The 56,530-nt window shown below is 61.6% G+C and carries 52 protein-coding genes (1 of these 52 cut by a window edge); 27 read left to right on the top strand and 25 right to left on the bottom strand.

Translation table 11 applies throughout. The annotated features are described in order from the left end of the window. Together BEN47_RS00395 and BEN47_RS00390 are read right to left on the bottom strand one after the other, a co-directional pair. On the bottom strand, positions 1 to 95 hold the start of the coding sequence (locus tag BEN47_RS00395) for an amidohydrolase family protein (protein WP_070724233.1). The gene continues 940 nt to the left of window position 1, outside the view; only the first 95 of its 1,035 coding nucleotides appear in the window; its start codon is at positions 93 to 95; its stop codon lies off the left edge, out of view. An 82-nt stretch (positions 96 to 177) separates the two neighbouring features. Next, entirely contained in the window at positions 178 to 711 is a 534-nt protein-coding gene (locus BEN47_RS00390) for a 3-hydroxyanthranilate 3,4-dioxygenase (RefSeq protein WP_070724232.1), read from the bottom strand. Positions 712 to 936: 225 nt separating this feature from the next. On the opposite strand from BEN47_RS00390, the gene BEN47_RS00385 reads away from it, so the two are divergent. Both BEN47_RS00385 and BEN47_RS00380 read left to right on the top strand, forming a co-directional pair. Continuing rightward, positions 937 to 1,722, top strand: a complete 786-nt coding sequence (locus tag BEN47_RS00385) for an SDR family oxidoreductase (protein WP_070724231.1) — start codon at positions 937 to 939, stop codon at positions 1,720 to 1,722. Positions 1,723 to 1,861: 139 nt separating this feature from the next. Beyond that, positions 1,862 to 2,587 carry a glycosyltransferase family 2 protein gene (locus BEN47_RS00380; protein WP_070724230.1) on the top strand — a complete coding sequence of 242 codons (726 nt, stop codon included), beginning with the start codon at positions 1,862 to 1,864 and terminating at the stop codon, positions 2,585 to 2,587. Between the two features lie 161 nt (positions 2,588 to 2,748). On the opposite strand, the gene BEN47_RS00375 is transcribed toward BEN47_RS00380, so the two are convergent. The 4 genes from BEN47_RS00375 to BEN47_RS00360 form a co-directional block, all read right to left on the bottom strand. Continuing rightward, the gene (locus BEN47_RS00375) at positions 2,749 to 4,602 is read right to left on the bottom strand and encodes a hypothetical protein (RefSeq protein ID WP_070724229.1); all 1,854 of its coding nucleotides are present in this window, start codon (positions 4,600 to 4,602) and stop codon (positions 2,749 to 2,751) included. A 126-nt stretch (positions 4,603 to 4,728) separates the two neighbouring features. Beyond that, positions 4,729 to 6,099 carry a hypothetical protein gene (locus tag BEN47_RS00370; RefSeq protein WP_125921420.1) on the bottom strand — a complete coding sequence of 457 codons (1,371 nt, stop codon included), beginning with the start codon at positions 6,097 to 6,099 and terminating at the stop codon, positions 4,729 to 4,731. Between the two features lie 191 nt (positions 6,100 to 6,290). After that, positions 6,291 to 6,839, bottom strand: coding sequence for a carbohydrate binding domain-containing protein (locus tag BEN47_RS00365; protein WP_125921419.1), 549 nt, complete (start codon positions 6,837 to 6,839; stop codon positions 6,291 to 6,293). After that, complete coding sequence (locus tag BEN47_RS00360) at positions 6,826 to 7,377, bottom strand: carbohydrate binding domain-containing protein (protein ID WP_070724226.1); 552 nt, start codon at positions 7,375 to 7,377, stop codon at positions 6,826 to 6,828. The genes BEN47_RS00365 and BEN47_RS00360 overlap by 14 nt, the downstream gene beginning before the upstream one ends. A gap of 232 nt (positions 7,378 to 7,609) precedes the next feature. Between BEN47_RS00360 and BEN47_RS00355 the strand changes: the two genes are divergently transcribed. From BEN47_RS00355 to BEN47_RS00340, 4 genes are all read left to right on the top strand, one after another. Next, the gene (locus BEN47_RS00355; RefSeq protein ID WP_070724225.1) at positions 7,610 to 9,916 is read left to right on the top strand and encodes a DUF6311 domain-containing protein; all 2,307 of its coding nucleotides are present in this window, start codon (positions 7,610 to 7,612) and stop codon (positions 9,914 to 9,916) included. Positions 9,917 to 10,028: 112 nt separating this feature from the next. Beyond that, positions 10,029 to 10,787 carry a class I SAM-dependent methyltransferase gene (locus BEN47_RS00350; protein WP_070724224.1) on the top strand — a complete coding sequence of 253 codons (759 nt, stop codon included), beginning with the start codon at positions 10,029 to 10,031 and terminating at the stop codon, positions 10,785 to 10,787. 34 nt (positions 10,788 to 10,821) lie between these two features. After that, positions 10,822 to 11,772: a glycosyltransferase family 2 protein gene (locus BEN47_RS00345; protein ID WP_070724223.1), complete on the top strand. Its 951-nt coding sequence runs from the start codon at positions 10,822 to 10,824 to the stop codon at positions 11,770 to 11,772. A gap of 52 nt (positions 11,773 to 11,824) precedes the next feature. Further along, a complete protein-coding gene (locus tag BEN47_RS00340; protein WP_070724222.1) occupies positions 11,825 to 13,267 on the top strand; it encodes an aldehyde dehydrogenase in 1,443 nt (480 codons plus the stop codon). On the opposite strand, the gene BEN47_RS00335 is transcribed toward BEN47_RS00340, so the two are convergent. Continuing rightward, positions 13,268 to 13,855, bottom strand: coding sequence for a Uma2 family endonuclease (locus BEN47_RS00335; RefSeq protein WP_070724221.1), 588 nt, complete (start codon positions 13,853 to 13,855; stop codon positions 13,268 to 13,270). A gap of 92 nt (positions 13,856 to 13,947) precedes the next feature. Here BEN47_RS00335 and BEN47_RS00330 point away from each other — a divergent pair, with 92 nt between their 5' ends. The 9 genes from BEN47_RS00330 to BEN47_RS00290 all read left to right on the top strand — a co-directional run bounded on the left by BEN47_RS00330 (position 13,948) and on the right by BEN47_RS00290 (position 25,139). Next, positions 13,948 to 14,574: an acyltransferase gene (locus tag BEN47_RS00330; protein ID WP_070724220.1), complete on the top strand. Its 627-nt coding sequence runs from the start codon at positions 13,948 to 13,950 to the stop codon at positions 14,572 to 14,574. Positions 14,575 to 14,578: 4 nt separating this feature from the next. Then, positions 14,579 to 15,874, top strand: a complete 1,296-nt coding sequence (locus tag BEN47_RS00325; protein WP_070724219.1) for a nucleotide sugar dehydrogenase — start codon at positions 14,579 to 14,581, stop codon at positions 15,872 to 15,874. A 102-nt stretch (positions 15,875 to 15,976) separates the two neighbouring features. After that, positions 15,977 to 17,002, top strand: coding sequence for a UDP-glucose 4-epimerase GalE (galE, locus tag BEN47_RS00320; RefSeq protein ID WP_070724271.1), 1,026 nt, complete (start codon positions 15,977 to 15,979; stop codon positions 17,000 to 17,002). A 111-nt stretch (positions 17,003 to 17,113) separates the two neighbouring features. Then, positions 17,114 to 18,169, top strand: a complete 1,056-nt coding sequence (gene rfbB, locus BEN47_RS00315; RefSeq protein WP_070724218.1) for a dTDP-glucose 4,6-dehydratase — start codon at positions 17,114 to 17,116, stop codon at positions 18,167 to 18,169. 130 nt (positions 18,170 to 18,299) lie between these two features. Further along, positions 18,300 to 19,307: an SDR family oxidoreductase gene (locus BEN47_RS00310; RefSeq protein ID WP_070724217.1), complete on the top strand. Its 1,008-nt coding sequence runs from the start codon at positions 18,300 to 18,302 to the stop codon at positions 19,305 to 19,307. 101 nt (positions 19,308 to 19,408) lie between these two features. After that, complete coding sequence (rfbA, locus tag BEN47_RS00305) at positions 19,409 to 20,287, top strand: glucose-1-phosphate thymidylyltransferase RfbA (RefSeq protein WP_070724216.1); 879 nt, start codon at positions 19,409 to 19,411, stop codon at positions 20,285 to 20,287. Between the two features lie 236 nt (positions 20,288 to 20,523). Continuing rightward, entirely contained in the window at positions 20,524 to 21,921 is a 1,398-nt protein-coding gene (gene radA / locus BEN47_RS00300) for a DNA repair protein RadA (protein ID WP_070724215.1), read from the top strand. A gap of 242 nt (positions 21,922 to 22,163) precedes the next feature. Then, positions 22,164 to 23,966, top strand: a complete 1,803-nt coding sequence (locus BEN47_RS00295) for a TlpA family protein disulfide reductase (RefSeq protein WP_083321957.1) — start codon at positions 22,164 to 22,166, stop codon at positions 23,964 to 23,966. A gap of 153 nt (positions 23,967 to 24,119) precedes the next feature. After that, positions 24,120 to 25,139 (top strand): SPASM domain-containing protein, encoded by a 1,020-nt coding sequence (locus BEN47_RS00290; protein ID WP_070724213.1) that lies wholly within the window; start codon positions 24,120 to 24,122, stop codon positions 25,137 to 25,139. 109 nt (positions 25,140 to 25,248) lie between these two features. On the opposite strand, the gene BEN47_RS00285 is transcribed toward BEN47_RS00290, so the two are convergent. From BEN47_RS00285 to BEN47_RS00260, 6 genes are all read right to left on the bottom strand, one after another. Beyond that, on the bottom strand, positions 25,249 to 25,590 hold the full coding sequence (locus tag BEN47_RS00285) for a hypothetical protein (RefSeq protein ID WP_070724212.1): 342 nt from the start codon (positions 25,588 to 25,590) through the stop codon (positions 25,249 to 25,251). Positions 25,591 to 25,726: 136 nt separating this feature from the next. After that, complete coding sequence (locus tag BEN47_RS21675; protein ID WP_070724211.1) at positions 25,727 to 25,948, bottom strand: FeoB-associated Cys-rich membrane protein; 222 nt, start codon at positions 25,946 to 25,948, stop codon at positions 25,727 to 25,729. Positions 25,949 to 26,030: 82 nt separating this feature from the next. Further along, positions 26,031 to 26,834 (bottom strand): inositol monophosphatase family protein, encoded by an 804-nt coding sequence (locus tag BEN47_RS00275; protein ID WP_070724210.1) that lies wholly within the window; start codon positions 26,832 to 26,834, stop codon positions 26,031 to 26,033. A 203-nt stretch (positions 26,835 to 27,037) separates the two neighbouring features. Continuing rightward, positions 27,038 to 28,663, bottom strand: a complete 1,626-nt coding sequence (gene lnt / locus BEN47_RS00270; RefSeq protein WP_239691447.1) for an apolipoprotein N-acyltransferase — start codon at positions 28,661 to 28,663, stop codon at positions 27,038 to 27,040. A gap of 4 nt (positions 28,664 to 28,667) precedes the next feature. Beyond that, complete coding sequence (rsmI, locus tag BEN47_RS00265) at positions 28,668 to 29,438, bottom strand: 16S rRNA (cytidine(1402)-2'-O)-methyltransferase (RefSeq protein WP_070724208.1); 771 nt, start codon at positions 29,436 to 29,438, stop codon at positions 28,668 to 28,670. 84 nt (positions 29,439 to 29,522) lie between these two features. Next, on the bottom strand, positions 29,523 to 29,771 hold the full coding sequence (locus BEN47_RS00260; RefSeq protein WP_070724207.1) for a 4a-hydroxytetrahydrobiopterin dehydratase: 249 nt from the start codon (positions 29,769 to 29,771) through the stop codon (positions 29,523 to 29,525). A gap of 185 nt (positions 29,772 to 29,956) precedes the next feature. On the opposite strand from BEN47_RS00260, the gene BEN47_RS00255 reads away from it, so the two are divergent. The 3 genes from BEN47_RS00255 to BEN47_RS00245 all read left to right on the top strand — a co-directional run bounded on the left by BEN47_RS00255 (position 29,957) and on the right by BEN47_RS00245 (position 31,543). Continuing rightward, entirely contained in the window at positions 29,957 to 30,460 is a 504-nt protein-coding gene (locus BEN47_RS00255) for a hypothetical protein (RefSeq protein ID WP_070724206.1), read from the top strand. 79 nt (positions 30,461 to 30,539) lie between these two features. Continuing rightward, the gene (locus tag BEN47_RS00250; RefSeq protein ID WP_070724205.1) at positions 30,540 to 30,761 is read left to right on the top strand and encodes a hypothetical protein; all 222 of its coding nucleotides are present in this window, start codon (positions 30,540 to 30,542) and stop codon (positions 30,759 to 30,761) included. An 83-nt stretch (positions 30,762 to 30,844) separates the two neighbouring features. Next, entirely contained in the window at positions 30,845 to 31,543 is a 699-nt protein-coding gene (locus BEN47_RS00245; protein WP_070724204.1) for a metallophosphoesterase, read from the top strand. Positions 31,544 to 31,659: 116 nt separating this feature from the next. Here BEN47_RS00245 and BEN47_RS00240 read toward each other — a convergent pair whose 3' ends face one another. Beyond that, entirely contained in the window at positions 31,660 to 32,475 is an 816-nt protein-coding gene (locus BEN47_RS00240) for an anti-sigma factor (protein ID WP_070724203.1), read from the bottom strand. Then, complete coding sequence (locus BEN47_RS00235; protein ID WP_070724202.1) at positions 32,472 to 32,960, bottom strand: RNA polymerase sigma factor; 489 nt, start codon at positions 32,958 to 32,960, stop codon at positions 32,472 to 32,474. Before BEN47_RS00235 ends, BEN47_RS00240 begins: the two co-directional genes overlap by 4 nt. Before the next feature lie 171 nt (positions 32,961 to 33,131). On the opposite strand from BEN47_RS00235, the gene glyA reads away from it, so the two are divergent. The 4 genes from glyA (at position 33,132) to BEN47_RS00215 (ending at position 37,975) form a co-directional block, all read left to right on the top strand. Next, on the top strand, positions 33,132 to 34,424 hold the full coding sequence (gene glyA / locus BEN47_RS00230) for a serine hydroxymethyltransferase (RefSeq protein ID WP_070724201.1): 1,293 nt from the start codon (positions 33,132 to 33,134) through the stop codon (positions 34,422 to 34,424). 226 nt (positions 34,425 to 34,650) lie between these two features. Continuing rightward, positions 34,651 to 35,472, top strand: a complete 822-nt coding sequence (gene tatC / locus BEN47_RS00225; RefSeq protein ID WP_070724200.1) for a twin-arginine translocase subunit TatC — start codon at positions 34,651 to 34,653, stop codon at positions 35,470 to 35,472. A 10-nt stretch (positions 35,473 to 35,482) separates the two neighbouring features. Next, positions 35,483 to 35,911 (top strand): ribose 5-phosphate isomerase B, encoded by a 429-nt coding sequence (rpiB, locus tag BEN47_RS00220; RefSeq protein WP_070724199.1) that lies wholly within the window; start codon positions 35,483 to 35,485, stop codon positions 35,909 to 35,911. 96 nt (positions 35,912 to 36,007) lie between these two features. Continuing rightward, on the top strand, positions 36,008 to 37,975 hold the full coding sequence (locus BEN47_RS00215; RefSeq protein WP_158010765.1) for an ATP-binding protein: 1,968 nt from the start codon (positions 36,008 to 36,010) through the stop codon (positions 37,973 to 37,975). 38 nt (positions 37,976 to 38,013) lie between these two features. Here BEN47_RS00215 and BEN47_RS00210 read toward each other — a convergent pair whose 3' ends face one another. Beyond that, a complete protein-coding gene (locus BEN47_RS00210; protein ID WP_070724197.1) occupies positions 38,014 to 40,062 on the bottom strand; it encodes a M13 family metallopeptidase in 2,049 nt (682 codons plus the stop codon). Positions 40,063 to 40,366: 304 nt separating this feature from the next. Between BEN47_RS00210 and BEN47_RS00205 the strand changes: the two genes are divergently transcribed. From BEN47_RS00205 to BEN47_RS00195, 3 genes are all read left to right on the top strand, one after another. Then, positions 40,367 to 40,984, top strand: a complete 618-nt coding sequence (locus BEN47_RS00205; protein WP_139147328.1) for a hypothetical protein — start codon at positions 40,367 to 40,369, stop codon at positions 40,982 to 40,984. Between the two features lie 204 nt (positions 40,985 to 41,188). After that, positions 41,189 to 42,415, top strand: coding sequence for a tetratricopeptide repeat protein (locus BEN47_RS21850; protein ID WP_070724195.1), 1,227 nt, complete (start codon positions 41,189 to 41,191; stop codon positions 42,413 to 42,415). After that, positions 42,352 to 43,308 carry a sensor histidine kinase gene (locus BEN47_RS00195; protein ID WP_070724194.1) on the top strand — a complete coding sequence of 319 codons (957 nt, stop codon included), beginning with the start codon at positions 42,352 to 42,354 and terminating at the stop codon, positions 43,306 to 43,308. Before BEN47_RS21850 ends, BEN47_RS00195 begins: the two co-directional genes overlap by 64 nt. Before the next feature lie 170 nt (positions 43,309 to 43,478). Here the strand turns inward: BEN47_RS00195 and BEN47_RS00190 are convergent, their stop codons facing one another. Beyond that, entirely contained in the window at positions 43,479 to 45,113 is a 1,635-nt protein-coding gene (locus tag BEN47_RS00190; protein WP_070724193.1) for an NADP-dependent glyceraldehyde-3-phosphate dehydrogenase, read from the bottom strand. A gap of 158 nt (positions 45,114 to 45,271) precedes the next feature. On the opposite strand from BEN47_RS00190, the gene BEN47_RS00185 reads away from it, so the two are divergent. Next, positions 45,272 to 45,703 carry a hypothetical protein gene (locus tag BEN47_RS00185; protein WP_070724192.1) on the top strand — a complete coding sequence of 144 codons (432 nt, stop codon included), beginning with the start codon at positions 45,272 to 45,274 and terminating at the stop codon, positions 45,701 to 45,703. A gap of 165 nt (positions 45,704 to 45,868) precedes the next feature. Here the strand turns inward: BEN47_RS00185 and BEN47_RS00180 are convergent, their stop codons facing one another. The 6 genes from BEN47_RS00180 to BEN47_RS00155 form a co-directional block, all read right to left on the bottom strand. After that, positions 45,869 to 47,593, bottom strand: coding sequence for a M28 family metallopeptidase (locus BEN47_RS00180; RefSeq protein WP_083321953.1), 1,725 nt, complete (start codon positions 47,591 to 47,593; stop codon positions 45,869 to 45,871). 379 nt (positions 47,594 to 47,972) lie between these two features. Next, positions 47,973 to 48,575: a hypothetical protein gene (locus tag BEN47_RS00175; protein ID WP_125921417.1), complete on the bottom strand. Its 603-nt coding sequence runs from the start codon at positions 48,573 to 48,575 to the stop codon at positions 47,973 to 47,975. A gap of 93 nt (positions 48,576 to 48,668) precedes the next feature. Further along, positions 48,669 to 49,328: a carotenoid biosynthesis protein gene (locus tag BEN47_RS00170; RefSeq protein ID WP_070724190.1), complete on the bottom strand. Its 660-nt coding sequence runs from the start codon at positions 49,326 to 49,328 to the stop codon at positions 48,669 to 48,671. Positions 49,329 to 49,394: 66 nt separating this feature from the next. Beyond that, on the bottom strand, positions 49,395 to 50,897 hold the full coding sequence (crtD, locus tag BEN47_RS00165) for a 1-hydroxycarotenoid 3,4-desaturase CrtD (protein ID WP_239691446.1): 1,503 nt from the start codon (positions 50,895 to 50,897) through the stop codon (positions 49,395 to 49,397). 43 nt (positions 50,898 to 50,940) lie between these two features. Continuing rightward, positions 50,941 to 51,861, bottom strand: a complete 921-nt coding sequence (ctlX, locus tag BEN47_RS00160) for a citrulline utilization hydrolase CtlX (protein WP_070724189.1) — start codon at positions 51,859 to 51,861, stop codon at positions 50,941 to 50,943. Between the two features lie 174 nt (positions 51,862 to 52,035). Then, positions 52,036 to 53,232, bottom strand: a complete 1,197-nt coding sequence (locus tag BEN47_RS00155; RefSeq protein ID WP_094122984.1) for a class I SAM-dependent rRNA methyltransferase — start codon at positions 53,230 to 53,232, stop codon at positions 52,036 to 52,038. A 78-nt stretch (positions 53,233 to 53,310) separates the two neighbouring features. Between BEN47_RS00155 and BEN47_RS00150 the strand changes: the two genes are divergently transcribed. Further along, positions 53,311 to 53,775 carry a GNAT family N-acetyltransferase gene (locus BEN47_RS00150; protein ID WP_070724187.1) on the top strand — a complete coding sequence of 155 codons (465 nt, stop codon included), beginning with the start codon at positions 53,311 to 53,313 and terminating at the stop codon, positions 53,773 to 53,775. Here BEN47_RS00150 and BEN47_RS00145 read toward each other — a convergent pair whose 3' ends face one another. Together BEN47_RS00145 and BEN47_RS00140 are read right to left on the bottom strand one after the other, a co-directional pair. Then, the gene (locus BEN47_RS00145; protein ID WP_070724186.1) at positions 53,776 to 54,222 is read right to left on the bottom strand and encodes an SRPBCC family protein; all 447 of its coding nucleotides are present in this window, start codon (positions 54,220 to 54,222) and stop codon (positions 53,776 to 53,778) included. A gap of 59 nt (positions 54,223 to 54,281) precedes the next feature. Continuing rightward, entirely contained in the window at positions 54,282 to 56,264 is a 1,983-nt protein-coding gene (locus BEN47_RS00140; RefSeq protein WP_070724185.1) for an OmpA family protein, read from the bottom strand. Between the last annotated feature and the right edge of the window lie 266 nt (positions 56,265 to 56,530).

The raw sequence follows: 56,530 nt of genomic DNA, 5'->3' as shown, positions 1-56,530 counted from the left end.
TGGTCCAGCCGGATAAAGCCCCCATACCCATACCGCTCAGCTAAATCAGGCCAGCGCTCGGGCAGAATGTGGGTGTGAATGTCGATGGAAAGCACAAAGGGAGTGGTTAGCGGTTAGTGGTAAACGGTTAGGGGGCAGTGCCGGGGCGCGTTCCGGTCGTTAGGCACTAACCGCTAATCACTCACCGCTAACCACTGGCGCTGGCGGCGCCATCACGGTACCGCACTTTTTGCAGGTGCGGAGGTCTTCGGAGGCCCAGAACTTGTTCATGATGGGCGGCAGCTGGGCTACGATGTCGGTGATGGCGGCAAACTCCTCGTGCAGCTTGTGGCCGCAGTTTTCGCAGTACCACTGGAAGCCGTCCAGCTCGCCGGCCTCGCGGTAGCGCTCCAGCACCAGGCCCACGGTGCCGGCCGGCCGGCGCGGCGAGTGCGGCACGTGGGGCGGCAGCAGAAACATTTCGCCGGGCCCGATGGTGATGTCGACCGGTTGGCCGTCTTCGATGATTTTGACGGTCATCGTGCCTTCAATTTGCCAAAACAGCTCCTCGCCCGCGTCCACGTGGTAGTCTTTGCGGGCATTGGGGCCGCCCACCACCATCACGATGAAGTCCTTGTTGTCCTTGAACACCTGCTGGTTGCCCACCGGGGGCTTCAGCAAATGGCGGTGCTCGTCAATCCACTTCTGGAAATTAAAGGGGCGCGTTATCATGAGGAGGTGGGGTGTTGGGGTGGGAGGGTTGGATGAGGCCGACGGAAGCCGGCGCCCCAACGAAACGCCAATTTCGCATTTTTACGCGCAAGTTTGCTGCCCGCGCCTGCGCCGCTGCTTCCACGGCGGCCGGCCAGGCTCTCAAAATTAAAAGTGCAAGCCGCAAGCTTCCAGCCGCAAGCCCCCCGCTTGACTTATCAACCCTCAACCCTCAACCCTTCCCGCATGGACCTTCTCCCGTATCGCGCCCTGGTGGGCGGCTCCACGCAAGGCATTGGCCGGGCCGTGGCGCAGGCCCTGGCCGAGCGCGGCTGCGCCGTCACGCTGCTGGCCCGCAACGAAGAGCGGCTGCGCGAAACCGCCGCCGCCCTGCCCACGCCCGGCGAAGCACGCCACAACTACCTGGTGGCCGATTTTGATGACCCCAGCCACCTCGAAACCGTGGTGCAGGGCTATCTGGCCGAGCACCCCGAAGGCTTCCACATCTTAGTGAATAATACCGGCGGCCCTCCCGGCGGCCCCCTGCTGGCTGCGCCGGTCGAGGCCCTGCGCATTGCCTTCAATCAACACATTGTGTGCAACCACTTACTGGCGCAGGCCGTGGTGCCGGGCATGCAGGCGGCTGGCTACGGGCGCATCATCAACATTATCAGCACCTCGGTGAAAGTGCCGCTGCCGGGCCTGGGCGTGAGCAACACCATTCGCGGGGCCGTGGCCAGCTGGGCCAAAACCCTGGCCAATGAGCTGGGCCCGCACGGCATCACGGTAAACAACGTGCTGCCCGGTGCCACGCTCACCCAGCGCCACCACTCGCTGGTGGAGAAAAAAGCAGCCCAAACCGGCCAGTCGGCCGAAGCCATCGAAGCCGAGATGCTCAAGCTCATTCCCGCCCGCCGCTTTGGGCTGGCCGAGGAGGTGGCAGCCGCAGTGACCTTCCTGGCCTCGCCGGCGGCCGGCTACATCAACGGCACCAGCGTGCCCGTGGACGGCGGCCGCACCGGCAGCCTTTGACGCTGCGCGTTCCGCTGCGCTTAATGAAGAATGAGGAATAAAGAATGAGGAATTTCCAGGTTAAGTAACTCTTCATTCCTCATTCTTCATTCTTCATTAAGCGCAGCGTTATTTTTGCCCCACGCAAGCCCTCCCTGTTTTGGTAAAATTCAACACGCTTTCCATCGTCATTCCGGTCTATAACGAAGCCCGCACCATCCACCAGATTCTGGATTTGCTGCGCGAGCTGCGGCTGGTGAATGACATCGGCAAGGAAATAATTCTGGTCGACGACTGCTCGACCGACGCCTCGGCTGACACCATCCGGGCCTACGCCGCCCGCTACCCCGAGCTGGGCCTGCGTCTGCTGGCGCACGCCGTGAACCAGGGCAAGGGCGCGGCCCTGCACACGGGCATCCGCGAGGCCACCGGCGACTACGTCATCATCCAGGATGCCGACCTCGAGTACGACCCCGAAGAGTACAACCTGCTGATAAAGCCCGTGCTCAAGGGCTTCGCCGACGTCGTGTTCGGCTCGCGCTTCCTGGGCGGCAACCCGCACCGCATCCTGTTCTTCTGGCACAGCATCGGCAACCAGGTGCTCACGTTCCTCTCCAACATGTGCACCGACCTGAACCTGACCGACATGGAGACGTGCTACAAGCTCTTCCGGCGCGACATCATTCAGGGCCTGAAGCTGGAAGAAAACCGCTTCGGCTTCGAGCCCGAGGTGACAGCCAAGGTGGCGCGGGTGCCAAATGTGCGCATCTACGAGGTGGGCATCAGCTACTACGGCCGCACCTACGCCGAGGGCAAGAAAATCGGCTGGCGCGACGGGTTTCGCGCCATTTACTGCATCGTCAAATACGGTCTGCTGGGGCAGTAACGCCTGGGGGAGTTTTGAAAGGTCAATTTACAACGTCATGCTGAGCGCAGCCGAAGCATCTCGCGTGCAGTAGTAAATTCAATCGATTGGATTAGTTGCTGCACGCGAGATGCTTCGGCTGCGCTCAGCATGACGTTCCACTCTCTTCATCAATCGCCCCGCTACCAACTCGTGTTGGGCTTCATCCACTCGGCTTGCACGTCGTCGATGTAGCAGCCGGAGGCATTTTCGCTCAGCACGTAAATTTTGAGGACGTCGGTGGGGCGGGCTTCGGCGGGAATGGGGGCGTCGAAATGCACCAGGTTCCAGGAGCGGTTCAGGCTGAGGTTGTTTTGCAGGCGGATGGCATTCCAGACCACATTTTTACCGTCGCGCTCCACGCTCATCACCAGCTTGTTGCCCCAGGCGCCGTAGTCCGAATACACCCGGCAGGAGGCCCGTACGTACTGGCCGGGCGTGAGGCCGGCATCGGCCAGCTTGAGGGTCAGGGCGGGGCCGTAGGCGTGCTCGGCATCGGCCCGGAACGACTGGCGGCTGTAGTAGCCCATGTCGGCCGAAAGGCCGGTGGCCGCGTCCGTGGGCTGGTTCTCAAAATCCAGCTTGCCGATGAGCTGCGGGCGGTAGAAACGCTCGGCTTTGGGCAGGCGGGTTTTCACGTCGAGCAGGGCAAAATCGGCCTGCGTGGGCATGGTTTTGTTGAACACAGCAAAGTAGTAGCGGTTGTTCATCTCCTCGGGGTGGATGATGGAGCGCATGTACTGCCAGTGCTGAAACAGGTTTAAGTCGACCAGCAGCACCACCGCCACCACGGCGCCCGCCTTCAGCGCCGGCCGGCGCTCGGGCGCCAGCAGCCACGCCACCGCGGCGCCCCAGGGCAGGGCCAGCACGGCGTAGCTCTGCACCAGCGCCCGCTGCCCGATGCTGCCGCCGTACCACCAGATGTCCCAGGCCGACACCACCCACAGGTTGAGCACCACAAAAGCCAGCACCGGCACGGCTACCGCCCGGTGGGTGCGCCACAGCACCGCCAGGCCCGCCAGCGGCAGCAGCAGCAGCGGCGAATACAGCAGCCAGCCCTTCTTGAAGCTGAACAGCACCTGCCAGATGTGCGGCTTCAGGAAGCTGAAGTGCTGGTCGCCGTAGCTGTAGAAAATGAAGTGGCCCGTGGCCCAGTGCCAGTACAGCACTTGCGGCAGCACGCCCAGCACGCCGCCCAGCCCCAGCAGCAGCACGTCCATCCAGCGGGCGCGCAGCAGCGCCAGCTTCTCCCGCGCCGCCGCCCCCGAGCCCAAGCCCCATAGCAACGGAATGACCGCCGCCACGGCCTCGGAAGGCCGAATGAGCACCAGCAGGCCCAGCGTGAGGCCGATGGCAAAAGCCCCGCCCCGCGTGGGCCGCTCGTGCCAGCGGATGGTGAGCCAGAGCAGCAGCGCGTAGCCCGTAAACAGGTAGTTGTGGGCCATGGCCGCATCAAACACCGCGTACTGGAAGTAGTTGGAGCCCAGCACCAGCAGCACCAGCACCATCGTGGTCACCACATCGGAAAAGTAGCGCAGCAGCACCCGGCGCAGCAGCCCCAGGCCCAGCAGCGCAAACAGCAGCCCGCCGAAGGCAATGGCAATCTGGTAAGGCGGTGAAAACCCGTCCTGCGGGTAGTCGAGCCACGCGGCGGCCCAGTGGCCCAGAAAGAAAAAGGGCGTCCAGAGCAGCGCCAGCCCGCAGGTGTACTTGGTCACGAGCTGGCCCTCGGGCCCGCCAGGTACTTGAAACGCCTGGTAAAACGAGCTGCTGGGGTTGTACTCGCGCATGATGTCCTGCGCGAAGCCCATGTGGCCCAGGTCGTGATAAATGAACTGCGCCGGCAGGTAGATGTAGTACCCCATGGCGTCCCAGGTGAGAATGGCCTGCACGTTGTGCGTGTCCCAGTACGGCGCCCACAGCCGCGCCTGCACCATCAGCAGAAACAGGATGAGGATGCCCAGTAGCGAGTAGGGATGGGGAAAACGAGGCTTCATGGGGAGTTGTGAATGAGCATTCCTGCCAAAAAGAACGTCAAGCTAATGGAACGGTCATGCTATAAGACCGTCATGCTGAGCGCAGCCGAAGTATCTCGCGTGCCACCACTAAATTCTGCGATTGGATTACTGCTGCGGTAGAGATGCTTCGGCAAGCTCAGCATGACGGTCTTTTTTGGCCGATGGCTCAACTGTTTTCTGCTGCCCTGCCCCCGTCATCATCACCAAAAATACCGAGATGAACAGGCCCAATGACGTAAGGTAGGGGTAGGGAATCTGGATGAAGGCGTAGAACGTGGCCAGGTAAAACTTAAGGGCGATGAGCGCGAATAGGCGGTAGTCGAAGCGCAGGCGCAGGCGGTGGTAGAGGCCCGCGGCCAGCAGCACGGCCCCCACCGAGAGCAGCACGTGCGCCTTCTGGAGCAGGCCAATGCGGGCGGCGATGTCGGCGGGGCCGTAGGTGTAGAACCAGGAGGCCAGCCCCACGCCCGCAAAAAGTTGGGGCGGGTAGCCGTCGAGGCCGTCGGTGCGGCTCCACTCGCCCAGCGTGGCAATGCGGTACTCGCTCAGGGCGTGGGTGAAAATCGTACAGTCCTTGCTCAGGAACGGCACCACGTAGATGCCCACCACGCCCGCCAGCACCAGCGCCGCCACCGTGATGGCGTGGCGCCGGCCGGCCTCGCGCCACAACACCCACAGGTAAAACGGCACCCAAAACACCACCGAGTAGCGCGACAGCAGGCACAGCACCAGCGCAACTGCCTGTAGCAGCGCCGAGCGGCTCAACACGCTGGCGGCCAGCACGCAGTAGTAGGCAATGATGGTGGGCTCCACGGGGTGGGCGTACAGCTCGCCGTCGTACGTGATGAGGCGATAGAGCACGTAAGAAGGCAGGGCCACCTTCAGCAGGAAGCCCAGCCACGACAGCGGCTGCCGGGCCAGCGTGAACTGATACGCCCCAAACCCCAGCAGCAGCAGAATGCCCATGGCCCACCACCGGTAGTCAATGCCCAGCTCATCGGCAGGTACGTAGGGCAGCCATTGCATGGGCAAGTGGTTGGGAAACAACGGGTAGGGCAGGGTGGTAAGGTAGCGGTACACCACCTCGCCGCTGCGAAACCGCGCCACGTAGGCCTGCAGAATCGGAATAATGTCCGACGAGCGCACGTCGATGGCGTGGCCGGCAATCACCGGCGCCTGCGCATACAGCACCTGCACGGCACCCAGCACCAGCCCTATCCACACCAGCGGGAAGCGTCGGTTGGCTTGCAGCGGGGCGGCCGGGGCCACGAGCCGGTCGAGCCAGTACAGCCCGGCAAACACGCACAGCAGCAGCGACGAGGCATAAAACAGCACCGGGTTCCACAGCGGGCCGTAGTGCAGCCGCAGGTCCGTGAACAGCCGCAGCTCCACCCAAAAGCTCAGGTAGATGCCCGCCTGCCACAGCCAGGCACGCTGGAACCAGCCGGTCGGAGCCAAAGTCGGAAGGAAGCGCATTGCGGGGGAAGTTGGAAGGGGAGTAAGAAGTCGAACGGCATGAATCAAATCGAACGTCATGCTGAGCGCAGCCGAAGCATCTCTACCGCGTAACTAATCAATTTTACTACTGCGGTAGAGATGCTTCGGCGAGCTCAGCATGACGTTCGTGTGTGTTCGATTTCAAGTTCCAGCGGCTTCTGCGCAGCCATTTATTCCAGGGCTTTCACCTTCAAATCGTCGAGGTACACGGGCTGGCTGCTGGCGTTGCGCCACAGAAAAATGCGCAGGTGCGCTTCGCCGGGCAGGCCGGCCGGGAAGGCAAACTCCTGCCGCACGCGGGTCCACTTCGCGCCTTCTTTCACTTGGTTGGCCAGCTTGATGCTGCCGGCAAAGGCCTGGCGGTTTTCGGTGCCGGGCAGCTGCACCTGCACCTCCAGCGAGGCGGCGGCCTGCGGAGTGGGCAGGTACACCCAGGCCTCCACGGCCACACCCTTGAGGGGGTGCACGCTGGCCTGGTTCAGGGGCAGGTCGAAGGTGAGGCCGTACTCGCGCTCGGCGTTCACGAAGGTGGCGTATTGCCCGGAGTGCGCATGGTCGCGGGTGAGCGAATTGACATCGACGCCCCAGCCGCGCAGGGCTTCGAAGTCGTTCGCGGTCACATAGTCACCCACCCAGCGGCCGGCCTCGCCCGAGGAGCAGGCGGCCAGCAGCGCGGTCCCGGCCACCACCGCCAGCCGCCGGACCCTAATCGTTGACACTGATGGTAATGTCGTCGGCATACACGTTTTCGTTGGTCGCCGTGCGCCACAGGTAGCACTTCAGCTGGTTCGTGGACTGCACCGAATCGGGCATGGTAAACGTCTGCGATACTTTCTGCCAGGTGTTGTACTTGGTCACGGCCTTGTTCAGGTCGATGCCCCCATAAAACAGGGAGGCGCCCTGCTCCGGCGAGCGGGTCACGGACAGCGCCAGGGTGGCAGCCTGTTGGTTGTTGGGCATCCACACCCACGCCGAAAGGGTGATGGCTTTGGTTTTGGCCGTGCTCATATTGCCCAGCGTGTTCACGTACGTGTAGCCGTACTCGTTCTGGGGGCCCACCTTCACCGAGTACTTGCCGGAGTGCGCCTTCTCGCTGGTCACGCTCACGTCGGCATTGCCGCCCCAGCCCAGCACGGCCTCAAAGTCGTTGCGGGTCACCAGGTTGCCTTTCACGTTGTCGTCGTTGCCGGCGCAGGAGGCCAGAAGCAGGCAGGTTCCGGCCAGCAGGCCACAGGAGCTGAGAAGATGTTTCCCCATTAGGTAAGTAGGTGAGAATCGCGAATAGATAAGGACAAAACTAGTTGATTCGTCGGGTTGATGAACAGGCACCACGCCGGGCAGTACACCGAATGGAGCACCGCCCGGCGTGGCGACGCGCACTCCTGAATTGAGCCGTAGTTTTGAAAGCTGTAAAAACAGACGCTGAGCTGCGGTGCGTGTTTATGACCAATTTGATTTTCCCCGGGTGGTTCACCCGTTGCCTGCCTGCATGAATTCGACTTCCCGCAACGCCCACTGGTGGGGCATGGGCGGCGTGGCCCTGGCTGCGGCCATCCTGCTCGTCGTGCTGTTCGGCCCCGTGCTGGCCAACCCCAACGACTATTTCTTTAAGGCGGGCGGCGATGCGCTGCAGAGCTACTACGCCACGGCGTTTTACACCCTGCACGACTCCGGCAACCGCTTTACGGGCATGAACTACCCGTTTGGGGAGCATTTCAACTACCCCAACATGCAGCCGCTCATCGCCGCGGTCATGGCGTTTCTGGAGCGGTTGGGGCTGCCCGTGGGGCGCTACACCGTGGGCATTACCAATGTGCTGGCCCTGTCCTCGCTGGTGGTCACGCCGGTGGTGATGTACGCCATTCTGCGCCGCACCCGGCTGCCGGTGCTCTACGCCGGGGTGCTGGCCCTGCTCATCGGGTTCATGGCCCCGCAGGTGCTCCGGCTCGACGGCCACGTGTCGCTGAGCTACGCCTGCTTCGTGCCGCTGCTCTGGTACTGCATCATCCGCATGCAGGAGGCGCCGCGCGCGTGGCGCTGGTACGTGCTGTTTGGCCTGTGCAGCATCCTGACGGGCGCCGTGATGCTCTATTTTCTGGCCTGCGGCTGCTTTTTTCTGCTTGGGCACGTGCTGGTGCTGGCTTGGCAGCAACCGCGGATGCGGCCTTGGTTGGGGCGCATGCTGCTGGCAGCGCTGCTGCCGCTGCTGCTGTTCCGGGGCTACATCTGGGCCACCGACCACGTCACCGACCGGCCCCCGAACCCCTACGGCCTCACCGTGTACCTGTCCACGCTGCGCACCGTGTTTACGCCCGTGCTGGGGCCGCTGCACGACTGGTGGCGCGCCACCTGGCCCAGTGACGACTACAACGACGAAGGCTTTTCCTACATCGGGCTCGTGGCCACGGCCACGCTGCTGGTGTCGGTGGTGCTGGGCGTGGTGGCGGTGGTGCGGCGGCGCCAGTGGCAGCGGCTGTGGCGGCCGGCCCTGCCGCTGCACTTGCGCACCGGGCTGTGGGCGGCCACGCTCCTGCTGGTGCTGGCTTTCGGCATTCCCTTCAAGTGGGATTGGTTTTCGTGGGTCACGGACCACTCCGGGCCGGTGAAGCAGTTCCGCTCGCTGGGGCGCTTTGCCTGGCCTTTTTATTACGTAGCCACCACCTACGCGGCCTATGCCCTGTACCGGATGTGGCGCTACCTGCGCCGCCGCCGCCGGCCCCAGCTGGCCTGGCTGGGCGTGCCCTTGCTGCTGCTTTGGGCCACTGAAGCCTGGCTGCAGGTCTCCACCAAAGCCGACCAGGTGATGGTGGGCACCGGTGCCCACGACTTTCTCGACCCCAGCACCAGCGTGCTGGCCCGGCTCACGTGGGCCAACCGCAGCGTGTCCGAATTTCAGGCCATTATGCCGCTGCCGTACTACAACATGGGCACCGACAAATTCGACCTCAGCGGCAGCAGCAACTCCATTTATCAGGCCGATAAGGCGTCGGCTGTCAGCGGCTTGCCGCTGCTGGCTACCTACGTGTCGCGCGCCTCGGTGGGCCAGGCCATGCAGCACATTCAGCTGCTGAGCAGCGCCATGGTATCCAAGGAACTGCTGCCTCATTTCCCCAACAACAAGCCCCTGCTGCTGCTCGTCACGCCCGACTACCTCACTGAGGCCGAGCAGCGCCTCGTGGGCCTGGCCAGGCTAATCGTGCAGGCCCCCGAAGCCGCGCTCTACGAGCTGCCCATCGCCGCCCTGGCCGCCACGGCCCTGCCGCAGGAGCGGGCCAAAGCGGAAGCGCTACTGCCCACGTTGCCAGTGCGCGCGGGTGGGCTCCGGGCCACCACTCCCGCCGGCGTGCTGGTCGAGTCCTTCGATAAAGCAGCCGACCGCCGCGGGCGCCTGGGGGCCGGCGCCTGGTATCAGGCCAAAGACGGTTTCTCCACGCTCTACGACGGCCCCGTGCCCGCGCCGGCCGATACCGGCCGCTACGAAGCCTCGGTCTGGATAAATGGCAGGTCTGACTACGGCTACGGCAACATGCGCGTCAAGCTCTACGACGCCAACGGCCCGGTGGGCGAGTCGGTGGTGGATGGTCGCAAAACCACTGAGGTAATGGGCACCTGGGTGCGCGTGGTGGTGCCCTTCCGGCTGCTGCCCGGCGTGACGCGCCTCGAAGTGCTCTATGAAAACCGCGACCTGCTGGCCGACGACCTGCTGATTCGCCCCATCAACACCGACGTGTATTACTACGTGGGAGAAGGCCAGCAGCGCCGGCTTATCAAGAACACCTATCCCTTGGCTCCCTGACAGTCAGCGTTTCTAAAGAATACATTGCCGGGCTGAAGTTGTTGGTTTCTTCGCACTTACACGTAGGATTGAGAAAGCAGGTGGTAATCCAAATTGTGTACTTTTGTTCGGCATGGATTTAACTTATGAAGCTAAATACCACCAGCTGGAAGAGCAGCACTGGTGGTTTGCCAGCCGCCGCGACGCAGTGTACGACCTAGTCAAAAGCCTGAACCTGTCCGCTTCCGCCGCTATTCTGGAAATTGGCTGTTCCGGCGGCCCCCTGATGCAGCGCTTACGGACCGCGGGCTACACCGATATCACGGGCATCGACGTGAGCGAGCCTGCCATTGAGCTGGCTCAGGCCCGCGGCGTGCCCCATGTTTCGGTGATGGACGGCGCCGCTCTAGAGTTTGCCGATGCCCGGTTCGACCTGGTTATTGCCTCCGACGTGCTCGAGCATATTGGCGACGAAGGCAAGGCCTTGCGCGAGTGGGCGAGGGTGCTTAAGCCGGGTGGCCAGTTACTGGTTTTTGTGCCCGCCCACGCCTATCTCTGGAGCGAACACGACGTGGTGAACCACCATTTCCGCCGCTATTCCCGCCACGGACTGGTTGCGGCCCTCACCCGGGCCGGCTTGCGCGCCCAGCGCAGCTCGTTCTGGAATGCGGCCATGTATTTCCCCACCGCCGCCTTGCGGCTGGGGCGTCGGCTCCTGACCGGGCCGGCTTCACCCGAGCCCAAGGCCGGTGCTACCGGCGACCTGCATCATTTTGCCGGGCCCGCCAACAGCCTGCTGTTGCTGTGGGTGAAAGCCGAAAACCGCTTGTTGCGTTACTTCAACCTGCCTTTGGGAGTAAGTGTATTCGCGTTGGCTCAGAAGCCCGCCTGATGCCCTGCCCACAGGCTCGACCCTACTAGTTCGCGTGGAGTTATCCGTTATTATCCCCATTTACAACGAGGAGTCCAACATCGGCGAGCTCTACCAGCGCCTGCTGGCCGTGCTGGAGCCCATGGCCCTGCCCGGTGGCTTCGAGTTAGTTTTCGTTAACGACGGCTCGCGCGACCAGTCGCTGCCCTTGCTACTGACCCTGGCTGCCCGCGACGAGCGAGTGCGCTACATTGACTTCAGCCGGAACTTCGGCCACCAAATTGCCGTGACGGCGGGTCTGGACCGGGCTGCGGGTGAGGCCGTCGTTATCATTGACGCCGACCTGCAGGACCCGCCCGAACTCATCCCGCAGCTATACCTGAAAATGCGCGAAGGATACGAAGTGGTGTACGCCAAACGGCGCTCCCGCAAAGGCGACAGCGTGGCTAAAAAAATTACTGCCCGCCTGTTTTACCGCGTGCTGGCCAGCATCACCCACATCTCCATTCCCGTGGACACCGGCGATTTTCGCATTATTTCGCGCAAAGTAGTCGAAGGGCTGCGGCTTATGCCCGAGCAGAACAAGTTCATCAGGGGCCAGATTTCGTGGATTGGCTACCGCCAAACGTTCATCGAGTACGACCGGGCGGAACGGGCCGGCGGCGAAACCGGCTACACCTACCGCAAAATGATACGCCTAGCGCTGGACGGTATCACGGCTTTTTCAGATGTGCCGCTCAAAGCCGCTACCATCGGCGGCTTCGTGGTGTCAGGCGTTGCTTTTTTGGTGGGCATCTACACGCTGTATTCGCGCTTTGTGACCCACGACTACCAGCCCGGTTGGCCGTCGCTGATGGTAAGCATATTGTTTTTGGGCGGGGTGCAGCTTATTTCGGTGGGCATCATCGGCGAGTACATGGCCCGGCTATCGGCGAATGTGCGCCAACGGCCACTTTATCTGATTTCAGATACCAATATTCCCGCTATCCCCGTGCCGGGCCGGTAAGGGAGTAGCCGCGGCAACGGGAGTAGTAGTTTTGTCATTACCCCCGCCCGCCATGCTTCAGCTCCAGAACTACATCAACGGCCAGCTCGTGGCGCCTTTGTCGGGCCGCTACCTCGACAACATCGAGCCCGCCACCGGCCAGGTCTACGGCCAGCTGCCCGACTCCGGCCCCGCTGATGTGGCCGCCGCTGTGCGCGCCGCCGAAGCCGCCCTGCCCGCTTGGCGCGCCCGCTCGGCCGAGGAGCGGGGCCGCATCCTGGTCAAAATAGCTGCCCTCATCGACGCCAATCTGGAGCGCTTAGCCCAGGCCGAGAGCCGCGACAACGGCAAGCCCCTGAGCCTGGCGCGCGTGATGGACATCCCGCGCGCCGCTTCCAATTTTCACTTCTTCGGCACGGCCGCCGAGCATTTTGCCACCGAAGCGCACGTGCAGGAAGGCGTAGCCCTGAACTACACCGTTCGCCACCCCATCGGCGTAGTGGGCTGCATTTCGCCCTGGAACCTGCCGCTCTACCTCTTCACCTGGAAAATTGCGCCGGCCCTGGCCGTGGGTTGCTGCGTAGTGGCCAAACCGTCGGAAATCACGCCCGCCACTGCGTTTCTGCTGAGCGAGCTGTGCCAGGAAGCCGGGCTGCCTGCGGGCGTGCTCAACATTGTGCACGGCACCGGGCCGGGCTGCGGGCAGGCCATTGTGGAACACCCCGGCATCAAGGCCATCAGCTTCACGGGCGGCACGGCCACCGGCCGGCAGCTGGCCCGCACCGCCGCACCCCTGTTCAAAAAGCTCAGCCTGGAACTGGGCGGCAAAAACCCCAACCTTGTCTTTGCCGACTGCGACCTGGCCGCCGCCGCCGCCACTAGCATCCGCAGCAGCTTCGCCAACCAAGGCCAGATTTGCCTGTGCGGTTCGCGCATCTTCATCGAGCGACCAGTGTACGAGGAGTTTAAAGCCGAATTCCTGCGGCAGCTAAAAGCCCAAAAAGTAGGCGACCCGCTCGAAGCCGACACCAAGCAAGGCGCTTTGGTGAGCGAGGCACATCTGAATAAGGTGCTGGACTACATCAAACTGGCGCACGAAGAAGGCGGCACGCTGCTGGCCGGCGGCCACCGCGTCACGCTGCCCGGCCGGTGCGCCGAAGGCTATTTCCTGGAACCCACCGTGTTTGAGAACTTGCCCCATGACTGCCGCACCAACCAAGAAGAAATATTCGGCCCGGTAGTCACCCTCACGCCTTTCGACACCGAGGACGAAGCCATAACCTGGGCCAACAGCACCGACTACGGCCTGTCAGCCACCATCTGGACCACCAACCTCACCCGGGCGCACCGCGTGGCGCAGGCTCTGCACAGCGGCATCGTGTGGGTCAATACCTGGCTACACCGCGACCTGCGCACGCCCTTCGGCGGCATGAAAAACTCCGGCATGGGCCGCGAGGGCGGCCTGGAGGCACTGCGGTTTTTCACCGAGGCGCAGAACGTGTGCGTGAAACTTTGACTATGAATTTACTCCCTCATACACGTCCACCAGTGGCACCTGGCAGCCTACGCTGCTCAAGTCGAGCACGGCAGCGGGGTCGCGGGTTTCCATAAACAGCCAGTAGCCGTTGGGTTGCCGCGTGTATAGTTCTGCCAGCTGGGTTTGCGAATCCAGCATCAGGTATTGCTGCAGGCTGGGAATCTGACGGTAAAGCATGAATTTCTCGCCACGGTCCTTGTCGGCCGTCGATTCGGATAGCACTTCTACCAAAAGCGTGGGATTGAGCAGCGTTTCAGGCTTGCGGGTTTCATTGAAACTGGGCGGGCCGCAGACCACGGTCACGTCGGGGTACACGTAAGCGTTGCCGTTGAGAATCTGTAGTCGCTGGTCGCTGCCCACCACGGCGCAGCTTCTACCGCGCAGCTGGCTTCCAAGTTCTACGGTCAGATTGGCGCAAATGCGGTTGTGAGCATAGCTAGCCCCGGCCATAGCCCGGACTTCGCCATAGTAGTACTCATGTTTCTCTACCGCTTCGCATTCTAGGCGCAGGTAGTCATCGGGCGAAACGAGGATGCGGGCTTCGGTTTGGCTTGCTGACTGGCTCATAATACGGCGGAACTAAGCGGTTTACCCAAAAGTACGACCCCAACCCCGCTCGTTGCCTTACCTTTGCGGGCCAAACCACCCGCTTGCCCCGAATGCCCCATTCCGCCGCTGATTACTACGCCCATCCCACCGCCATCCTCGACGAGGGCTGTCAGATAGGCCAGGGCAGCCGCATTTGGCACTTCAGCCACGTCTGCGCCGGCGCCGATTTGGGCGAGCAGTGCAACCTGGGCCAGAACGTGTTTGTTGCCGACGGCGTGACCCTGGGCCGCAACGTGAAGGTGCAAAACAACGTGAGCCTCTACGGCGGCGTAATCTGCGAAGACGACGTTTTTCTGGGCCCTTCGGTGGTGTTTACCAACATTAAAAACCCGCGCAGCGCCGTGCCGCGCAAGGGCGCCGGGCAGTACCAGACCACCTACCTGGAGCAAGGCGTGACGGTGGGCGCCAACGCCACCATCGTGTGCGGCGTACGGTTGGGGCGCTACGCCTTCGTGGGGGCGGGCAGCGTAGTCACGCACGACGTTCCCGCGTATGCCCTCGTATACGGCACGCCTGCCCGGCCGCAAGGCTGGATGAGTGCCTACGGCCACCGCCTCGCCTTCGATGCCACTCGCCGGGCTACCTGCCCCGAGAGTGGCGAACATTACGAGCTGAGCGCCACCGGGGAATCGGTGCGCTCACTCGCCAAAAACGAAAAACGAACCTCGAAAAATTAAGTACGTGTACGACCAACTATTGCGCAAAGAGGCCACCCTGGCCGTCATCGGCCTCGGCTACGTGGGCTTGCCCATCGCCCTCGAATTCGCGAAGCAATTAAAAGTTATTGGCTTCGATATCAATGCTGGTCGCGTGGCCCAGATGAAGCAGGGCATCGACCCCAGCGGCGAGCTCGAAAAGAAGGATTTCGACGGCTGCGACATCACCTTCACCGATTCGTTGGAGGTGCTGCGCCAGGCCCAGTTCTACATCGTGGCCGTGCCCACGCCCATCGATGAGCACGCCCAGCCCGACCTCAAGCCCCTGCTCGGAGCTTCCGGCTCGGTGGGCAAGGTGCTGAAAAAAGGCGACTACGTGGTGTTTGAAAGCACCGTGTACCCCGGCTGCACCGAGGAAGACTGCATCCCGGTGATGGAGCGCCTCTCGGGCCTGAAATTCCCCACTGATTTTAAGGTGGGCTACTCGCCCGAGCGCATCAACCCCGGCGACAAGGAGCACACCCTGCGCCGCATCGTGAAAGTGGTGTCCGGCAACGACGAAGAGGCCCTTGATACCGTGGCCAAAGTGTACGAACTGGTGGTGGACGCCGGCGTGCACCGCGCCAGCAGCATCCGCGTGGCCGAGGCCGCCAAAATCATCGAAAACACCCAGCGCGACGTCAACATCGCGCTGATGAACGAGCTGTCGATGATTTTCGACCGCATGAACATCAACACCTACGAGGTGCTGGAAGCCGCCGGAACCAAGTGGAACTTCCTGAAATTCTCGCCCGGTTTGGTGGGCGGGCACTGCATCGGCGTGGACCCTTACTACCTGACCTACAAGGCCAAGGAGCTGGGCTACGATGCCAAAGTCATTCTTTCGGGCCGCACCACCAACGACAACATGGGCGCCTACATCGCCCGCAAAACGGTGCAGATGATGATTAAGAAGGGCAAGGACGTGGCCAAAAGCCGCGTATTGGTGATGGGCGCCACCTTCAAGGAAAATGTGGAAGACATCCGCAATTCCAAAGTGGCCGACGTCATCCAGGAGTTGAAGAACTTCTCCGTTAACGTTGACATCGTGGACCCCCACGCCAGCTCCGACGAGCTGCACCACGAATACGGCTTCCGCCTGACCCACAACGACGACGTGCGCACCGACTACGATGCCGTGATTGTGGCCGTGAGCCACGCCCCGTATGCCGCCAAAGACGAGGCCTACTTCCAGTCCATTACCGCCGACAACGCTGTACTCGTAGACATCAAAGGCCTGTACCGCGGCAAAATGAAGGACCTGCAATACTGGAGCCTGTAATTATTTGGCTGTTAGCTGCAAGCTTTTAGCTGTTAGCTCCATCTGGGAGCGGCAGTTGATAAAAAGCTGACAGCTAATGGCTTTCAGCTAATGGCTAACAATATGAAAATTCTCGTGACAGGTGGCGCGGGCTACATTGGCTCGCATGCGGTGGTTGAGCTGGCGCAGGCTGGCTACGAGCCGGTGCTCATCGACAACTACAGCAACTCGCAGGAGTCGGTGCTGGAAGGGCTGCGGGCCATTCTGGGCTACGAGGTACGGTGCTACGACATCAACTGCGCCAATGCCGACGCGCTGCGCTGGGTGCTGAAGCAGGAAAGCGACATCGCCGGCGTCATTCATTTCGCCGCCTTCAAGGCTGTGGGCGAGTCGGTGCAAAAGCCGCTGGCTTACTTCCAGAACAACGTGGGCTCGCTGCTGACTTTGTTGAAGGTAATGCCCGAGTTTGGCGTTGAAAACCTGGTGTTTTCCTCGTCCTGCACCGTGTATGGCGTTCCCGATGCCTTGCCCGTGACGGAAGCAACGCCCACCAAGCCGGCCTCCTCGCCCTACGGCCGCACCAAGCAGATGTGCGAGGAAATCGTGCACGATGTGTCGGCGGCGCCGGACAACAAGCTCCGCACCATTTTGCTGCGCTACTTCAACCCCATCGGGGCGCACGAATCGGCCCGGATTGGCGAGCTGCCCTTGGGCGTGCCCAACAACCTCGTGCCGTTCATCACCCAAACCGCGGCCGGCATTCGCGAGAAACTGACCATCAATGGCAGCGACTACGACACGTCGGACGGCACCAACGTGCGCGACTACATTCACGTAGTGGACCTGGCCAAAGCCCACGTGGTGGCCGTGCAGCGCCTGCTAGACCGCAAGGCCACCGACACCGTCGAAACCTTCAACGTGGGCACGGGTCATGGCAATTCGGTGCTGGAAGTGGTGCAGGCTTTCGAGCAGGCCAGCGGCCAGAAACTGAACTACAGCATTGGTCCACGCCGGCCCGGCGACGTGCCCGCCATCTACGCCGACGCCACCAAGGCCGCGGAAGTTCTGGGTTTTAAAACCGAAACGTCGTTGCTCGATTCGCTGGCCAGTTCCTGGAAGTGGCAGCAAACACTGGCCGATAAGAAGTAATCAAAACGTCATGCTGAGCTTGCCGAAGCATCTCTACCGCACAAGCAATCAATTTTAGTATTGCGGTAGAGATGCTTCGGCTCTGCTCAGCATGACAAACCATTAAATCCTATGAAAATTCTCATCACCGGCGGCGCCGGCTTCATCGGCTCCCACGTAGTTCGGTTGTTCGTAACTAAGTACCCGAACTACCAGATTCTCAACCTCGACGCGTTGACGTACGCCGGCAACCTGGAGAACCTGCGCGACATTGAAAACGCAGACAATTACTGCTTCATCAAGGGCGATATTTCGGATCAGTCGTTTGTCGACCAGCTGTTTGCCAACGAGGAGCCCGACGCCGTGATTCACCTCGCGGCCGAGTCGCACGTAGACCGCAGCATCACCGACCCCATGGCCTTCGTGAAAACGAATGTCATCGGCACCGTGAATCTGCTGCACGCGGCCCGCAACCTGTGGCAGCCCGGTGGCTACGACGGCCACGTGTTCTACCACGTGAGCACCGACGAGGTGTACGGCTCGCTGGACTTCGGCCCCGAGATGTTCACGGAGGAGACTTCTTACGACCCCCGCTCGCCATATTCGGCTTCCAAAGCCAGTTCCGACCACTTTGTGCGTGCCTGGCACCACACGTATGGCCTGCCCATCAAGCTGAGCAACTGCTCGAACAATTACGGCCCCAACCACTTCCCCGAGAAGCTGATTCCGCTGGCCATCCACCGCCTGCGCACCGGTCAGCCGGTGCCTGTGTACGGCAAAGGCGAAAACGTGCGCGACTGGCTGTTTGTGAAAGACCACGCCACAGCTATTGACGCGGTGTTCCACAACGGCAAAGCCGGCGAAACCTACAACATCGGCGGCGTGAACGAGTGGCAGAACCTCAAGCTTATTGAGTTGCTCTGCGACGTAGTGGACGAGAAAACCGGCCAGTCACCCGGCACCTCGCGCAAGCTCATCAAGTTCGTGACGGACCGCGCCGGCCACGACATGCGATACGCCATCGACAGCAGCAAAATCATGAACGAACTGGGCTGGAAACCCAGCGTGACCTTCGAGCAAGGCCTGGCCCAAACCGTGGATTGGTACCTCGAAAACGAGGAGTGGCTGAACCACGTAACCAGCGGCTCTTACCAGGATTATAACAAGCAGCAATACGCTGGGCGGTAGAGGAATAAAAAAACCGTCATGCTGAGCGCAGTCGAAGCATCTTTATCGCTTTATTGGGCCGATTGAAATACTATCGAGGTAGAGATGCTTCGACTACGCTCAGCATGACGTGCTGATTAATAGTAATAAAATGTACGAAAATCCTTTCCACGAGCAGCCGCTCGACAACTTAACGTTTCTCGTCACGGGCGGCGCGGGCTTCATTGGCTCCAACCTATTGGAGTACCTGCTGAAATACGGCGTGAAAAAGGTGCGCACGCTGGATGACTATTCCAACGGCTTCCGCAAAAACCTGGCGCTCTTCGCCGATAATCCGGCCCTGGAAATCATGGACGGGGACATCCGCGACGCGCCCGTTTGTGCCGCCGCCTGTGCTGGGGTGGATGTGGTGCTGCACGAGGCGGCGCTGGGCTCCGTGCCGCGCTCCATCAACGACCCGGTGCTGAGCAACGACGTGAACGTGGGCGGCTTCGTGCAGATGCTCACGGCCGCCAAAAACGCGGGCGTGAAACGCTTCGTGTACGCGGCCTCGTCCTCGACCTACGGCGACCACCCCGGCCTGCCCAAGGTGGAAGACCGGATTGGCAAGCCGCTGTCGCCCTACGCCGTCACGAAGTATGCCAACGAGCTGTATGCCGACGTATTCGCCCGCACCTACGGCATGGAAATCATCGGCCTGCGCTACTTCAATATCTTTGGTCCGCGCCAGGACCCGGGCGGAGCTTACGCGGCAGTGATTCCGCTGTTCATCGACGCCATTTTGCAGAACCAGGCGCCCACGCTCAACGGCGACGGCGGCCAGACCCGCGACTTCACCTTCGTGGAAAACTGCGTGGAAGCCAATATCCGCGCCGCACTCGTGACGAACCCGGAGGCGCTGGGCCAGGTCTACAACATCGCCGTGGGCGACCGCACCTCGCTGGTGCAGATGTATGACATCCTGCGCGAGGAAGCCGGCTCGGACCTGGCGCCCAAGTTCGGCCCCGACCGGCCCGGCGACATTCGGGACTCATTGGCCGATATCTCGAAGGCCAACCGGCTGCTGGGCTACCAGCCGCAAATCCGTATTCGCGAAGGCCTGAAGCAGACGCTGGCGTGGTTTAAGGCCAACCAGACATTTATCCAGGAACGTAATTAGCGCGCAAGGTTTCGCGAAGTTGAAAAACAAGTTTCGCGAAATCGGCAGTGTTCAAAAACGCAGCGAAACTTAACTTTTAAACTTAGCGAAACCTTGCGCTCATGAAAGGAATTATTCTCGCCGGCGGCTCCGGCACCCGCCTGCATCCGCTCACGCTGGCCGTGAGCAAGCAGCTCATGCCCGTATACGACAAGCCGATGATTTACTATCCGCTCAGCATTTTGCTGTCGGCTGGTATTCGGGAAGTGCTGATTATCACCACGCCCCACGACCAGGAGCAGTTCAAGAAACTGCTGGGCGACGGCAAGAACCTGGGCTGCGATTTCCAGTACGTGGTGCAGGAAGTACCCAATGGACTGGCGCAAGCCTTCGTGCTCGGCGCTGACTTCATCGGTCAGGACAAGGTGGCGCTGGTGCTCGGCGATAACATTTTCTACGGCGCAGGCCTGGAGGAATTGCTGAAATCGAACAACAACCCCCAGGGCGGCGTGGTGTTCGCCTACCACGTGCACGACCCCGAACGCTACGGCGTGGTGGAGTTCGACGGCAACAACAAAGCCCTGAGCATTGAGGAAAAGCCGGCCAAGCCCAAGAGCAACTACGCCGTGCCTGGCTTGTATTTCTACGACAACGACGTGGTGGAAATAGCTAAGAACCTCGAAATGAGCCCCCGCGGCGAGTACGAAATCACGGACGTGAACCGCGAGTACCTCAAGCGCGGCACCCTGAAAGTGGGCATTCTGGGCCGGGGCACCGCCTGGCTCGATACCGGCACTTTTGAGAGCCTGATGCAGGCCGGCGAGTTTGTGAAAGTAATTGAGCAGCGCCAGGGCCTGAAGGTGGGCTCCATTGAAGAAGCGGCGTACCGCCAGGGTTTCATCGACGCCGACCAGCTCCGCGCCATTGCCGCGCCGCTGCGCAAAAGCGGCTACGGCGACTACCTGATGCACCTGCCCGAGCAGCTGGTAATGGCCGAGTAGCAGCGGCATTTAACGACGAATGAGGAATGCAAAATCCGGGCCTACTGGTCGGTTTTGCATTCCTCATTCTTCGTTAGGCGCCCTGCGTTGGGTGCGCTGCGGCTTTGGGTGATTGTGGGTGAGCCGCTGAAGACAATAAGTAGCTTTGCAGGCGCCAAATGACCTTTTTGCTGGCACTTTTTCGGTTTTAAAACCCTTATCTAAAGCCGGCTGACTAGCAGCTGGCTCCTCTGTATATGGCCAAAGCGAGAACTGTTTTTTTCTGTCAATCCTGCGGTGCGCAATCGTCGAAATGGATAGGCCGCTGCCCGTCCTGTGGCGAGTGGAACACTTACGTCGAAGAAGTTATTCAAAAGGAAACCGTGGCCACCACCACCGGCCAGTGGAAGCCCGCCAGCACCGTGCCCGGCGGCAACCTCAAGAAGGCCGCCAAGTCGGTGCCGTTGGGTGATATTCTGGCCGAGGACGAGCCCCGCATCATCACCCCCGACGGCGAGCTGAACCGCGTGCTTGGCGGCGGCCTCGTGCCCGGTTCCATCGTGCTGATTGGCGGTGAGCCCGGCATTGGCAAAAGCACGCTCATGCTGCAAATTGCCCTGAGTCTGCGCCAAATGAAGGTGCTCTACGTGAGCGGCGAGGAAAGCGAAGCACAGATAAAAATGCGGGCCGAGCGCATGGCCGACGGCCAGCATTCCGGCTGCTACATCCTCACCGAAACCAACACCCAAAACATCTTCCGGCAGATTGACCAGGTGCAGCCCAACATCCTCGTCATTGACTCCATCCAGACCATGCACTCCACGCTGGTGGAAAGCGGGGCGGGCAGCGTGAGCCAGGTGCGCGAGTGCACGGCCGAGTTCCTGAAGTTTGCCAAAGAAACCAGCACGCCGGTGCTGCTCATCGGCCATATTACCAAAGACGGCAGCATTGCCGGCCCCAAAATCCTGGAGCACATGGTGGATACTGTGCTGCAGTTTGAGGGCGACCGGCACATGAGCTACCGCATCCTGCGCACCACCAAAAACCGCTTCGGCAGCACCTCGGAGCTGGGCATTTATGAAATGCAGGGCGATGGCCTGCGCCAGGTGAGCAACCCCTCCGAAATCCTGCTCTCGCAGCGGGGCGAGAGCCTGAGCGGCATGGCCATTGGGGCCACGCTGGAGGGCAACCGGCCGCTGCTGGTGGAGGTGCAGGCCCTGGTAACGCCCGCCACCTACGGTACCCCGCAGCGCAGCAGCACCGGCTTCGACGCCAAGCGCCTGCAAATGCTGCTGGCCGTGCTGGAGAAGCGCGCCGGCCTGCGCCTGGGCCAGCACGACGTGTTCCTGAACATTGCCGGCGGCCTGCGCCTCGACGACCCCGCCCTGGACATGGCCGTGTGCGCGGCCGTGGTTTCTTCCCTCAACGACGTGCCCATTCCCGGCAATGTGTGCCTGGCCGCGGAGGTGGGCCTGAGCGGCGAAATCCGTGCCGTGTCGCGCCTCGACCAGCGCCTGGCTGAGGCCGAAAAACTGGGCTTTCGGGAGATGTACGTGTCGCAGTTTAATGGCAAAGGACTGGACCTCGCCCGTTTCGGTTTGAAAGTTCACGCCGTGAGCCGGCTCGACGAAGTGCTCGACGGTTTATTCGGCTAATCGAATAGCAGACGGATTATCAGTTGCTGAGTGCAAGCCCAAACCGGAGATGCCAGAGCAACAAGCACAACTGCTTGAAAAATGATATTCAGCTGATTTGGATTTTATAAACTAAAATGCCTTATCTTCGGACAGCTGATAGTCTTTTACCGCGAATTCCATACAAAATCAGCAGTCAGTAGCATTTTTCAGGTCGCAGGTCAACAGTCGGTGGCCCCACCGATTTCTAGTTTTTTGTGAGTATGATGTCATCCTTCATCACCTACGCGCGCTATCTGCTGGGCACGGCTCTGCTAGCGGCACCGCTGTTGGGGCAGGCGCAAAGCAAGGCAACGTCGCCGGCCGTGGTTCAGAAGAAAACCGCGGCCCCGAAAAGTGCAGCCAAGCGCAGCACTGCCCCCGGCGCAGTCAAAAAAACCGCGACTGCGACAAAGGCGACGCCCGCCGCAAAACCGCAGCCGCAATCGGTGCCAGCATCGGCTCAGCAAATGCCCGCTGCTGCGCCCGCCGCTACGGCTCCTGCTGCGCCCGCAGTGGTCCGCCCCGCCGCCCGCCCCAGCGCCCCCGTGCCCATGGGAACGGCCGTTCTCACCGGCCGCATCAGCGGCCCCACCACCGATTCGGTATCCGTTGCACTCCGCGAAAACCCGCTTGACCCCCGCGAAAGAATCGTTCGGGCGCTAATTGGCGAGAAAGGCGACTTTAAGCTGGTGATACCTGTGAGCGGCTCGACCAAGGCCGACTTCGTGTATGGCGACGACGTGGCCCCATTATATCTGGATAATGGCACCGACATCGACGTGCGATTTAAGGGCGCTGACATGTCAGGTACGTTGAAATTCAAGCCCAACGATGTGCCTACGGGCTTTGCCACCAAGCTGCGTAATCGCGGCAACCTCACCGATGAGCAGCGCCACCGGCAGCAGGCTGCCAACGCCAACAACTACCTAGTAGAGGCCGATGCGCAATTTGTGGAAAACGACGGTTTTCAGGTTCTGCCCGACAACATTCAACTCTATGAAGCGCCTTTCCTTTCCTTTCTGGAGTACCGCCGCAAGCACGAATTGGAGTTTCTGGAAGACCACTCAGCTAAGCAGTCGTTTACCCAGGACTTCTACAACTACGCGCACGCCGAAGTTGTCTACTCCTACGCCAACGACCGGCTGACTTACCAGGACTTGCGCGAGCAGGTGGTAAACACCGAGGGCCGCCTGAAAATAGAGCCTACCTACTACAACTTCCTGCGTGAGCCGGGCTTGCTCAACGAACCCAATGCGTTGCAGAGCGAGCTGTACCATGAGTTCCTGCTGAACTACGTGCATTTTTCGGTGGCCCAGGAGAAGCGCCAGCGTTCCGACCCGGATTTCTACCCGGCTTCTTACGCGTTGGCCAGCCGAAAGCTCACTGGCCCCACCCGCGCCATTATTCTGGGGCGCATCCTGCAGGAGTCGTTCCGGTTTGGGCACGTGAAGCAGTCGGCGGCAATGCTGGATGATTTCCGCAATTACGACCCTAAGAACCAGTATTATGCCATCCTGCAAGCCGATTTCAACCGGCTCAAGGACTTTGCCATCGGTGCCCCGGCCCCCGATTTCAAACTGCCCACCGCGAATGGCGACACGGTGCATCTGCACGACTACGTGGGCAAACTGGTGTATCTGAACTTCTGGAAGACCACCAACGGCCTTTGTCTGCGGGACCTGGCCTACGCGCAGGAGCTGATTCGCAAGTTTGAAGGCAAGAACATCACCTTTATCAATATTGCGCTCGACGAAAACGAACAGGCCTGGCGCCAGCTCGTGAACGTGAAAAAACTGCCCGGTGTGCAGGTGCGGGTGCCCAGCGGCGGGCTGAGCTCGACCTTGGCCCAGGACTACGCCTTGCAGGATGTGCCCACCTATATGCTGGTAGGCGAGGACGGTACCTTCCTCAACACCAAGCCGAAACGACTGAGCAGCCGCGCAGCCATTGACGAGATAAACCAGTCGTTTGGCAAGGCCAGTACCTACACCAGCGCCATCGAATTTCCGACCACGAAGAAATAGCGCGTTAATAAAATAAGTCATCCTGAGTGGTGCGAAGGACCTTATCACGCAAGAAAAGCCGTTAGAATATTTCTAGCGCCACTTGTTCTGACGCGATAAGGTCCTTTGCTCCGCTCAGGATGACTTATTTTTAGGGCTTTCTACCCCGTTTCTATGTCCCTGCTCGCCGACGGCCTGAATGTTTTATCCAAAGCCACGCCGCTTCGCGTCTGGAATACCGCCCAAGTTGTAGGTTCTTACATTCTAAGTAAAATGACCGGCAAGGCCCGGATGCGCGGCCTGCCCATGGCCCTGAGCTTCGAGCCCACCACCAGCTGCAACCTGCGCTGCCCGGAGTGCCCCAGCGGGTTGCGCTCCTTCACGCGGCCCACGGGCATGCTGCCGGAAGAGTTGTTTAAGCGCACCATCGACGAAGTAGCCAGCCGGCTGTGGTACCTGATTTTTTATTTTCAGGGCGAGCCGTATCTGCATCCGCAGTTTCTGGAATTGGTGAAGTACGCGGCGGGCAAAGGCATCTACACGGCCACCAGCACCAACGCCCATTACCTTAACGACGAAAATGCGCGGCGCACCGTGGAAAGCGGGCTCGACCGTCTCATTATCTCGCTCGACGGTACCACCCAGGAGGTATACCAGCAGTACCGCGTGGGCGGCAAGCTGGAGAAGGTGCTGGAAGGCACGCGCAACGTGGTGAAGTGGCGTAAGGAGCTTAAATTGAGCACGCCGCGCATCATCTTTCAGTTTCTGGTGGTGCGGCCGAACGAGCACCAGATTGAAGATGCCAAGCAGCTGGCCGAAGCCTTGGGCGTGGACGACGTGTGGTTCAAGACCGCGCAGATTTACGACCACCAGCACGGCTCGCCGCTTATTCCGACCATCGACTATTACTCGCGGTACCAGAACAACGCCAACGGTACCTGGAGTCTGAAGAACAAACTCGTAGACCACTGCTGGAAAATGTGGCACTCGTGCGTCATCACCTGGGACGGCCTGGTGGTGCCCTGCTGCTTCGACAAAGACGCCGAATACCGCCAAGGCGACCTGAAAACCGAAACCTTCCGGCAGCTCTGGCGCGGCCCCAAGTACCAGCAGTTTCGCGGCAGCCTGCTCAAGGGCCGTGACCAGATTGACATGTGTCGCAATTGCTCGGAAGGCACCAAAGTGTGGGGCTAACCCAGGGTAATCTGGCTTGGCCTGCCCGCTACGCAAACGGAGGACTGCCGGCCTCGAACATCGCATGTCCGCCACCAACAATCCCCCGCTTCGAATAGCCTGAGTAAGGCTATTTGTGATTCTTCGTTAGGTTTTTGCCCAAGTCCTCTACTTGCTTGAGGAACTCGAAGGCATCGGTGTCGCCGTAAGTGCCGTAGGCCGAGGAGATGGTGCCGCGCACGCCGTCGGCCATTTCCAGAGCGTAGAGAATGGACATGTCATCGGGGTTGCTTTCGCCCTCGAAGCGGTAAAAATCAACGATGGTTACTTCATCGGGCGCGTAGCTCTTGCTCGAGTCGTCGCCAATGGTTTGCATGCGGCCGTCGCGCACGGTAAAATCCTGAGTGAAGCCATCCTTATTCAGCTTGTTTTCAACGTTCACGAGTGAGCGTTCTTCTTCTTTGTCCTGCATGGCGGTGGTGTGTTGGAAAGTGAAAGGCGGAACGGAACGGCGCAAACGCCGCCCGCCCCCGCTCCGGCTATACGGAGCCGGGGCGGGGGCGGGTTATACAAAGCTGAATAAAATGCGTGGGAAGGCGCGAGCGCCGCTAGCGGCCGGTTCGCGTAGTGCTTCGCGCCTCAATGGTGCGCTGCAATTGGTTCACATCCAGGCTGCCGCAGGCGCCGCCACAGCCCTTGGCGCAGCCAGCCGCCGTCTTGCTAAAAAACGCCCGCCAGAAAATGCGGCCCACATAGAACGCAGCGGCTACAAAGAGGGCACCAATTAGGAAATATTGAATTTCGACGGCGGTAAGGGCGAGCAGCATCATACCAGGGTAACTGCAGTGGAAAAAGAATGGTTTACAAAATTACTAAACCCGAGTGGTGTGCCCAGCGCTTTGGGCCGCGTGCCTAGGCCCAGAACTCGCCAATGGTTTGCTGCATCTCGCGGTGCACGTGGGCGTTGCTGGCCACCACTTCGCGGCCAAACACGGGGTCGCCATCTGCCAGAAACTGGGTGACGTGCCCGCCCGCCTCGCGCACCAGCAAGATGCCGGCGGCCACGTCGTACGAATTGAGGTTGAACTCGAAGAAACCCTCGCAGCGCCCGGCCGCTACATACGCTAGGTCCACAGCGGCGGAGCCCAGCCGGCGCACGCCGTGGCTGCGGCTCATGAACGCGCCCAGCACCTGCAGGTAGGTATTCATCTGGCCAAAGTCCTTGTAGGGAAAGCCCGTGGCAATGAGGGATTCGTTGAGGAGCGAAATGTCGGTTACGCGGATGGGCAGGTCGTTGCAAAAGGCGCCGCCGCCGCGCACGGCCCGGAAGCTCTCGTCGCGGTTTACTTCGTGCACTACGCCCACCACCAGCTCTTTGCGGTGCAGCAGGGCCACGCTGATGGAGTACACGGGCAGGCCGTGCACGAAGTTGGTGGTGCCATCCAGCGGGTCAATTATCCAGATGAATTCTTCGGTGTGCGAATCGGGGCCGGCGGTGCCTTCTTCGGTAATAAAGCCGGCTTCGGGCAGCAGCTCACGCAGGCCCGCTACCAGCCGGCGCTCAGTTTCCTGGTCCACGTAGCTCACCAGGTCGTGCACGCCCTTGTGCTCAATTCGGCCCCGGTCGAAGGTGGCCGCCTCCTGGCGGATGAACTGGGCCGTGGTGCGGCAAAGCGCCGCGAGACGCAGGGAAAGTTGGGGAAAATCAGGAGTCATGGGAAGGAGGCAGAAAGAAAAAACTCCCCTCCTTTTTTAAGGAGGGGATGTTCGAGCCAACGGCTCGGACGGGGGTGGTGAAGTCGTTGAACGATGGGCGAACAACTCCATCGCCAGTTGTTCGGGTGTCGTGCAACGAGGGTAACCACCCCAGCTTACGCTTCGCGTGAGTGTCCCCTCCTTAAAAAAGGAGGGGAGTTTGCCTAACGAGCCAACTGTTTTTGGCGCTGGCCCTGCACAATGGCAACCATCAAAAGCAGCACCGCCAGAATTTGCGCGCCGCGCCCAATGAGCTCGCCGAAGCGCACGTAGAACGTCAACTCGTCATTCAGGTGCACGGTGGCCCGGCTGGCGGTGGGAATCCAGGCTTGCTCGCGCTGAATCACCTCGCCTTTTTGGTTGATGAAGCCGGTGAAGCCCGTGTTGGCCGAGCGGGCCAGGTCGCGGCGGGTTTCGATGCAGCGCAGAACCCCGTAGCTGAAGAGTTGGCGGTAGCCCGGCGAATCGTGCCACCACGCGTCGTTGGTAATCACGCTGAGCAGCGTGGCGCCGTTGCGCGCGTACTCGCTCACGAAGTCGCCGTAAATGGACTCATAGCAAATAATGGGAGCTACGCGCAGAGCCGGGGCACCCGGAGGGGCCGGGTAGACGGTGCGGTCGGGCTGGCTGCCCACGCTGCCCACCGTGCCCCCCAAATCGATGTGGGAAATGACCGACGCCAGCAGGGGCGGAATCTTCTCGACCCCCGGCACCAGCCGCGACTTGTGGTAGAAGGCAATGGGCGCGGCGGCCGTGGCGAAATAGGCGCCGGTGTTGAAAATGTCGTAGTAGCCCAGGTCGTCGCGGTAGCGGGCGGTCTCGCTGGCTCCCTCCTTATTAGGGTAAGAATCGATGGTCGTGATGCCCGTGAGCACGGACACGCCGGGGTGCCGCCGCAGCCACTCGCGAATACGCAGAATCTTGTAGTTGCTGTCTATCGTGTTTTGCCAGTAAGACTCTTCCAGCGCGGTTTCGGGCCAGAGCACGAGGCGCGTTTGCGGCGTGAGCTTCTGCTCGGTCAGGCTCAGCAGCCGGGTCAGTTGCTCGTCGTAAGGCACGAATTTGGCGCCGCCCTCAAACTTCTCCACGTACGGGTCGAGGTTGGGCTGCACCACCACTACTTCAGCCGTAGGCCCTTTTTCCTGGTAGTTACGGCCGATAACGGTTGAAATGGTGAAGGGTATCCACATCGTCAGAATGGGCATGGCCCAGCGCCACCGGCGCGGTCCCGCAATGTTCCAGAACGGCACGCCTCCGCGGCCCCACCACGCCCAGAATATCAACAGGTTCACGGCCCACACCCACACCGAGCCGCCCAGGAAACCGGTGTACTCGTACCACTGCACCCACTGCGGCGCGGCGGCAAAGCCATTGCCCAGCGTGAGCCACGGCCAGGTGAGGTCCCAGTGCAGGTGCAGCTGCTCGAAAGCAATCCAGAAAATGGGCAGCGAGGCGTAGCCTACGCGGCTGCCCAGCCGCTTCTTGGTTTGGCGGAATGCCATGAGCGGCAGGCACATGAGCAGGGCGTTGAGCACCACGGCGGCAATGCCGGCCGTGAGCTCGGCGTAGCTCACCCACCACGTGGTGAGGGCGTTCCAGAGCACCAGAAACAGGTAGGTGTAGCCGAACACCGTGCGCTTGCTGGCGCCCTGCAGCGTGAGCTGCCGCTCCAGGAGCAGGTAGGGCACCCAGCCGATGAACAACAACGGGACCAGCCAGGCCGTGGGCCACGGGGCCCAGCCGCCCCACAGGAGCAGGGCGCCCAGCACGGCCAGCACCGCCGGACGCATGCGGCTAGTCCTCGGCGGCAACGTCATCGGCATCGTCTTCATCGGTACGGCGGTATCGGTCTTCGCGGCCGGGGCGGGGCTCACGGACGGGCGGGGCAAGATTTCCTTCGACGACAACGACAATTTCTCCTTTGATAGTGGGACGGGCGGCGAAATCAGCCTCCAGGCTGGCCAGCGTCCCGGTTACGGTTTCTTCAAATAATTTGGTGAGCTCGCGGCTCACCGAGGCGGGCCGCTCCGGGCCCAGCACCTCGGCCAGATGGCCCAGCGTTTTCACAATGCGGTGCGGCGACTCGTAAAAAATCATGGTCCGGGTCTCTGAAGCCAGCTCCCGCAGCCGGGTCTGCCGGCCTTTCTTCACCGGCAAAAACCCTTCAAACGTGAACCGTTCGGCCCCAAAGCCCGACTTGAGCAGGGCTGGCACAAACGCCGTAGCGCCGGGTAGGCACTCCACGCCCAAGCCCTGCGCCAAGCACTCGCGCACCAACAGAAACCCCGGGTCCGAAATTCCGGGCGTGCCGGCGTCCGATATCAGCGCCATGGTTTCGCCCTTGGCCAAGCGGTCAAGCAGGCGCGGCACCTGCTGGTGCTCGTTGTGCAGATGGTAGGAGAGCAGCGGCTTTTTGATGCCCAGATGCTGCATTAGTCGGCCGCTGGTGCGGGTGTCTTCGCACAGCACCGTGCCCACTTCGCCCAGAATGCGGATGGCCCGCAGCGTAATGTCTTCCAGATTGCCAATGGGCGTGGGCACGAGGTAAAGGACCGTGTTGGGCATGGGGCAAAGGTAGGCCGGTTCCGGGCGCGGTTATCGGCGGGCGGGCAGCAGGGAGCGATGAGCTGGGAATGTTATTTCCGGAACTTACTGGCCCGCGTGCCGGGCGGCGGCCGCGTCAATCGCCGCCGCTAGGCGGCGGTCGCGCTGGGTTATGGTGTTGCCGGCATCGTGGGAGCGCAGGCGGAATTCAACGGTGTTGTACTCGTTGCTGAACCAGGGGTGGTGGTCGAGGCGCTCGGCCTCGGCCGCTACTTCCGTGAGGAAAGCAAAAGCGGTTTTGAAATCAGCAAACGTGAAGCTGCGGCGCAGGCTGTTGTCGGTTTCGGTCCACATAGGGCGGGGAATACTAGTTGAGATAAAAAAGCGGAGCGGGCCTGAAGCGTGGCCCGGCCCGCCAAAAGCAGCGGGCCCGAAAGATTGTGGCTTTCGGGGGAAGTACGGCCGGGTACGTAAACCCAAACGGCCAAACTAAAGTACACCAATGTCTAGTTGCTTCATCACCCTTTTCACGCTTCCCCATGGCCATCGACCCTAACAATCGCCCCATTCGCGTCATCAACGACGACACGACCAACGAAGAAATGGAGGCCGGTCACCACATCCCCAACGCCGACCCTCCCAAAAACGAAGCGGCCCGCGGCGGCTTTGGCAACCGCGACGGCAAAGAAGGATTTGGCACCGACAGCGCCGGCGGCGAAACCGCACTGAGCGTGAACGAAGCCGCCGACGACATGAGCCCGCCCCGCGACAACATGCGCTCCAGCGACGAAGGTCGCCCCGACCGCCCCAACCAGGACATGCCCGCCGAGGATGAATACTCCGGAACCATCATTCCCTCGGGCCACCCCGTAGACGAACTGGACGCCCACGACCGCCGCCCCGGCCTCGACGAAATGCGCAACCCCAATTCCCGCGTGGGTATGGGCCAGATGGAGCCCCGCCCCATCACGCCCATCACCGGCACCGATACCAACGCCGAGCTAAACGACCCCAACGCCAGCGACACGGCCATCGACCAGTAGGCAGCGCGCCTGCTTATCGGGAGGGTAAGGTCAGAAGCCGTATCCCCTTTCACATTTTCTTCCACTAACTCTTTTTATCATGTCGAATAGTAGCAATGATTCTAATCAGCAGTCGGGTGAGAACAAAGACAATTCGGCGGGCGAAGGCCTGCCCAAAGGCACTGGCGACTTGCCCGTGTTGACGCGGGACGAAGCCACCCAGGACCGGCTTGAGCAAGAGGCCCTGGATGCTGGCCTGCTTCACCCCAACCGCAACCTGGACAAGCCCGAGCTGGACAGTCCTACCTACGGCAGCCACTAAGCTTCCCGCAACTTTCAAATAAAAGCGTCATGCTGCCCGGTGCAGCATGACGCTTTTTTTCCGCTTCGCATTTCTGTTTTGCCGTGCGCCGCTTTGCCACCACCGACCTGCACGGATGCCTGCACACCTTCCGCTATCTGGTGGAAGAGGAGCTGCGCCTGACTCTTCAGGACGAGCTCTACCTGCTGGGCGATTACGTGAACAAAGGCCCCGACAGCCGCGGCGTGCTCGACTACCTCATGCACCTGCAGGCCAGCGGCTACCACGTGCACTGCCTGCGCGGCAACCACGACCAGGCCCTGCTTGATGCTGCCCGCCAGCGCTGGCGCTGGGACTGGCTGGGCCCCCGGGGCCGGCTGCCCACGCTACGCAGCTTCGGCGTGCGGCGCATGGCTGATATTCCGCCGCACTACCTGGCGTGGCTAAACGCGCTGCCCTACGAAATAGAGCTGCCCGATTTTCTGCTGGTGCACGCGGGCTACAACTTCGCGCTGCCCCCCGCCGAGATGCGCTGCGACCATTCGGCCATGCTCAACATCAAGAAATTTGTCTTCGATGCCTCCCGTGTACAGGGCAAGCGCCTGCTACACGGCCACGTGCCCGCGCCCACCGCGCAGGTGCGCGCCAAGGCCGCAACCAAGCCAGCCGTACTGGGCCTGGATACTGGTTGCGTGTACCGCCATAACCCCGAACTGGCCCACCTGGTCGCCCTCAACCTGGACACCTGGAAACTCCACCTAGTAGCCAATCGGGAGCCTCCCTACGCCATTGGCAAGCGCTAGCCGGGATGCGGTGTTGCTCGTTGATAGTTGCTTGTTGTTAGTTATTGGTAGGTAGGTAACTCCTTGTCTAATAACTAATAATCCAAAACTGACAACCAGCAACCCATGTCAGGGTGCTAGTCTTTGGGCACCAATACGCCGGCGGCCACTGCTTTGCGGGCTGAGGCCTGATAGGGGTTCTGCGCATCGGCGGCCACGGCGCGCAGCTCGGCTAGTGCTTCGATTGGCTCCTTGGCCTGCCAGTGGGCCATGCCGAGGTGGTAGCGGGCCCGGCGGGCCAGCTCGCTGGTGCTGTCTTCGTCGCCCACCCGGCGCAGGTAGAGCTGCGCCGCATCGCCCTGGCCTTGCCGCAGCAAAATTAGGCCGCGCAGGTACAGCAAGGTATCGGCCCCCACGCTGGCCGCCGACACGCGCCCGAGCGAGTGCAGCGCCGCCGGGTAGTGGCCGGCCTGGTACTGGTCCAGGGCTTCGCCGAGCAGCGGGCGGCTGTGCAGCAAGCCGGTGGTCACGGCGGGGCCGGGGTCGGGCTGGTAGTAGGCCTCCCAGTTGCGGGCGGGGCGGGCGCGGCCGGGGCGCACCAGGTAAAAGGCCACAGCAGTGGCCAGCACCAGCAGCAAGCCGCCCACAGTGCCCCACGTAGCCCAGCGGCGGCGGCGCTTCACCAGCTGTTCGGTGCGGGCCAGGGCGTCGCCGCGCTGGTTCATGCGTTCGTCCAGGGCTTGCAGGCGCAGGCGCAGGGTGTTGTGGCCCGCTGCCCAGCGCAGGTCGGCAGTAAGCTGCTCGTAGGCCGCGTAGCCATCGGCCATGGCTTCGTCCTGCTCCAGCCGCAGCTCAAATGCTTCCTGTTCGGCCGGGGCCATCTGGCCATCCGCGAAGCGTTCCAGGTCGTCGAAATAGGGGCGCAGGTCGGGGGAGGGAGTCGACGAACTCATTTCAGCAGCTCGTAAAGTTTGCGCAGGCAGGTGCTTTTCTGCAGGCGGGCCACGGTGGCGTTTGGGAAGCCCATTTTGCCACCCATCTTCTCGAAGTGGTAGCCCCGGAAGTAAAAGTACGTCAGTACCTGCTGGCAGTCAGCGCCCAGCTGGTTGAACTGGGTGAGCAGGCGCTGGCGGCGGCTGGCCTCGGCAGCGGGCAGGGGCACATTGGCGGGCACTTGCGCGTCGAGCCGTTGCTGGGCCATGCCGTACACGTGGGCCCGCAGGTCGGCGGGCAGGAGGGTGAGGCGGCCGTCGGCTACCTGGTCGTAGAAATCGAGCAGGGTATCCTGCAGCAGCGCGTGGGCCTGCGGTGCCTCCAGCTTGAACTGGCGCTGCGCCCAACGGGCAAACAAGTGCCGGCTGCGCTGGTAAAAGTCAACCAGGAATTTCTGATTGCCGACGCGCAGCTGGGTAAGGGTTTCGGCGAGGGGCGCGGACATGGCGGTGGGGCAAAGGCACTGGCAAGTAACAACGGAAATAGCAGACGAGGTTGCGCAAAGGGCTGCCGCCGCGCACATTTTGAACAAGCAGGCGCGCCATTCGTTCTTCACTTCCCCAAAAGCTGCCCGCTGCTGCCTTGGCAACTCCCCTCACCTGTTACCTTTACGCTTATGCAAACAGTCGCCCCCGCCAGCCTTCTCGACACCGCCGTTTTCGACCTCATTGCTCAGGAGAAAACCCGTCAAACCCACGGATTGGAGCTTATTGCCTCCGAAAACTATGTTTCGGAACAGGTAATGGCCGCCCAGGGCTCCGTGCTTACCAACAAGTATGCCGAGGGTCTGCCCGGCAAGCGCTACTACGGTGGCTGCGAAATTGTGGACCAGGTAGAGCAGCTGGCCATCGACCGGGTGAAGGAATTATTTGGCGTGGCCTGGGCCAACGTGCAGCCCCACTCCGGCGCGCAGGCCAACGCCGCCGTGTTCCTGGCGTGCCTCAAGCCCGGCGACAAAATCCTGGGCTTCGACCTGAGCCACGGCGGCCACCTCACCCACGGCTCGCCGGTCAACTTCTCAGGCAAGTACTTTGTGCCCAGCTTTTATGGCGTGGAGCGCGAAACCGGCCTCATCGACTGGTCCAAAATCAAGGAAATTGCCCGCCGCGAGCGCCCCAAGATGATTATCTGCGGCGCCTCGGCCTACTCCCGCGACTGGGACTACGCCGCCCTGCGCGAAGCCGCCGACGAGGTGGGCGCCCTGCTGCTGGCCGATATTTCGCACCCCTCGGCCCTCATTGCCACCGGCCTGCTCAACTCGCCGTTTGAGCACTGCCACATGGTGACCACCACCACCCACAAAACCCTGCGCGGCCCCCGCGGCGGCCTCATCATGCTGGGCAAGGACTTCGAAAATCCTTTCGGCCTGAAAACGCCGAAAGGCGAAATCCGCCAAATGTCGGCTGTGCTGGACGGCGCCGTGTTTCCCGGCACCCAGGGCGGGCCGCTCGAGCACGTGATTGCAGCCAAGGCCGTGGCGTTTGGCGAAGCCCTCAACGATGACTTTAAAACCTACACCCAGCAAGTGGCGCGCAACGCCCAGGCGCTGGCCAAGGCCTTCATGGGCCTGGGCTACAACATCATCTCGGGTGGTACCGACAACCACCTCATGCTCATCGACCTGCGCTCGAAAGGCCTGAGCGGCAAGCTGGCCGAGAACACGCTGGTGCGGGCCGATATCACCATCAACAAAAACATGGTGCCCTTCGACGACAAGTCGCCGTTCGTGACCAGCGGCATCCGCATTGGCTCCGCCGCCGTAACTACCCGGGGGTTGGGCGAGTCGGACATGGGCCGCATTGTGGAGCTGATTGACGAAACCCTCACCCACCACGACAACGACACCCGCATCGGGCAAGTGCGGCAGCAGGTAAACACTTGGCTGCAGGACTACCCACTTTTTGCGTAGTTTTTACGTACTGAAGAAGGCAGCTCACCTGATAAACGGGCGGCCGTGCTGAGCTTGCCAAAGCATCCATACCGCATTACTAAAGCAAATTAGTTGCGCAGTAGAGATGCTTCGGCAAGCTCAGCATGACGTTCTTTTTTAGCTTGTCCTTCCATTTATATATTTCCCTCGATTCTCTGTGCAATCTCAACCGCAACAAAGTAAACCGCTGGGTGAACAGCACGAAATGTCCTTTATCGACCACCTGGAGGCGTTGCGTTGGCACGTTATCCGGGCGGCTATTTCGGTGGTGGTGTTTTCCACTGCGGCGTTTTTCGCTAAGGAATTCCTGTTTCATGACCTGATTCTGGGGCCCTCGCGCAACGACTTCTGGACCTACCGGGCCTTCTGCCGGCTGGGCGAGATAATGGGCTCCACCGAGCCATGCGAGAACAGCGTCAACTTCGTGATTCAAAACCGCGAAATGAGCGGGCAGCTGGCCATGCACATCAGCACGTCGTTCATGGTGGGCATTGTACTGGCGTTTCCCTACCTGTTCTGGGAAATATGGCGCTTTGTGAAGCCCGGCCTGTACCCGCACGAGCGCAAAAACTCGCAGGGTGCCGTGTTCTTCGTGTCCATCTTGTTCATTCTGGGCCTCTTGTTCGGCTACTACGTGGCCGCGCCGCTCAGCATCAACTTCCTAGCTTCGTACACGGTGGACCCCACCATCGAAAACCAGATTGACATGCAGAGCTACATCTCCACGCTCACCACGATGACCATGTCCTGCGCCTTCGTGTTTGAGCTGCCCATGGTGGTGTTTTTCCTGGCCAAAGCCGGCCTGATTACGCCCGAAATAATGCAGATGTACCGCAAGCACGCCATTGTGGTGATTCTGGTGCTGGCTGCCGTCATTACCCCGCCCGACATCACCGCCCAAATCATTGTGACCATTCCCGTTATGCTGCTCTACGAGCTAAGCATCAATATTGCCCGAGCGGTGCGGCGCGGCGATACCGCCCGACTCAACGCCAAGCTGGCCCAGGAGCAGAACCCGTCCAGTTAACCTTACTGCCATGAAACTCGCTCTCGGTTCCGACCACGCCGGCTTTGCCCAAAAGGAAATGCTCCGTACCTGGCTCGTCGGCCAGGGCTACGAAGTGCAGGATTTTGGCACGCATTCCGCCGATTCGATGGACTACCCCGACGTGGCGCACCCGCTGGCGGCGGCTGTAGCGGCGGGCACGCCCGGGCAGGGCATTCTCCTCTGTGGCTCTGCCAACGGGGTGTGCATCACGGCCAATAAGCACGAAGAGGTGCGGGCCGCTATTGCCTGGCTGCCCGAACTGGCCGCCCTGGCCCGGCAGCACAACAACGCCAACGTGCTGTGCGTGCCGGCGCGCTACGTGAGCGAAGAGCAGGCCCGCGAAATCGTTTCGGCCTTCCTGAAAACCGATTTTGAAGGTGGCCGGCACCAGGCCCGGGTTTCCAAAATAAATTGCTAAGCATGGGCTGGCACTAAAGTGTGGGCATTAGTGGCCCCGTGCCTATCTTTGGCTAGCCCTATGCAGCTAATCAAGAAGTGGCCCGGACTTTTGCCAATGTGGCTGCTAGCCATAGGGTTGCTGCTATCCTTTCCGGAGCGGGCCGCGGCGCAACGGCCGATGCCGTCCAGCACGGAAGCCATTCGCCAAAAACTGAACACCAGCCTTTCCGACACCACCCGGCTGCGGCTGTTGCAGGCCATGACCACGGCCCTCAGCGCCGAGCAGCCCAGCCGGGCCTTGCCCTACGGCGAAGCGGCCGTTGGCCTTGCCCGCACACTGCCCGAGAAGCAGCGTGCGCCCGGCCTGCTGCGCAGCCTCCTGAATCTGGCAAGCTGCTACGCCAACCTATCCAATGGGCCGGAAGCGCTGACGCTGCTAACCGAAGCGCAAGGCCTGGCCCTGCGCCTGCGCGATGTGGATGCCCTGGCCCGGACTTACACCTCACAGGGCAGCATCTACCACGAGCGGCGGGACTCGGTGACGGCCTGGCAGCACTACCGGCGGGCGTTGCAGCTGGCGGGGCAGCCAGCTGTGAGTGCCCACACCCGCATGCGGCTGCTGGGCAACGTGGGCAGCTTGTTTTTCTTCCGGCAGCAGTACCCGCAGGCCATGCGCTACGACTCGCTGGCCCTGGCCCTGGCCCGGCGCGAGGGCGACTCCACGGCGCAGTCTACCTACCTCTCCAGCCTGGCCACGTATCAGATGCGCGTGGGCAACATGGGCCGGGTCAACCGTTTGCTTACGCAGGCGCTGGCCATCAGCCAGCGGCAACACGCGGTGCGTAACCAGGCCAACCAACTGATTATGTTTGCGATGTATTACATGCAAACCAGCCAGCCCGAGCGTGCCGATGCAGCCGTTCGCGAGGCCCTGAAAGTAGCCCGCCGAAGCAATTACCTCGAACGCGTGCTGGACTCCTACAGCATTTTGGCGGCTCAGGCGGCTGACCAGGAACGGTACCGGGAAGCCTACGAGTGGAACCAGCGCTACGTGGACCTGAACGACACGCTCAACAACCGGCAAACCTTTCAGACTTTGGCCTCGGCCCAGGTAAACTACGAGACCCAGGAACGGGCCCGCCGCATGCGCCAGCTCACGCAGCAAAACGAAGAGCAGGCGTGGCGCAGCCGCTTGCTGGTGCTGGCCGTGGCCGTGCTGGCCATTGGCCTGCTCGTGACAGCGTACTTCTACCGCAACCTGCGCCGCAACCGGGCCGCCCTGGCCGCCAACAACCAGGCCTTGGAGCGAACCTCGGCCGAGCTGCGCACCGTGGCGGGATACAAAGACAAGCTGTACGCCATCGTGGCCCACGACCTGCGCGGGCCGGTCACGGCGTTTGCGGGCGTCACCAGCCTGATTGATTCCTACATCGCGCAAAACGACCAGGCTGGCCTGGCACGTTTGCCGGCGCTGGTGCGCCAGGCAGCCGATAGTCTCAACCACCTGCTCGACAACGTGTTGAACTGGGCCGTGAGCCAAACCGGGGAGCTGGACTACCGGCCCGCGCCCTTGCTGGTGTCGGAGCTGTTTGCCGAGTGCCAGGCCCTGTACCAGACCACGGCGGCCGCCAGTTGGCAGCACATCACCCTGTCGGCCCCAGCCAACCTGCGCCTGATGGCCGACCGCAACATGACCCGCACCATCCTGCGCAACCTCGTAGGCAACTCCCTGAAATTCATGCCCACCGGCGGCCATGTGCACCTCGAAGCCGCTCCCGACCCCGATGACGCCCAAATGGTGCTCCTGAGCTGCACCGATACGGGACCCGGCATGAATGCCGCCACGGTGGCCTCGCTCATGAGCGGCCCGGCCTTGCCCGAGGCCACCGTCATGCCCCAAACCACCACCGGCCTGGGCCTGGGGTTGGCGCTTTGCCGGGCTTTTGTGCACCGGCACGGCGGCACGCTGGTTATCCAGAGCCGCCCCGGCGCCGGCACCAACGTGACGGTGAGCCTGCCCATGGCAAAAAGCATAGCCACAGAAGTCGAAAAGATTAAAGCCCAAAAGAGCCCTTCCTTTTAAGGGAAGGGCTCTTTTGTGGGCTGTCAGGTGGTTGCCAGTTACCAGATAATAACACGGGTTGAGTCGGGCCGGTACAGCTTCTGGCCGGGCTTGATGCCGAAAGCTTCGTAGAAGGCCGGTACATCGGCCATGGGGCCGTTCACGCGGTATTGGGCCGGCGAGTGCACGTCGGTGAGCAGCTGGTTGGCCAGGCTCTCGTCGCGGGTGTGGTTTTGCCAGCCCAGGGCGTAACCCAGAAAGTAGCGCTGCACGGGCGTGAGGCCGTTTATTTTCTTGCCCTCTTTGTACTGCTTGGTCTTTTTGAATGCATCGAGGCCGATGACGATGCCGCCCAGGTCGGCAATGTTCTCGCCGGCCGTGGCCTCGCCGTTGATGTGCAGGGAATCGAGCAGGGTGTAGCCGTTGAATTGCTTCACGATGCCGGCCACGCGCTGATTGAAGCGCTGGCGGTCTTCTTTGCTCCACCACTCGTGCAGGTTGCCCTTGGCGTCGAACTGGCTGCCCTGGTCGTCGAAGCCGTGGGTCAGCTCGTGGCCAATGGTGCTGGCGCCGGCGTAGCCGTACACCAGCGCATCATCAGCGTCGGCGTCGAGCAGGCCGGGCACGGCAAAGGCGGCGGCGGGCAGTACAATTTCGTTGTTGCTGGGGTTGTAGTAGGCGTTGTAGGTCTGCGGGGTCATGCCCCACTCGGTGCGGTCCACGGGCTTGCCCAGCTTGTTCAGCTCGTAGCGGTACTGCCACTGGTTAGCCCGCATTACGTTGGCGGCCAGTGAGCTGCGGTCAATGGTAAGAGCCGAATAGTCTTTCCACTTGCTGGGGTAGCCCACCTTGGGGGTGATTTTACGCAGCTTCTCCAGCGCTACTACTTTGGTGGGGGCACTCATCCAATCCACTTTCTGGATGTGCTCGGCAAAGGAGGCTACCACGTTTTTTACCAGCGTATCGTAGCGGGCTTTGGTCTCGGGCTTGAAGTATTCCTTCACGAACAGCTGGCCCAGGGCGTCGCCCAGGGCATCCTCCTGCATGTCGAGCACGCGTTTCCAGCGGGGCCGAATGGCCTTGGCGCCGCGCAACACGGTGCCGTAGAAGCGGAAGTTCTCATCAACAAACTGACTGCTCAGCGTGGGCGCGAACGTGCGCGCGAGCTGCCAGGTAAGGTAGGCCTTCCAGTCGTCCAGCGGCTTGGTCCGGAGCAGCTGGGCGGCGTTCTGGTAGAACTCGGGCTGGCCTACGATGACCGTGTCCACGCCGGTGAATTCCATCTGGGTGAGCCAGTTTTTCCAGTCCAGGCCGGGGGTGAGCTTGTTGAGCTGCGCAATGCTCATCTTGTTGTAGTTGGCGTAGGGGTCGCGCAGGGCTTCGAGCTTGCGCGAGGACTTGGCCAGGCTCGTTTCCAGGGCCATTACCCGGGCCGCGTTGGCCTGGGCAGTGGTGGCATCCTGGCCCAGCAGCCGGAAGGTGTTGGTCACGTGCTTCACGTACTCGGCCCGGATGTTGGCGGTGCGCGAGTCGGTGTTGAAGTAGTAGTCCCGGTTGGGCAGGCCCAGGCCGGACTGGCGCAGGGTCAGCACCATTTTCTCACTGTTTTTATCGTCCTGGCTCACCCCGATGCCAATGAGGGCACGCACTCCCAGCGGGATTTCGTGGGCAATGACGCCGGGCACTTCGGCCACGGTTTTCATGGCCGCAATGCGGTCCAACTCGGCCTTGATGGGCGCGGCGCCCAGCTTATCAGCCTTCACCGAATCGAGCCCCACGGCCCAGAAATCGCCAATCTTTTGTTGGTTGCTGCCGGCTGCGGCATTGGCTTTCGCCGCTTCCATGCTGGTCTGGCGCAGGCGGGCATACACCTCTTCCTGGACTTTCTTGCCGATGCCCATGTTGCTCTCCGAAGCCGGAATTGGGTTATTCTTAATCCAGGTGCCGTTGGCGTAGCTGAAGAAGTCGTCGCCGGGTGCCACGGTCGTGTCCAGGGCGGTGTAGAGCAGGTCGGACTTGTTGCCGGAGTCGGCCGTTTTCAAAGAGTTGTACGGGCAGCCGGACACGGCAGCGGCCAGCAAGGGTATCAGGAGGAGGTGTTTTTTCATGCGGAGAAAGAAGAGATAAGTGCTTAGTTGGAAGACCCGAGCACTGTTAGCCGGGATGGCTGGCTTCGGGCCGGTATAAAAATAAAGACGCGAACGACAAAAGAATAGCTGCTTTGAAAGTGCAGTCGATTTATGGAGCCGTTCCGGCTCGACCATCGGATTTATCGGAGGTAGTGCGGCCATCGATTCAATTGCTTAATGCAACACAGATGAGCGTTTAAGCACTCAGTTAATCCGAATACCTGCGGCAGCTTGGCTTTAAGTGCAACTTGAGTATTAAATATTTATAAAATAATTTGCATATTTGAATTATAAATTATTTAATCAAAGTTCTAAGCACTCTGTGCTTGGTGAGTGGCGTCTCCTGCGTTTCCAACCAGCCCCGAGCCATGAAGAGTGCGCCGGTAATAGCGGCTCACCGAGTATCGATTTGATGACTGTCAAGCTGCCCAGAATAGCTTCTGTCGAGCACCTTTATACTACCACAGATATCTGCACGAGTGAGGCCCAAGCATTCTACGATACACATCCCCAGCCTGGAGCCTTTGCCCCATTGACAACCACTCCCCTCACGTATTCTTTTCGGGATGATACCGACCCAGCCAACCCGCACGAGGCGCGCTTCACGGTGCAAGTGACGGGTTCTCCGCAACCCAATAATACCATAATCAACTATTGGGAAATCAAGAAGAAAAAGCCAAAGCCTAAAGATGATATTGATAAGGCTATCGACGACCTGGAAAAAATTCACAAGTGTAAAAAAAATCGCGCGCCCGTACAGGATGCAGCGCCAGTGAATGGGAAATGCCCTTGGCGGGCGGTTATGGAAACTACTTCGCCCATAGACCCACCGGAAACGCTGGCGCCGACAGCCAAAATATCCGGCACATTTGGGATTATTGTCAACCCGCCCATTCCATAAGCCTGCTGGGTCGCTCGCTACTTGCTTGCCACGGCCTGGTGCCTGAATGGGCTTAGGACCATAAGCCACCCGGTTCGTAGGGCTGCAGACGAATTAGTGGAAGCACCGGGGGGAGGTAAACAACGGTGGCCCCGATTCTAGACTATCCATCCAATGAGACGCTGGCTTGTCCTTGCGCTGTTGCTTAGTAGGGGCGTCTTTTGCATGCCCCTCTCAGCCCAAACGCGTCCGGCCGACAGCTTACAGTCGTTGCTGCGGGCCCAAACGCAGCTCGACACCATGCGAGTGCGCCGCTTGCAGGCGCTAAGCAATGAATTGGTGATGATTGACTTACCGCAGGCCATCGCGGTGCTGGAGCAGGGCCTGCAACTGAGCCGCCGGCTGAACGACCCGCGCGGCGAAGGCCAGGCCCTGATTCGGCTGGGGACTCTCTACCGTCTGCACTCCGACTACGTGCAGGCCCGGCACCGCACCCAGCAAGCGTTGGAGCTGTTCACCCAGCGCAAAGATTTTAAGGGTTTGGGGGTATCATACCTGCAGGTGAGCTTCATTGAGATGGTGCAGGAGAACCCGGCTGCGGCCCTGCGGGCTGCCCTCAAAGGCCTGCCCTACGCCGAGCAAGCTCATGACCGGATAACCCAAACGCGCCTGCAAATCACGATTGGCAACACCTACCTGCTGCTCGGTAATTATTCCGGCGCTCTCAACACCCTCAAAGCCACACTCCGCAGTGCGCAGGCGCAGGGCGACAAGGCCACTGTAGCTGCGGCGTTGAGTCTGCTAGGCAACACGTATCAAAAGCTGAAGAAATGGCCCACCGCGCTGGGGTACTACCGGCGGGCGGTGGAGCTGAACCGCCGATTGGGCGACCTGCGCAGCGTGACCATTGACGAAACCAGTCAGGCCCAGCTGTATGCCGATAAAGGCGACTACCTGCTGGCCTTGCGCCACGGCCAGTTGGCCCGCGCTGCGGCCCGCGACAGCAAGGATGCCTACAACCTGCACCCGGCCGAGGTGGCGCTGGCCCGCGCCTACCTGCTTGCTAAACAGCCCGATAGTGCCATTGTCCTGGCCCACCGTGGCCTAGCCGCGAGCCAGGCCACGCGCAGCAACGAAACCCTGCGCAATGCCAGCGACGTGCTGGCCCAGGCCTACGCCCGACGCGGACAGTTCGAGCAGGCCTACAACTACCACCGCATGTGGGCCGCCTACCAGGATTCGCTCACGGGACTGGAAACCCGGAAAAAAACCAGCGCCTTGTTCTACAACTACGACCTGGAAAAGAAGCAGGCCCAGATTGCGCTGCTCACCCAGGCCCGCCTGCTGCAACGCCAGCAGTTGTATGGCCTGCTGGCCTGCTGGGCACGGTGCTGGTGCTGGGCCTGTTGGGGCGCAACATCTACCTCAAGCAGCGGGCCAACCGCACGCTGAACGTGAAAAACGCTCAGATTGCCCACCAGCGCGACCGCCTCGACCATGCCCTCTCCCGCCTGAAAGCCACCCAGTCGCAACTGGTGCAGAGCGAGAAAATGGTGGCCCTGGCGGCCCTCACCGCCGGCGTGGCCCACGAAATTCAGAACCCGCTCAACTTTGTCAATAACTTCTCAGAGCTGAGCCTGGAGCTGCTGGCGGAGCTGGAGGAAGAGCAGCAGCAGCCGTTCCTCAACTTGGTGCTGGCCAGTGAGTTGTTTAATGACCTGAAGCAGAATCTGCGCAAGATTCATCAGCACGGCGGGCGGGCGGCGGCCATCGTGAAGGGAATGCTGGAACACGGCCACGCTGAAAACGGCCAGCGCCAAACCGTGGACCTCAACGCCCTGTGCGAGGAGTATCTGCGCCTGGCCTACCACGGCCTGCAAAGCCGGCACCGCACGTTCACGGTAGCCCGCACCCTGGACCTGGACCCACACCTGGGCCAGCTGCACGTGGTGCCTCAGGAGATGGGCCGGGTGCTGCTCAACTTATTCACCAACGCCTTTTATGCTGTGCACCAAAAGGCCGAGGCCACCGGTGGCGCCTATGCCCCAGCCATTGGGGTGCGCACCCGCTCCCTTAATGGGCAGGTGGAGGTGGTCGTGCGCGACAACGGCCTGGGCATCGCCCCGGCGGTGATGGACAAAATTTTCGACCCGTTTTTCACCACAAAGCCGCCCGGCGAAGGCACCGGCCTGGGCCTGTGGCTGAGCTACGACATCATTGCCAACGGATACGGCGGCACCCTAGTGGCCCGTTCCGAAGAAGGCGCCTTCACCGAATTCGTGCTGACCCTGCCCCAGGCGCACGCCGTAGCCAAGCCCGCAACTGCAGCCACGGTGCAGCAATAGATAGGGAAAACATACAGCTGTTTGCACAAAAAAAAGAACGTCATGCTGAGCTTGCCGAAGCATCTCTCCCGCGTAACTAATCAATGTTACTACTGCGGTAGAGATGCTTCGGCAAGCTCAGCATGACGTTCTTTCGGTGCAGGCGTCTTTAGCTAACCGAGAAAAGCGAACTACAGGATAAACCGCGTGCTTAGGAAGCTGCTTTCCTGGCCGTCCACGATGTCATTCAGAATCTGCTTGTTGGCCTCCGTCTGCTTGGTGGCCACCACGGTGCGGATGCTGAACGAACGCAGGGCGTCGTTCACCGAGAGCGTGCCTTCGGCCGAGTCTTTGCGGCCGGTGAAGGGGAAGGTATCGGGGCCGCGCTGGCACTGGGCGTTGATGTTCACGCGGCTCACCTGGTTCACCAGCTGGTCGACCAGGTGGGCCACTTCCTGCGATTCGGAGCCAAAAATGCTCACCTGCTGGCCGTGGTCGGAGTCGATGATGTACTGAATGGCTTCATCAACGTGCAAAAAGGACGCCACCGGTACCACCGGGCCAAACTGCTCTTCGCGCCATACTTTCATGCCTTCCTGCACGGGGTAGAGCAGGGCCGGGTACACCAGCGGGCCGGCCGTGGTGCCGCCGCCTTCGTTCACGATGCGCGCACCCTTGGCCTGGGCATCGGCGATGACCTCGGCGAGGTAGCCGGGCTTTTGCGGCTCGGGCAGGGGCGTGATGTTTACTTTTTCGTCCCAGGGCATGCCGGGCTTCAGCTTGTTGATTTCGGCGGCGAGGCGCTGCACAAAGTCTTCGGCAATGCTTTCGTGCACCATAAACAGCTTGAGGGCCGTGCAGCGCTGGCCGTTGAAGCTCAGCGAGCCCAGCACCGATTCCTTGATGGCCACATCCAGGTCGGCGTCGGGCATGATGATGGCCACGTTCTTGGCATCGAGCCCGAGCACGGCCCGCAGGCGGTTGGATTTGGGGTGCAGCTTTTTGAGCGAGTCGGCCACCCGGCTCGACCCAATCAGCGCCAGCACATCAATCTTGCCCGAGGTCATAAGGGCGGGCACGATGGCGTTGCCGCGGCCGTACACGGTGTTTACCACGCCCTTGGGAAAGGCTTCGGCAAAGGCCTGCAGCAGCGGGAAATGCAGCAAGGCGCCGTGCTTCGGGGGCTTGAAAAGCACCGTGTTGCCCATGATGAGGGCGGGAATGAGCATGCAGAAGGTCTCGTTCAGGGGGTAGTTGAAGGGGCCCATGCACAGCACCACACCCAGCGGCGAACGCCGAATCTGGCCAATAATACCCTCCTCAATGGTGAAGCGCGAAGAGTCGCGGTCCATGTCCTTGAGCGCGTCGATGGTGTTGCGGATGTAGTCGATGGTACGGTCGAACTCCTTCTCCGAGTCGGCGGCTGACTTGCCAATTTCCCAGAGCAGCAGCTGCACGATTTCCTTCTTCTGGTCCACAATAAGGCGGGTGAATCTCTCCACCGCCGCAATGCGCTCGGCCACGCTCAGGGCGGGCCACTCGCCGCGGCCGTGGTCGTAGGCGCGCACGGCCGCGTCCAGCGCCTTGAGGCTCTCCGCCTCGTCGAGCAGCGGGTAGGAGCCGATAACGCGCGGCGCCAGGGTGCCATCCGTCAAGCGGGTGTAAATGGGCGTGAGGACTTCCTGGGTTGCCCCGCTCCATTCGCGCAGCTCCCCGTCGAGCAGGTACTGGCGTTGGTGCAGCGGGTTGGGCCGGCGCCAGGCTTCGGGAATCGCCGCCTCGTCGAGCGGGAAGAGGTGGGTCAGGCTTTCGGCGGTTACAGACATAGTTGAATCAATATGATGCAGTGCGAACCTACACAACAGCAAACGCCCGCCGAAGTCTTATCCTTTTTGGTTTCTGGAAAACAAATTTTTCGGAAACGTTTGCGTGCCGCGAACAAGCGAAGAAGCCGTATGTTGAGGCCATAATTATTTTCTCCGTCATGTCGTTTCGCCTCCTGCTTTTGCTCAATTTTGCCGCTGCGGCCTACCTCACCGGCCTCATCTGGACGGTGCAGGTGGTGCATTATCCCAGCTTCGGGCAGGTGCCCAAGGCGGCCTGGGAGGCCTTCCACGCCGCCCACACCCGCCGCATGAGCGTCGTGGTGCTGGCGCCCATGGTAGCGGAGCTGGCCCTGGCCGCGTGGCTGGCCTGGGCCGGGCGCCACGCCTTGCCCGGCGGCGTCGGCTGGTGGAGTCTGGCGCTGGTGGTGCTGGTTTGGGCGGTCACCTTCTTCATCTCCGTGCCCTTCCACAACCGCCTGGCGCAGGGCTACGACTACATTGCCATCGACGGCCTCATCCGCACCAACTGGCTGCGCACCCTGGCCTGGACGGCGCGGGCCGGGCTACTGGGCTGGCTGCTGGCGCGGTAGCAGCCATTGCAAACCCTACCAAACAAAACGGTTTGCGTTCTGCTCAACCTTGAAATCCCGAGCTTGCAGCTCACTATTTCCGGTGCCGAAGCAGGGGTAAAGAAATGCGCACCATCGGCTCTGCCCAAGTAAGGGAACCAATGATGCGCTGCTTTTAAACGGACCTTATTGGACCGGCCGGCTCTTTTCCCGGATGGCTTTAAACTCCGAGCCTTCCTTCCACTGCGGAAAAGTGGTTTCGCTGGCCAGCCGCTGGCCAATGCGAAAGAGGAGCCGCGCATCCTGCGCGGCACCGCGCAGGTCGGCTTTCGGGTCGAACTCGTCGGAGGGCTGATGGTAGTGCTTGGCCTCGAATAGTTTACCCTGTTCTTCGGCAAAGTCTTTGCCATGCAAGCGGCTGTCAAACTCGCCCTTGGCATAGAGCGCGGGCACGCCCACTTTGGCAAAATTGAAGTGGTCGGAGCGGTAGAAGCTGCCGGTTTCGGGGTGTTGGGTGGGCAGCACGTAGCGGTTCTGCTCCTTGGCGGCAGCCCGGGCGTAGTCGTCCAGCTCCGACTGCCCGTAGCCCGTGATGGTCAGGTCGCGCATCGGCCCGAAGCCCAGCAGGCCGTCCATGTTGATGTTGGCCACGGTATTCTTCACCGGAAACAGCGGGTGCTGCGCGTAGTAGGCCGAACCCAGCAGGCCCTGCTCCTCGCCCGTCACGGCCAGAAACACAATGCTGCGGGCGGGCTTCTGTTTGGCCTGCACAAAGCCGTTGGCAATGGCCAGCAGGCCGGCGCAGCCGCTGGCGTTGTCGAGGGCCCCGTTATAAATCGAGTCGCCGGCAATGGCCGGGCCGATGCCGAGGTGGTCCCAGTGCGCCGAGTACACGATGTACTCGTTGGGGCGGCTAGTGCCGGGCAGCACCGCCACCACGTTCTTGGATGTTTTGAGGGTGATTTTATTGCGCAGCGAGGTGCTGAAATTCAGCCCCATGGCCCGTGGCCGGAAGCCTGGCTTGTTGGCTGCCGCGTAGGCTTCGTCGTAGCTCTGGCCGGCGGCCGTGAACAGGCGCTTGGCGGCGGCTAGGGTAATCCAGCCTTCCAGGGCCACTTTGCTGGCGCCGTGGTCGGGTGTCTGGGGGTGCAGCTTGGCGCCGCCGTTGCTGCTTTGCACCACCGTCCAGGGGTAGGAGGCAGGCTTGGTGTCGTGCACGATGAGGATGCCGGTGGCGCCGTGGCGGGCGGCTTCTTCGTACTTGTAGCCCCAGCGGCCGTAATACGTCATGGCCTTGCCCTTGAACAGCATGGTGTCGGTGCCCGCGTTGCCGGGGTCGTTTATCAGCACCACCACGGTCTTGCCCTTCACGTCGAGGCCCGCGTAGTCGTCCCAGCCGTATTCGGGCGCCACCACGCCGTGGCCCGCAAACACCAGCGGCGAATTGCTGACGGCCACGGCCGGCACTTCGCGCTCGGTGAGCACCATGTAGTCGGTGCGGTAGTTCAGGGTCAGGCTTTTGCCGTTGCCGCTCACGGTAGCGGTAGGAGCGGGCATCCCGGTGATTTCCACCAGCGGTACGGCCTGAAAGTAGGTGCCATCGGGCCCGGGCTGCAGGCCTAGTTTCTTAAATTCGGTGGCCAGGTAGGTAGTCGTTTTCTCCTCGCCGGCCGTGAACGGCCGCCGCCCCTCAAACTCGTCCGACGACAGCATTTTGATGTGCTGCCGGATGAGCGCCGGCGTGATGCCATCGGCCGGCGACGGCACACTGGCGGTATCCGAAGACAAGGACTGCGACTGGCTGCCCGAAGCAGCTGTTTCCGACGATGACGACGACGATTGGCCTTGGCAACTCGCCAGCAACAGCAACGCTGCGGCCGGTAGGCACCCGCGCATTAGGTATAGCTTCATTGGTACAGAGAATAAGATTTCGCGGTGACAAGCCAAAGCCGATGGCAGCTGAGCAACATGCCCAGCCAGCACCCGTCATCGTGCCGAAGACAGGTGCCCGAATGTAGCACCAGAAAACCCGGTTCCGATGCACATTTGGTAATGCCTGTAGTCTGGCAAGCAGACGCACAAGGGCCTCCTTTGTTCGCTCCGCATGGTGAAGTACGGCTCGGCCGGCGACTCACGGCTGCTTGTTTCGCTATTATTCTGCCCAGTCTTGCTTTGGCATTGCTATTAACTGGTGCCCGCCGCTTGCCCGCCGCCAAGCCCCTGCACAAGACACGGGTCCTCGTACTTGCCGGGCTTTTGGGGCACGTGCCAGCAAGAAAGTGTACGGTGGTTAGATGCGCGCGAAATGCTCTGCAGAAATGCGCGCGCCCTCGTCCGTACACAGGCCGCGAATGTAGTAAAGGAAAATACTGCGAAACACTTCTGCCATGTTGTAGCGGTCGGGTGGGAAAACGGCCGGATTAAGCATCATGTTGATTTGTTCAATCAGCACCTTGGTTACCAAATTGATGTTAATGTCGGAGCGAAAAAGCCGGTTGCGGATTCCATCGTTGAGCAGTTGTTGCAGCTGCGGTGCCGAGTACGTAGCCAGGTGCTCCACAATCACCATCCAGGCATTAGGAAAGTCGGTTTGCAACTCGCTGTAAAACGCAGCCGGCATGCTGGCCAGGTCATCAAGCCCGAGCCGCAACAGCCCATACAGGCGCTCCACTGCCGACGAAAACTCTGCGTAAAGGGCCACGTGCTCACGTTTCTGCCGCTCGGTGTCGGCTAATACCGCGGCGCCCACCAAGGCATCTCGACTGGGATACTGTGCCTGCAGGTCCGTCACGCTCATGTCGATGGCCATGGCCAGTTGGGCGTCGGAAGCCGTGCGAAGTCCGTACTGGTAGAAAACCGGCATCGCTGCTTCCAAAGAAGTCAGCAAAGGCATAGAATGGGGCATAGGCGGCAAGAAGATGCTGACAGGAGTGAGCAGGGAATTTAGCGACAAATGCGCACACTTTGCGCTGGCATTGGCGCGTATCTATACGGTGCCCAGCAGAAAGAAGAACAGAAGCTGGGTGAGGTAGACCAGCGGTACCAGGGGGTTTGCCTTCTTGAAATCAGCCCGGTTGAAGAGCATTTGCATGATGCAGGCCAGGATAAACCAGTCCCGAAAGTTCTGGAAGGGGATGATGTCGGCCGTCCAGTGCCAGAAATCGAAGGTGCTGGCCACGGGCTCCATGCACGCATCAAGCCCCACCATGAGCAGGGCCGCCAGGATGGTGCGGGGGAGCTCGGGCAGGGGCAGGTAGCGCGCCAAAATGCCGCACGCATACGTGAGCACCAGCCAGTTGAGCCCGATGGCCAGGGGCACGCCCAGCACCTGGTACCCCAGCGTTTGGCCGTAGGAATAGTGCCCAAACAGCTTGCCGGTTGCAACGCCCACAACTTCGGCGGCGAAGCCCAGCAAGCTCACCGCCACGCAAAACGTCCAGAAGCCCATGGGGCGGCTTGGCTGAAACGAGAACAGCAGCCCCGCCGTGAGCAGCAGGGTTAGCGGCGTGAACCGCAGGAAAAATTCCGGGTTATCGGTGAACGCCAGGCCCACAAAGCCCGTGATGTGGAACAGCACTATCAGCCCTTGGGCAATGCGCAGCCGGCGGGTATTAGCGGCCGGTAGCGGCTCGGTGTAATCAACCATAAGAAGGAATGAGGAGCGAAAAACAGCAACGAGTGGCCGCCAGCGGCCACCTCTCATTGCCCGTGCTCAGGCCTCATTAATAAGCGAAGAAACGATTTTGGCGGATAGCAGGCAGAGCGGGATGCCGCCACCGGGATGCACTGAGCCGCCGCAAAAGTACAGCCCTTCGAGCCGCCCCGAAAAATTGGGATGCCGTAGGAACGCCGCCAGCGCGTTATTGGACGAGCTGCCGTAGAGCGCCCCGCCAAACGACGACGTGTCGGCGGCAATGCCGGGCGGCGTCCACACCTTTTCGGCGGCAATGAGCGGCGCCAGGTCGGTGCCCAGGGCCTGGCTGAGCTTGCGCAGCACCACGGCCCGGGTTTTGGCGGTGAGGGCATCCCAGTCCTGGCCCTGGTCGTGGGGCACGTTCACCATCACAAACCAGTTTTCGTGGCCGGCGGGCGCATCGGCGGGCGTTTTTTTGGAGGTGATGTTCACATACACCGTCACGTCGTCGGCCACGGTTTTATCCTGAAAAATGGCCTGGAACTCGCGCTGGTAATCCGCGGAAAAAAAAATATTGTGCAGGCCCAGCTCCGGAAACTCGCGGGCGATGCCCCAATAGAAAAGCAGCGCCGAAGAGGAGCGCGGCTGGCTGAGCGTGCGCTCGGGCGCGGGCTCGCGCGGCAGCAGGCGGCGGTAGGTGGGCACCACGTCCATGTTGCTCACCACTTGGCCAAAATCGTACACGTCCTGCGCCGTGCGCACGCCGGTCACGCGGCCTTCGGCAATGACAATCTCCTCCACCGGCTCGTTGTACCGGAACTTCACCCCAAACTCGGCGGCCAGTTTCGCCAGGCTGCTGGCGATGGCGTAAATGCCGCCCTCCGGGTAAAACGCGCCGATGCCGTGCTCCAAATGCGGAATCATGCTCAGCGTGGCCGGCGCCTGGTAGGGGTCCGAGCCGTTGTAGGTGGCGTAGCGGTCGAATAGCTGCACTAGGCGCGGGTCGGTGAAGGCGGCGGCGTGGCGCTGGTGCATGGTGCCCAGCAAACCCAGGCTGGGCAGCGCGGCCACCGCCTTCAGCGTTTCGGGGCTGAGGTAGGTGCTGGCTTTGTGCAGCGACTTGTGCAAAAAAGTGCCCGCCGTGGCATCGTAGGCCTTGTGGCTGCGGGCCAAAAACTGCGTGACCGTTGCTGCCGGCGTCCCCAGCTTTTCCTCGATTTCAGCGGCGAATTTTTGGGCGTCGGCCCAGGCCGTGAGCCGGGTGCCATCGGCAAAAAAGTAGTTGGTGATGGGGTCCAGCCGCTCGTAGCGGAAGTAGTCGGCCGGCTCCCGGCCAGCCAGCCTGAAAATATCGTCCACCAGCTGCGGCAGCGTAAACAGCGACGGCCCCGCATCGAACCGGTACCCGCCCGGCAAACTGAACTGGTGCATTTTGCCCCCAAACGTGCCGCTGGCCTCGAATACCGTGACGGCGCGCCCGGTAATGGCCAGCCGCACGGCCGTGGCCAGCCCGGCAATGCCCGCCCCGATAACGGCCACGGGCTGGCGCAAAAACGTTGTTTTTTCCTTGTTACGGAACACGGTCAGAAGAATCCAAAAGGCAGTAGTCGAATGACAACCCCGTTTAAGCGGGTTTGGTTGGCAGGAATATCTCCGCCAGCATGCAGCGGGCGCTGCCGCCGCCCACTGTCTCGATGGTGGGAATGACCAGCGGTAGCAGTTTGGCGTGGTGTTCCAGTGCCTGGCGCTGGGTTGGAGTGAGGGCATCGTGGGCCTGCTGCGACAGCACAAGCAGGGGCTGCCCGCCAGCGGCTGGCTCCAGGGCCAGCATATTGCCCGCAAACTGGCACACCTGGGCCTGCGAGATGTCTACTATTTCGTGGCCGGTGGCGGTGAGCGACGCTACCACGACGGCCAGTTCGGCGGCATCGGCAATGCTGTCGAGGCACACCACGGCCACGCCCGGCCCCACGCACATCATCACGTTGGTGTGGTAGATTTCCTGGCCCCGCGCGTCGGTGGCCCGAAAAGCCACCGGCCGGTACCCCAGCCGCTCCGCCACCTGCTCAAACAAAGCCGCATCGGTGCGGGGCGACAAGCCCGCGTAGGCCACCCGGTGCTCGTGGTCGAAGATGATGCTGCCCGTGCCCTCCAGAAACCGGTTTTCCTGCTCCGTTGCTGACAAATCAACGACTTCGCGCACGTCAAACTCACGGGCCAGCGCCGCTATAAGCTCGGGCTGGCGCTCGGCACGGCGGTTGGGCGCACACATCGGGTAGAGCAGCAGCCGGCCGTCGGCGTGGGTCGAAAACCAGTTGTTGGGAAATACCGCGTCGGGCTTGGCGGGCTCCGGCGCATCGTCGAATACCCGTACCCGCACCCCCCGGCCGCGCAAAGTGGCCACCGCTGCATCAAACTCGGCCAGCACCTGCGCGGTCAGGCCGGCCGCAGTCAGCTGCCGCTGGTAGTGGTTGGAAACGGCCGTTTCAGTGTTGAATCCAAAGCTGGCGGGGCGCACCATCAGCACCGTGTTGGCAAGTGGCATAAACGGGAGAAGTAGTTCAGGGATTCGTCAGAACGTCATGCTGAGCGGAGCCGAAGCATCTCTACCGCGATAGTAATCAATTTTCCTATTGCAGTAGAGATGCTTCGGCAAGCGGACGCCAGATGAGCATGACGTTCTGGATGTTTTTTCGCTTGCTAAAAAGCCGCTTCCGCGCTATTCTACCGCCAGCACCAGTCCTTTCAGGTAAGCGCCTTCGGGGTGGAACAAACTCACCGGGTGGTCGGCCGGCTGGGTGAGGCGGTGCAGAATGCGCGCCGGCCGGCCCGCCTCAATGGCGGCGGCCAGCACGGCGCCTTCAAACAGCTCGGGGCTCACCACTTGCGAGCAACTGAACGTGAACAGCAGACCACCGGGCGCCAGGTGAGCAATGCCGGCCGCGTTCAGGCGCTTGTAGCCCATGAGGGCGGCGTGACGGGCGCCCATGTGCTTGGCAAAAGCGGGCGGGTCGAGCACGAGCAGGTCGTACTGCGCCGAGTGGTTTTTGAGGAAGCCCAGTACATCGTCAGGGTAGGCGGCGTGGCGGTCGACGTGGTTTGAAAGCTCGGCGTTGCGCTCGGTGAGGGCAATGGCTTTCTTGCTCGAATCCACGGAATGCACCAACTCAGCACCAGCTTCCAGGGCATACACCGAAAAGCCGCCCGTGTAGCAGAACGTGTTGAGCACCTTGCGGCCGGGCGAGTAGCGGGCCAGCAGGGCGCGGTTGTCGCGCTGGTCGATGAAAAAACCGGTTTTCTGGCCCGTCTCCCAATCCACGGCAAACTGGTGGCCGTTCTCCATCACCAAGTGCTCCGTGCCGGTGCTTTCGCCCAGGAGGTAGCCGTTTTTCGCGTCGGGCACGGCGTTGCCGGGCACGGTTTCGGCGCTCTTGTCGTAGATGGCGCGCAGCTTGTCGCCGAACACGGCTTGCAGGGCGGCGGCAATTTCGGGGCGGGCCCGGTACATGCCCACGCTGTGGGCCTGCACCACGGCCACGTCGCCGTACACGTCGATAATCAGGCCGGGCAGGCCGTCGCCCTCCGCGTGCACCAGCCGGAACACGTTGGTATCGGCCGTGCCGGTTAGGCCCAGGCGCTGGCGCAGCTGGTAGGCATTGCCCAGCTTTTTCTCCCAGAAATCAGGTGAAGGCAAGGCACTGTTTTCGCCAAAATCCAGCATGCGCACGGCAATGGAGCCGCCGCCCGAAAAGTGGCCCACGCCCAGCAGCTCGCCGTCGATGGCTTCCACGCGCACGGGGTCGCCTTCGTGGGTGTCGCCCTTCACGCGGGCGATGGCCCCCGAGAATACCCAAGGATGGCGGCGGCGCAGGGAGTGGTCTTTTCCGTTTTTGAGGACGATGGTGGCGGGGTTCAGCATAGCCTGCAAAGGTACGGCGGCGCCTGTGCGAACTTTGCCATCCGGTTATCGTCTTTGCCGCCTTCCTGTTTTTGTATGAATTCCGACCTACTTATTCTCGACTACGAACCTGCTCACCAGCCTGCGTTCCGGGCCCTCAACCACGAATGGATAGCCCACTACTTCACCATCGAGCCCATCGACAATGAGATGCTCGACGACCCCGAAGGCTACATCCTGGCCCCTGGCGGCCATATTTTCATGGCCAGCCACGGCGGAGCAATCGTTGGCACCTGCGCCCTCATCAAGGAGCACGAAGGCGTGTATGAGTTGGCCAAAATGGCGGTTTCGCCCCGGGCGCAGGGGCTGGGCATCGGCTGGGCCCTCGGGCAGGCCGTGGTAGCGAAAGCCCGGCAGCTGGGTGCCCGCCGCGTCGAGCTGCTCTCCAATGCCCGGCTCACGCCCGCGCTGGCGCTCTACGCGAAACTGGGCTTCCGGCACGTGCCGGTGCCGCCCACGCCTTACCAGCGCACCGATGTGAAGATGGTGCTCGACCTCTAGCTAGGCCTTGCCGAACCAGCGCCGGTAAATAGGCTTTCGCCAGGCAAATTGGGCCCACATAGCCGGGTACAGCAGGGCATCGAGCAGGGGCGAGGCAGTGCGGTATTCCAGGGCATCCACGATGACGCAGGTGCCGTTTGGGCCGGGCTCCAGCAGGTGCCGGTGGCGCCAGAAACGCAGGGGCGGGGGCAGGGTCTTGCCTTCGTCCACAAAGAAGTGAGTGCCATCGGGCAAGGTGCCGTGGTCGGTAATGAGCGACGTCCACGGCAGGCGCTTCACCAGTGTATCCAGCTCAATTTCGACCTGGTCGCCAGTGCGGCACCCATCGAAACGCACCACCCGCAGCCTGGGAAACGGCGGCGCCAGGGCCACAAAAAGCGCGCGTGTGAAGCCGGCCATTACTTGTGCCGGGGCTTGCGCCACGGCGGTACGAAGAGTTACGAGCATAGTAACCAGCACAACGGGGCTGGTTCGCCTTTGTTTACGCCAGCCGGGTGGGGCGGGTGTTATTGCAGGCCCGTCACCCGGAATTCTACCCGCCGATTGAGCTTGCGGGTCACTTCCTGGGCATTGCTGGCCGTGGGCTGGGCACCCCCGAGCCCCGTGCCGGCAACGCGTGCCTCCCCAACGCCCTTCCCCACCAGGTAGGCCTTCACGGTGGTGGCGCGCTGCTGGCTCAATAGCACGTTTTTGGCGGGGTCGCCCACGTTGTCGGTGTGGCCGCGCAGCTCAATGGTCATGCCCGGGTTGTCGTTCAGCAAACTCACCAGCTTGTCGAGCGCGGCAAAGGACGAGGGCAGGAGCGCCGCCTGGCCCTGCTCAAACTGCACATTGGCCAGCTGCACGGTGGTGCCCACGCTGAGCGGCCGTAACAGCACGTCCTGAACCGAGGGGCCCGGAACGGCCGTCCAGGTGCTGTCGGTGGCGATGTAGCCGCTGAGCTGGGCGTGGTAGGTGTAGGTAAGCCCCGGGGTGCCCGGATGAGAAAACGCGCCCTTTGGGTTGATTTTAACCATTTTTCCGAAGCCGGAAACCCCCATGCGCAGCTGCGCATGGGGCAGCGGCTGGTAGGTAAGGGCGTTCAGGACCCGGCCGCGCCACGCGGCAGTGGTGGGCACGGGCGGCGGGGCTATCATGCGGCGCACCACGCTGAACAGGTTGCAGCCGGCCAGGTCCGTGTAAGTGCCTTTGCGCACACGGGTGGCCTGGCGCCGGGCCAGGTCTACTTTGTACACGGCTTTGGGGCCGGCCAGGTACAGCCGGCGCCGGCCGCGCTCGTCGTTCTGCATCAGCAGGTCGCTGTAGCCGCCGCGTTCGGGCAGGCCGCCCAAGGCCATCATCTCGGGGCTAGGCTTCTGGTTTTTCAGGTCGATTTTGAGCAGCGAGCCGTCGGTGCTGTACACGAGGTACATGGTGTTGGCGTCGTCGAGGCAGAAGTTGCCGTGGGAGCCGGCCCCGCCGTAGTTAATTAAGGGGTAAAAAGGCGCTTTCCGGAGCGGGTCGGCGGCCCAAATGGGGGTCACGCTACCATCGTAGGGGCTCACCCGCACCAGCTTGTTCGCATCGGAAGACATGAAGTACAGGTCGCCCCGCTCGTCGGTGGCCGCCGAAATCCAGCTCACATCAGGTCCCTGGGCCGGCAGCCGCCACGTGGTGAAGCCGCCTCGGCGCGTGGCCGGATTGTAGCGGTACACCAGTTCCGGTGCATCGGTGGGCGCCTTGGTCACTGAATACAGACAATTATCAAACCCCTTAGCCAGCGCGTACGACTGAAACGGCAGCACCTCCCGGTGAACCACAGGCGCAGCGGTAAGGTCGTTGTTCGCAAACTCATGAATGGTGCGACAGTCGTCCTCCCACTGCCCGTTGCGGTAGCGGGTGGCCGCAATCCCGAACATCTTGTTGTCGCAGAGCTGGTCGGCGTAGCGGCGGCTGGGCAGCGGCTTGCCCGTGAATGCAAAGGATTTAACCAGTGCCTGCCCCGCCGCCAGGTACGTGCTGTCCTGGCTGACCGCGCCCTGGTACTCCACTTTAATGTCGTAGCCGTAGCGCCGTATGCGGCGGCCCACCACGTGGGTGCGGGCGGGGCTGGCCGGCGCGGGCATGTAGGTGTAGTCGTAGCTCACCTCGCTGTAGCGGCCCAAGTCGCGCTGTTCGAGCCGCAACACCTGCGCCTGCGGGAGCCGCAAAATACCGCGCAACACCGAGTCCTGCCCGCCAAAGGTGGTGATGGGCAAGTCCTTCTGGGTGTCGGGCAAGGGCTGCACGGTGAGGGTCGCCACGGCCGGCCGCGGCTCTGAAGCCGCCCCGGCGTAGAATGCGGCTTCCGCCCCGGCTACGTTCTTGCGCACCTTCCACGCCGGCGGGTAGGTGAGTTGGTAGTTGGCGCCCGCGTTGGTGTACACTGTGGGGGGCAGGGCCTTGCGTGCTGGTTGCGCTACCAGCAGCACCGGGCACATGAGAAGCACCAGCACCAGGTAAGGCTTCAATAATAGCAAAAAGGGCAGCTTAGATGTTAACAATACGGTTCTGGGGGCGTAAAACCCCATTTTTTGTAAAGTAACGGCCTACTTTGCCAAAAAGCCCACCGCCCTGGCCTTAAAAGAGCGGCGGCGCCCTGCTGAACCAAAGCGCCCGGCTCCAACGGGTAAGTCGGAGCCGACAAGCAATAAGAGTCTATCCGAATAGGGAATGAGCGTCAGCCAAAAAGACAATTATACCACGTGATTCTCGCGCAGGCAAAATGGAGCATGGC

This window comes from Hymenobacter lapidarius (assembly GCF_001816145.1).
GTDB lineage: Bacteria > Bacteroidota > Bacteroidia > Cytophagales > Hymenobacteraceae > Hymenobacter > Hymenobacter lapidarius.
This window is presented reverse-complemented; position numbering and strand designations above follow the sequence as displayed.

Excerpts from the sequence above, each read along its gene's own strand:
- BEN47_RS00390 (WP_070724232.1), bottom strand. The coding sequence starts at position 711 with ATGATAACGCGCCCCTTTAATTTCCAGAAGTGGATTGACGAGCACCGC.
- BEN47_RS00385 (WP_070724231.1), top strand. The coding sequence starts at position 937 with ATGGACCTTCTCCCGTATCGCGCCCTGGTGGGCGGCTCCACGCAAGGC.
- BEN47_RS00375 (WP_070724229.1), bottom strand. The coding sequence starts at position 4,602 with ATGAAGCCTCGTTTTCCCCATCCCTACTCGCTACTGGGCATCCTCATC.
- BEN47_RS00370 (WP_125921420.1), bottom strand. The coding sequence starts at position 6,099 with ATGCGCTTCCTTCCGACTTTGGCTCCGACCGGCTGGTTCCAGCGTGCC.
- BEN47_RS00360 (WP_070724226.1), bottom strand. The coding sequence starts at position 7,377 with ATGGGGAAACATCTTCTCAGCTCCTGTGGCCTGCTGGCCGGAACCTGC.
- BEN47_RS00355 (WP_070724225.1), top strand. The coding sequence starts at position 7,610 with ATGAATTCGACTTCCCGCAACGCCCACTGGTGGGGCATGGGCGGCGTG.
- BEN47_RS00350 (WP_070724224.1), top strand. The coding sequence starts at position 10,029 with ATGGATTTAACTTATGAAGCTAAATACCACCAGCTGGAAGAGCAGCAC.
- BEN47_RS00340 (WP_070724222.1), top strand. The coding sequence starts at position 11,825 with ATGCTTCAGCTCCAGAACTACATCAACGGCCAGCTCGTGGCGCCTTTG.
- BEN47_RS00335 (WP_070724221.1), bottom strand. The coding sequence starts at position 13,855 with ATGAGCCAGTCAGCAAGCCAAACCGAAGCCCGCATCCTCGTTTCGCCC.
- BEN47_RS00330 (WP_070724220.1), top strand. The coding sequence starts at position 13,948 with ATGCCCCATTCCGCCGCTGATTACTACGCCCATCCCACCGCCATCCTC.
- galE (WP_070724271.1), top strand. The coding sequence starts at position 15,977 with ATGAAAATTCTCGTGACAGGTGGCGCGGGCTACATTGGCTCGCATGCG.
- rfbB (WP_070724218.1), top strand. The coding sequence starts at position 17,114 with ATGAAAATTCTCATCACCGGCGGCGCCGGCTTCATCGGCTCCCACGTA.
- BEN47_RS00310 (WP_070724217.1), top strand. The coding sequence starts at position 18,300 with ATGTACGAAAATCCTTTCCACGAGCAGCCGCTCGACAACTTAACGTTT.
- rfbA (WP_070724216.1), top strand. The coding sequence starts at position 19,409 with ATGAAAGGAATTATTCTCGCCGGCGGCTCCGGCACCCGCCTGCATCCG.
- radA (WP_070724215.1), top strand. The coding sequence starts at position 20,524 with ATGGCCAAAGCGAGAACTGTTTTTTTCTGTCAATCCTGCGGTGCGCAA.
- BEN47_RS00295 (WP_083321957.1), top strand. The coding sequence starts at position 22,164 with ATGATGTCATCCTTCATCACCTACGCGCGCTATCTGCTGGGCACGGCT.
- BEN47_RS00290 (WP_070724213.1), top strand. The coding sequence starts at position 24,120 with ATGTCCCTGCTCGCCGACGGCCTGAATGTTTTATCCAAAGCCACGCCG.
- BEN47_RS00285 (WP_070724212.1), bottom strand. The coding sequence starts at position 25,590 with ATGCAGGACAAAGAAGAAGAACGCTCACTCGTGAACGTTGAAAACAAG.
- BEN47_RS21675 (WP_070724211.1), bottom strand. The coding sequence starts at position 25,948 with ATGATGCTGCTCGCCCTTACCGCCGTCGAAATTCAATATTTCCTAATT.
- BEN47_RS00275 (WP_070724210.1), bottom strand. The coding sequence starts at position 26,834 with ATGACTCCTGATTTTCCCCAACTTTCCCTGCGTCTCGCGGCGCTTTGC.
- lnt (WP_239691447.1), bottom strand. The coding sequence starts at position 28,663 with ATGCGTCCGGCGGTGCTGGCCGTGCTGGGCGCCCTGCTCCTGTGGGGC.
- rsmI (WP_070724208.1), bottom strand. The coding sequence starts at position 29,438 with ATGCCCAACACGGTCCTTTACCTCGTGCCCACGCCCATTGGCAATCTG.
- BEN47_RS00260 (WP_070724207.1), bottom strand. The coding sequence starts at position 29,771 with ATGTGGACCGAAACCGACAACAGCCTGCGCCGCAGCTTCACGTTTGCT.
- BEN47_RS00255 (WP_070724206.1), top strand. The coding sequence starts at position 29,957 with ATGGCCATCGACCCTAACAATCGCCCCATTCGCGTCATCAACGACGAC.
- BEN47_RS00250 (WP_070724205.1), top strand. The coding sequence starts at position 30,540 with ATGTCGAATAGTAGCAATGATTCTAATCAGCAGTCGGGTGAGAACAAA.
- BEN47_RS00240 (WP_070724203.1), bottom strand. The coding sequence starts at position 32,475 with ATGAGTTCGTCGACTCCCTCCCCCGACCTGCGCCCCTATTTCGACGAC.
- BEN47_RS00235 (WP_070724202.1), bottom strand. The coding sequence starts at position 32,960 with ATGTCCGCGCCCCTCGCCGAAACCCTTACCCAGCTGCGCGTCGGCAAT.
- glyA (WP_070724201.1), top strand. The coding sequence starts at position 33,132 with ATGCAAACAGTCGCCCCCGCCAGCCTTCTCGACACCGCCGTTTTCGAC.
- tatC (WP_070724200.1), top strand. The coding sequence starts at position 34,651 with ATGTCCTTTATCGACCACCTGGAGGCGTTGCGTTGGCACGTTATCCGG.
- rpiB (WP_070724199.1), top strand. The coding sequence starts at position 35,483 with ATGAAACTCGCTCTCGGTTCCGACCACGCCGGCTTTGCCCAAAAGGAA.
- BEN47_RS00215 (WP_158010765.1), top strand. The coding sequence starts at position 36,008 with ATGTGGCTGCTAGCCATAGGGTTGCTGCTATCCTTTCCGGAGCGGGCC.
- BEN47_RS00210 (WP_070724197.1), bottom strand. The coding sequence starts at position 40,062 with ATGAAAAAACACCTCCTCCTGATACCCTTGCTGGCCGCTGCCGTGTCC.
- BEN47_RS21850 (WP_070724195.1), top strand. The coding sequence starts at position 41,189 with ATGCCCCTCTCAGCCCAAACGCGTCCGGCCGACAGCTTACAGTCGTTG.
- BEN47_RS00190 (WP_070724193.1), bottom strand. The coding sequence starts at position 45,113 with ATGTCTGTAACCGCCGAAAGCCTGACCCACCTCTTCCCGCTCGACGAG.
- BEN47_RS00185 (WP_070724192.1), top strand. The coding sequence starts at position 45,272 with ATGTCGTTTCGCCTCCTGCTTTTGCTCAATTTTGCCGCTGCGGCCTAC.
- BEN47_RS00180 (WP_083321953.1), bottom strand. The coding sequence starts at position 47,593 with ATGAAGCTATACCTAATGCGCGGGTGCCTACCGGCCGCAGCGTTGCTG.
- BEN47_RS00175 (WP_125921417.1), bottom strand. The coding sequence starts at position 48,575 with ATGCCTTTGCTGACTTCTTTGGAAGCAGCGATGCCGGTTTTCTACCAG.
- BEN47_RS00170 (WP_070724190.1), bottom strand. The coding sequence starts at position 49,328 with ATGGTTGATTACACCGAGCCGCTACCGGCCGCTAATACCCGCCGGCTG.
- ctlX (WP_070724189.1), bottom strand. The coding sequence starts at position 51,861 with ATGCCACTTGCCAACACGGTGCTGATGGTGCGCCCCGCCAGCTTTGGA.
- BEN47_RS00150 (WP_070724187.1), top strand. The coding sequence starts at position 53,311 with ATGAATTCCGACCTACTTATTCTCGACTACGAACCTGCTCACCAGCCT.
- BEN47_RS00145 (WP_070724186.1), bottom strand. The coding sequence starts at position 54,222 with ATGCTCGTAACTCTTCGTACCGCCGTGGCGCAAGCCCCGGCACAAGTA.